We start from the raw sequence: 56,046 nt of genomic DNA on the forward strand, positions 1-56,046 counted from the left end.
AGGCATTCGGGCTGTCGAGCCCGCAATACGCCACGCTGATGATGGCCCGCGCGCAGCCCGGCATGTCGGCCGCGGATATCGCCAGGGAGGTCGGCTGCACCCGGCAGTCCGCCACCGAAATGCTCGGCGGTCTGGAGCGTGAGGGGCTGATCGAGCGACGGCCGCATCCGACCGATCGCCGCACCCAGCAGTTCCACGTCACCGAGGCGGGTGCGGCGCGCTACGCACAGGCGCATCGCGCCGTCATCCGCCGGGAGGCCGAACTGGCGGCGGCCTTCGACGCCGAGCAGATGAAGGCGGTTCGGCACTGGCTGGCGAACGTGTCCGAGGCATGCCGGTAGGCCGTCGCGCCCGGCATTCGAAAACCCCTGTTGCAGTGGCGATTCCGTTCAGCGCAGCAGCGTGGTCTCGCGATCCGTGCGAGCGAGCTTGGCGGGGTTGCGAACCGCGTAGAGCCCGGTGACGAGACCGTCGTCGATCCGCACGGTCAGAATGGTGTCGACCTGGCCATCGATCCGCACGACGAGGGCGTGATGGCCGTTGATCTGCTCGGCCCGCAGCAGTGCGGTGCCCGCGATCCGGCCGACTACTCGGGCTACCAGCTCGGCTCCCACGATCGGCTCGAGTGCGGCTTGTACGACGCCACCGCCATCGGTCAGGAGAACCACGTCGGGCGCGAGCACATCGAGGAGATTCTGTAGGTCGCCGGTTTCGATCGCGCGCTGGAAAGCTGCGATGGCGGTTCGGGTCTCGGCCGCGGAGACCGCGCCGCGCGGGCGACGCGCGGCGACGTGGGCCCGCGCTCGGTACGCGAGCTGGCGCACGGCGGCCGGGGTCCGGTCGACGGCGGCGGCGATCTCGTCGTAGCCCAGATCGAAGACCTCGCGCAGCACGAATACCGCCCGCTCGACCGGTGTGAGCGTTTCCAGCACCAGAAGCATTGCCACGGAGATGCTTTCGGCCAGCTCGACATCCTCGGCCACATCGGGCGCCGTGCGCAGCGGTTCGGGCAGCCAAGGGCCGACATAGGATTCGCGGCGGCGGCCGAGTGAGCGCAGCCGGTCGAGCGCCTGGCGAGTGGTGATCCGAATCAGGTACGCGCGCTGATCCTGGACCGTGTCGAGATCGACGCCGGTCCACCGCAGCCAGGTTTCCTGGAGTACGTCCTCGGCGTCGGCGGCCGAGCCGAGCATTTCGTAGGCGACGGTGAACAGCAGGTTGCGGTGGGCGATGAAGGCCGCGGTGGCCGGGTCCGGATCGGATGTTGTTCCGGCCATGGGTGACTCCTGTCCTCGCTCTGCGATATCACCCCACCAGACGCCGGTTCCCGCTGTTGCGTAACACCGTTGCGGCAGTGGCTCTCATCACATATCGGCGCTGTTACGGGATTCCGGTCGCGGTCGTCTCTTGGTCGTTCAATTCAATACCCCGAGTGAGGAATTCGATGATGGAACCCCGTTTCGACCTGAACGGCAACGAGTTCGGCGCCAAGATCGGCAAGCGGTTCGCCAATACCAGCATGGCGATCATGGGGTCGTCGCTGCCGAAGTCGCTGCAGGAGCTGGTGGAGTTGCGCGCCAGCCAGATCAACGGCTGCGGTTACTGTGTCGACGCCCATAGCAAGGAACTGGCGGCCGCGGGCGAACCGCCGGTGCGAATCAATCTGGTCGCCGCCTGGCGCGAATCCACCGTATTCACCGAGGCCGAATGCGCTGCCTTGGCGCTCGCCGAGGAAGGTACCCGGCTCGCCGACGCCGATCATGGTGTGTCCGACGAGACCTGGGCTCAGGTGCGCAAGCACTACGACGACGATCAGGTCGCCGCGCTGGTCTATCTGGTCGCCATGATCAACGCCGCCAACCGGCTGCTGGTGATCACCCGCACGAAGGGCGGCTCATACGAGCCGGGAACCTTCGAGCGCGTGGCGAACTGAGCCGGATCCCGGCCTACTCGCCGGGCTCCGCATTCGGTTCCGGAGGCGGCGGGTAGGGATCCGGGTACGGGGGCGGCGGGTAGGGATCCGGGTACGGATTCGGATAGGGCTCTGGATACGGCTCCGGATGGGGGTATGGGTCGGGATAGGGGTCCGGATACGGATCGACGAGGCGCTGCACCTCGGCGGTGAGCCGCTCACGGGTGACGCCGAGCGGTTCGAGTACTCGGTCGAAGAGTTCCGGATCGCTGGCGAGCAGCGCCCAGAGCAGGTGCTCGGTGCGGACGTGCGTGCTATCGCCCTGGGACGCTTTGAGTTTCGCCAGCGCGATGGATTTCATCGTCCGCGACGCCAGCCCCGGTTCGCGACGCCCGAGATAGTTGCGCAGCAGTGCGCCGGAGATGCCGAGATCGGCGATGGCGATGCGGGCCCGTGACCCTTCCGTCGTCGAGGCGGCGCGCAGCACGCCGAGCAGGATATGTCCGGGCGCGATGCTCTCGGCGCCCATCTGTATGGCTTCCCGCAGTGACGACTCCAGCGCCGCCTTCGCCTCGTCGTCGAACGGAATATGGCCGATCTCAGCGTTTTTCGCCGATCCGGGGGTGAGGTCGATCAGTGCGATCGCCGCCGCCGGCGTCAGGTCGACCTGGGTGAGCAGCCTGCCGATCGGGGATGCGGTGTCCTCGCCGGATTCCCGGAGGCAGGCGACCAGCAGATGTTCGGCCCCGATGTGGTCGTGGGCGAGTCGGCGCGCCTCTTCCGCGGCGAGTACGACGACCCGCCGGGCCCGATCGGTGAATTTCTCGAACACAGAGCTACCTCTGATTCCGCCGCATAGATCCCATGCTAGCGACGAAAACGAAACCGGGTGTGGGCTCAGCGGATATCGGAGTCGATGGAATCGCGGCGGCGCAGCAGGAATTCTCGTTCGGCGTCGTTTGCCGTCCGTTCGATGGCGGCATCGTATGCCGCGACCGCCTCCGCGTCGCGGTCGAGCCTGCGCAGCAGATCGGCGCGAATAGCGTGGAACAGATGGTGATTCGGCAATTCGATCGAATCGAGTTGCCTAAGCGCGATTTCCGGTCCCGATATTTCCGCGACGGCCACGACGCGATTCAATGCGACGATCGGATTCGGTGTCAGCGTGAGCAATTGGTCGTAGAGGGCGAGGATCTGCGCCCAATCGGTGCTCGCGGTATCGGCCGCGTCGGTGTGCACGGCATTGATCGCCGCCTGGATCTGATACGGCCCCGGTCGATTTCGCCGCAGGCATTCCAGCACCAGCGCATGGCCCTCGGCGATCAGCGTGCGGTCCCACAGTCCGCGGTCCTGGTCCGGGAGCGGAATCAGCGCACCCTCGGCGGAAGTTCGCGCGGCCCTGCGTGATTCGGTGAGCAACAGCAGCGCGAGCAGGCCGCGCACCTCGGGTTCGTCGGGCATCAGCTCGGTCAGCGCTCTGGCGAGCCGGATGGCTTCCGCGCACAGATCCGCCCGCGTCAGCCGCGCACCCGACGACGCGGTGTGCCCCTCGGTGAAGATCAGGTAGATCACCGCGAGCACTGCCGAAAGCCGTTCGGGCAGTTCGGCATCCGTCGGTACCCGGTACGGGATCCCGGCGTGGCGGATCTTGTTCTTGGCCCGCACGATCCGCTGGGCGATCGTCGGCTCGGCGGCCAGGAAGCCGCGGGCGATCTCGGCCGTCGTGAGGCCGCCGAGTAGCCGTAAAGTCAAGGCCACCTGGGCATTTCGTGCCAGCGCCGGATGGCAGCAGGTGAAGATGAGCCGCAGCCGGTCGTCGCGCACCGCGCCGGTGTCCTCGGGTTCGCCGGATATCCGCAGCAGCGCCGCCTGCGCGTATTTGTCCTTCCGCGCCGCCTCCCTGCGCAGCCGGTCGATGGCCCGGTTGCGCGCGGTGGTGAAGATCCAGCCGGGTGGACTCGGCGGCACGCCCTCGCTCGGCCAGCGCAGCACCGCCGTGGCGAACGCATCCTGCACCGCGTCCTCGGCGAGGCCGATATCGCCGAGGACGCGGGTGAGGCCGGCGACCGCGCGGCCGTAGTGTTCGGCGAACACGTCGCGGATCACCGCGTGTGCAGCGGGAGGCATCTACTCGTCGACCAGCGGCCGGACCTCGACCGGCAGCGCGCCGAGGATGGTGGCGAGGCGCCGTCCCCAGGTCAGCGCCTCGTCGAGGTCCTCGGCGCGGATGATGCTGAACCCGGCGATGTACTCCTTCGACTCCAGATACGGGCCGTCGGTCACCAGGATCTCGCCGCTGTTCGCGCGCAATACGGTCGCGGTCTCCGGCGCGTGCAGGCCCGCGGCGAATACCCATTTGCCCGCGGCGCGCAGATCCGCGTTGAACGCGTCCACCTCGCGCATGATCTCGTCCAGATTGTCCGGCGGCGTCGCGCCCTCGGGCTGGTAGATGCCGAGCAGGTACTGTTTCATGCCGCTCCTCGGGTCGGTGGCAGTGCTCATCATTACTCCTTCGGTAGGCGCCGATCCCGTCGATCGGCCTCATCTCCTACACGAACGCGCACCGCGGGAATCGACACCGCCGCGAAATCTTTTTCAGGCCCCGTCCCGTGCCAGGATTCCGGCGGCGAGCGCGGTGGCGTGTTCGCGGCCCGGGCAGGCGTGCGGTCCGGCGCCCCAGCCGAGCCCGGGATGGCGCATATCGAGTTCGACGAGTTCGCCGTCGATGACGCGCCGGGTCACCCGCAGCGGCGGATCGTCGCGCATGGTCTGCTCGATCCGTTCCACGATCGGTTCCGAGCCGCCGCGGGCGCGCACGTTGGCGACCAATCCGTTTGTCGCGGCGCAACTCTGGACCAGCACACAGATCCGGGCCGCGGTGATCTCGTCGGCGACGCCGCCGCAGGCGGCGACCAGTTCGGCCACCGCGGCATCGGCCGCCGCGCTGTCCGGCTCGTGCGGATGGTAGTGCGCGGCAACGATTTCCACGGATTCGGCCGAAATGCCGTGCAGCCCCATGGCTTCGGCGAGCGCCGTCACATGCGGCAGCGGTCCGGCCGCGGTCAACACCCGATCGTGCAGATCGGCGGGCGCGAGCCGGACCAGTTCGGCCAGCACCAGGGCGCGGCGGCGCGCATGGTCCTCGCCGTCGCAGAACCGCGGGACGTTGGCCCGTAGCCAGGCCATTCCGATGGGATGGCGGCCCTGTGGAGCGTGCGGGACGGGCGCCTGCTCGAGCGCGGCGCGCACCTGGTCGGGATCGGTGAGCACAGTATTCATGCGGCGACGGTAACCATCGGATATTTCGTCGACCGCCGAAATGTCGGCGCACCATCATGGTGGGGTGGATACCAGAGGAGCCGACCTTGCCGCACTGGCCGCGCTGCTGGCCGACCGCACCCGCGCCGGGATGTGCCTTGCCATGATCGACGGCCGCGCCTGGACCGCGGGCGAGTTGGCCAGGCTTGCGGGCGTCGCGCCGTCCACCGCGACCGAACATCTGAACCGGCTGCTCGCGGGCGGTCTGCTCATCGAACGCCGCCAGGGCAGGCACCGCTATGTGCAGCTGGCGAATTCGCGGGTGGCCGAGCTGTTGGAGGCGCTCGCCGCCTATGTCGGACCCCCGAGCGAGGAGGTGCGGAACCTGAAATCGGCCACCGTCGCCGCGACCATGGCCCGCGGCCGCACCTGCTACGACCATCTGGCGGGCCGGCTCGGCGTCGCCATCGCCGATGCGCTCACCGAGCGCGAATTCCTGGATGCCGCAAACGGTTTCGCCTTGACCGGGAGTGGAATGGCCTTTCTGACCGGCCCGCTCGGCATCGATCCGGAGGTGCTGCGCGGCACCCGGAGACCGCTGGCGCGCCCCTGTCTGGACTGGACCGAACGCCGCACCCACCTCGGCGGCCTGGCGGGCGCTCAGGTCTGCCGCCGCCTGCGTGAGTTGGACTGGATCAAACGAATCGGCTCGGGCCGGGCCATCCGCGTCACCCCGGCAGGGGAGGACGGACTGCACGAACTGCTCGGTATCGATCCGGCGGAACTGCGCTGAGCGACTTGTCCTATTCCGGTCCGCGCATATAGCGATCAGCTTGCCGCGCAAGCAATTACACACGCGGGAAAGCATCGGTCCCATGCGCGAAAACCGGTGCTGAACCGTCATGCGGCGCCTGCGAGCCGTGAAGTCGATCGGTGGTTCGGGCGATCAACCCCGGGAGCGCCCGAACCACCGACCGACGCCGTCGCGCTCGTTCATCACCCGAGCCCGGCCGGAACGAGGCGCGAAAGCATCGCTACTTCGCCCTCAACTGCCGAAGTCGATCGGCTACCCGGGCAATCAATACGGCGAGTGCCCGGGCCGCCGATTCGACGCGGCGCAGCAGCTCGGCCAGTTCATCCTCGGTCGCGGGTGTGAGGTCGAGCCCACGCAGTCCGGCGACCGCTCCCTCCAAGGCGGCTAGCTGCTCCTCGAGGCGTCTGTTCGAACGCATGTTCTAATCGTAGCGTAGATTCGTTCCCCAGTCACACCCAATCGTGAATGAGCTTGCATAGTCGTGCATAATCATCACATGGTTGATATCTCGGACGGACCCGCGCTGCGGGTCGCGGTGGCCGGTGCGAGCGGATACGCGGGCGGTGAGGTGCTGCGCCTGCTGCTCGGTCATCCCGCCTACCGCGCGGGCCGCCTCGTCATCGGGGCGCTGACCGCCGGGTCGAATGCCGGAACCGCGCTCGGTGAGCTGCAGCCGCACCTGCTACCGCTGGCCGACCGGGTGCTGGCCCCGACCACCGTCGAGGAATTGGCCGGGCACGACGTGGTTTTCCTCGGACTGCCGCATGGTCAGTCCGCCGCCATCGCCGCACAACTGCCGGATTCGACCGTGATCATCGACTGCGGCGCCGACTTCCGGCTCACCGATCCCGCGGCGTGGCGGAAGTACTACGGCAGCGAGCATGCGGGCAGCTGGCCGTACGGCCTACCCGAACTACCCGGCGGCCGGGCAAAGCTGAAGGGCGCCAAGCGAATCGCCGTCCCCGGTTGCTACCCCACCGTCGCCAGCCTCGCCATGGCCCCCGCCGTCGCGGCGGGCATCGTCGAACCGGCGGTGACGGTGGTCGCGGTGAGCGGGACCTCGGGCGCGGGCCGCAAACTCGATATCGGCCTGCTCGGCTCGGAGGTGATGGGTTCGGCCCGCGCGTACAACATCGCGGGCGCGCACCGGCACACCCCGGAGATCGCGCAGAACCTGAAGGCCGCGGGCGGCGCCGACGTCGCCGTATCCTTCACCCCCGTTTTGGCGCCGATGCCGCGGGGCATTCTGGCCACGTGCACCGCCAGGACGACGGTGGACGCCGCACAGGCCCGAGCCGTCTACGAAAAAGCTTACGCCGATGAACCTTTCGTGCATCTGCTGCCGGAAGGTCAACTGCCGCAGACCGGTTCGGTGCTCGGCGGCAATGCCGTCACGCTGCAGGTCGCGGTGGATGCCGATGCCGGGCAGCTGGTGGTGATCGGCGCGATCGACAACCTGACCAAGGGCACCGCGGGCGCCGCGGTGCAATCCATGAACCTGGCCGTCGGATTCGACGAGACCGCAGGACTTTCCACCGTAGGAGTGGCACCGTGACGACAACTGAAATCCCGGACGGAAAGCTGGTACGCACGCAGGGCGTCACCGCACCGCTCGGCTTCCGCGCGGCGGGTATCGCGGCGGGCATCAAGAAGAACGGAAAACCGGATCTCGCACTGGTTTTCAACGAGGGGCCGGAATACGCGGCGGCCGGCGTATTCACCAGCAACAAGGTGCAGGCCGCCCCGGTGCTGTGGTCGCGGCAGGTGCTCAGCGGCGGCCGCCTGCGCGCGGTGATCCTGAATTCCGGTGGCGCCAACGCCTGCACCGGTCCGCTCGGCTTCCAGGACACCCACCGCACCGCGGAGGAGCTCGCGAAGGCGCTGAGCAACTGGGGCACCGAGACCGGCGCCGGCGAAATCGCGGTCTGCTCAACGGGTCTGATCGGTGACCGGCTGCCCATGGACAAGCTGATCCCGGCCGTCACCGAGATCGTGCACGAGATGGGCGGCGGACTGTCCGGCGGACTGGACGCGGCGCACGCGATCATGACCACCGACACCGTGCCCAAGGAATCGGCCTTCCACCACCGCGCCAAGTGGAACGTCGGCGGGATGGCGAAGGGCGCGGGCATGCTCGCCCCGTCGCTGGCCACCATGCTGGTGGTGCTGACCACCGACGCCGCGGCCACCCCCGAACAGCTCGATCGCGCCCTGCGCAACGCGACGAAGCGGACCTTCGACCGGCTCGACGTCGACGGCTCCTGCTCCACCAACGACACGGTGCTGCTGCTGGCCAACGGCGCCAGCGAGGTCACGCCGACCCAGGACGAACTCGACGCCGCCGTGCTCGCGGTCTGCGACGATCTGGCCGCCCAGCTGATGGCCGACGCGGAGGGTGTCACCAAGCGGGTGCGGATCACCGTCACGGGTGCGCACACCGAGGACGAGGCCGTCGCCACCGCGCGCTGCGTCGCCCGCGACAGCCTGGTGAAAACCGCGCTGTTCGGCTCGGATCCGAACTGGGGCCGGGTGCTCGCCGCGGTCGGCATGGCCCCGGTCACCCTGGATCCGGACCGGATCGCGGTGTCGTTCAACGGAAATCCGGTCTGCGTCGACAGCGTCGGGGTGCCGGGCGCCCGCGAGGTGGACCTGTCCGGCGCCGATATCGATGTGCGGATCGACCTGAATGTCGGTGCGGCGTCGGCGATGATCCGCACCACCGACCTCTCGCACGGCTACGTCGAAGAGAATTCGGCGTACAGCTCATGACAAGTGATGCGGTGCGGGATCTTTCGGCACTCGACAAGGCGCATGTGCTGGCCGACGCGCTGCCGTGGCTGCGCAAATTCCACGACAAGATCGTGGTGGTGAAGTACGGCGGCAACGCCATGGTCGACGACGAGCTCAAGCGCGCCTTCGCCGCGGATATGGCTTTCTTGCGCACCGTCGGCGTGCATCCGGTGGTGGTGCACGGCGGCGGCCCGCAGATCAGCGCCATGCTGAAAAAGCTCGGCCTGCAAGGGGAATTCCGCGGCGGCTTCCGGGTGACGACACCCGAGGTGATGGACGTGGTGCGGATGGTGCTGTTCGGTCAGGTCGGCAGGGAGCTGGTCGGGCTGATCAACGCGCACGGTCCGTACGCGGTCGGCATCTCCGGCGAGGACGCGCGCCTGTTCACCGCGACCCGCCGCACCGTCGACGTCGACGGTGAACCCACCGATATCGGCCTGGTCGGCGACGTCACCGAGGTGAACGCCGACGCGGTGCTGGATCTGATCGCGGCAGGCCGCATTCCGGTCGTCTCGACCATCGCCCCCGACGCCGACGGCGTGGTGCACAACATCAACGCCGACACCGCCGCCGCCGCGCTGGCCGCCGGTATCGGCGCCGAAAAGCTGGTGGTGCTCACCGATGTCGAGGGTCTGTACACCGAATGGCCGGACCGCTCCTCGCTGATCACCCGCATCGATACCGGCGCGCTCGCCGAATTGCTGCCGCGCCTCGACGCGGGCATGGTGCCGAAGATGGAGGCCTGCCTGCGCGCGGTATCGGCCGGCGTGCCGACCGCCCATGTGATCGACGGCCGGGTGCCGCATTCGGTCCTGCTCGAACTGTTCACCGGAGAAGGAATCGGAACGATGGTGACACCCGCGCCCGAGGGCACGGGGTCGCTGGACGGAACGAAAAAATGACCAAAGTCGAAGAACTGCAGCAGCGGTGGTCCGCCGCGATGATGAACAACTACGGCACGCCGAAGCTCGCGCTGGTGCGCGGCGCGGGTGCGGTGGTCCACGACGCGGACGGCAAGCGCTACGTCGACTTCCTCGGCGGCATCGCGGTCAACAGCCTCGGCCACGCGCATCCGGCGATCCTGGCCGCGGTCACCGAACAGCTCGGCACGCTCGGGCACGTGTCGAATTTCTACGTCAACGAGCCCGCGGTCGAATTGGCCGAGCGGCTGATCGCCCACTTCGGCGTCGACGAGGAACACGGCACCCGGGCGTTCTTCTGCAATTCCGGCACCGAGGCCAACGAGGCCGCGTTCAAGATCGCGCGGCTGACCGGACGGCCCAAGATCATCGCCTGCGCCGAGGCGTTCCACGGCCGGACCATGGGTTCGCTCGCACTCACCGGTCAACCGGCCAAGCGGGAACCGTTCGCGCCCATGCCACCCGGCGTCGTGCACGTCCCGTTCGGTGACGCCGACGCGCTGGCCGCGGCGGTCGACGAGGACACCGCCGCCGTCTTCCTGGAACCGATCCTCGGCGAAAGCGGTGTCGTCGTCCCGCCGACCGACTATCTGGTCCGGGCGCGCGAGATCACCGCACGGCACGGCGCGCTGCTGGTGCTCGACGAGGTGCAGACCGGCATCGGCCGGACCGGAAAGTTCTACGCGCACCAGGCATTCGGCATCACCCCCGACGTGATCACGCTGGCCAAGGGTTTGGGCGGCGGCCTGCCGATCGGCGCGGTGCTCGCCACCGGACCCGCCGCGCAACTGCTCACCCCGGGGCTGCACGGCACCACCTTCGGCGGTAATCCGGTCTGTGCGGCCGCCGCCAACGCGGTGCTGCGGACGATCGATGAGGAGGGTCTGCTCGCACACGTCGAATCGGTGGGCAAGCGGCTGACCGACGGGATCGAACAGCTCGGGCATCCGCTCGTCGATCATGTGCGCGGTGCGGGCCTGCTGCTCGGCATCGTGCTCGCCGACGAGGTGTCGGCACAGGTCGAGGCTCAGGCGCGGGAGGCGGGATATCTGGTGAACGCGCCCAAGCCCAACGTGATTCGGCTCGCGCCGCCGTTGGTGCTCACCGAAACCCAGGTGGACGAATTCGTCGGCGACCTGCCGCGGATCCTGGACAACGCCGCGGATGCGAAGGGAGCCAAGGGATGAGTGGGCTACGGCATTTCCTGCGGGACGACGATCTGACCCCAGCCGAACAGGCCGAGGTGCTGGAGCTTGCCGTCGAGCTCAAGCGGAATCCGTTCGCGCACCGGCCGCTGGAGGGGCCGCGCGGTGTCGGGGTGATCTTCGAAAAGAATTCCACCCGAACGCGTTTCTCGTTCGAGGTGGGCATCGCTCAACTCGGCGGGCATGCGGTGGTGGTGGATGGGCGCGACACCCAACTGGGTCGCGAGGAAACCCTCGGCGACACCGGGCGGGTGCTCTCCCGCTACGTCGACGCCATCGTGTGGCGGACCTTCGAACAAGTCCGGCTGGATGAGATGGCCGTCACCGCAACGGTTCCCGTCGTCAACGCGCTGTCCAACGAATTCCATCCGTGCCAGGTGCTCGCGGATCTGCTGACGCTGAAAGAGAATTGGGGCGTGCTGTCCGGCCGCAATCTCACCTACCTCGGCGACGGCGCCAACAATATGGCGCATTCGCTGCTGCTCGGCGGCGTCACCGCGGGCATCAACGTAACCATCGCCGCGCCGGCGGGCTTCGAGCCGCTGCCGTGGATCGTCGACGCGGCGCAGCGGCGGGCCGCGCAGACCGGCGCCACCATCACGATCACCGGCGATCCGGTGGCCGCGGCCAAGGGCGCCGACGCGCTGGTCACCGACGCCTGGACCTCGATGGGGCAGGAGAACGACGGCCTCGACCGGGTCGGCCCGTTCCGCACCTTCCAGGTGAACGGCGATCTGCTGGCCCAGGCTCAGCCGGATGCCGTTGTGCTGCACTGTCTTCCGGCGCATCGCGGCGAGGAGATCACCGACGAGGTGCTGGACGGCACGCACAGCGTCGTCTGGGACGAGGCGGAGAACCGGCTGCACGCGCAGAAGGCGCTGCTGGTGTGGTTGCTCGCGCGATGTGAGCGACGGCCGTGACGGCCGAGGCGGAGAAGGGTCCGGCGATCGCGCGGACCAGGGCCGGGCGGCAGTCCCGCATCGTGGAACTGCTGACCGCGCACGCGGTGCGCAGCCAGACCGAGCTGGCGGCGCTGCTCGCGGCGGAGGGCATCGAGACGACGCAGGCGACGCTGTCGCGGGATCTGGATGAGCTCGGCGCGGTGAAACTGCGCGCCGCCGACGGCGGTGCGGGCGTCTATGTGGTGCCCGAGGACGGCAGCCCGGTGCGCGGCGTCACCGGCGGCACCGACCGGCTCTCGAAACTCCTCGGCGACCTGCTCGTCTCCACCGACGCCAGCGGCAATATCGCGGTGCTGCGCACCCCGCCCGGCGCGGCACACTACCTGGCCAGCGCACTGGACCGGGCCGCGCTGCCGTACATCGTCGGCACCATCGCGGGCGACGACACCATCGCGGTCATCGCGCGCGAACCGCTCACCGGCGCCGAGCTGGCGGCGAAGATCGAGCAACTCGCCTGACGGTGCGGCCGGCGGGCCCGTGCCGGAGTCGTTGTGTTGCTTCGTTATTCGAGCGGGGATACCGGTTTGGCCGGTGTCGGGGTCAGCGGAGCGGCAGGTGGGTTACCTTCGGGTATGGCGAATGACGTGCTGGTGCTCGGAGCAGGTGTTATCGGATTGACCACCGCGGTGTGCCTGGTGGAGGCGGGTCATCGGGTCCGGATCTGGGCCGAACGTCCGCCCGAGCGGACCACCTCGGCGGTCGCCAGCGGGCTGTGGGGGCCCGGTTATACGCCAAGGGATTTGGCGTGGAGCCGGGTCTCGCTCGCCGAATTCTCGCGGCTGGCCGGGGAATCCGGGTCCGGTGTGCATTTCGAGCGCGGGCTGTTGGCGTCGAGCCTATCGTCCGAACCGCCCGACTGGGTCGACGAGCTGGGCGATGTGCGCATCTGCAGCGCCGAGGAACTGCCCGACGGCATGGTGCTCGGACTGTGGAACACCGTCCCGCTGATCGACTTGCCCTGCTATCTGCGCTATTTGGTGGATCGGCTGGCCGCGGCGGGCGTCTTCGTGGTACAGCGGACGGTCCGGGATCTCACCGAGGCCACCTCGGCCGCGCCGATCGTGGTGAACTGCACGGGAATCGGGGCACGCGCGCTCGCGGGCGACGACGGTGTGCAGCCGGTGCGCGGCCAGCACGTCATCGTGCGCAATCCGGGCATCGACTACTTCTACTACGAAACCATCGACAGCCCCGAATGGGCGGGCTTCTTCCCACACGGCGAGCGGCTCATCCTCGGCGGCATCCGGCAGCCCGGCGAGTGGAGCCTGGAACCGGATCCCGAACTCGCCGACCGCATCCTGCGCCGCTGCATCGCGGTGGAACCGAAACTCGCCGAGGCCGAGGTGCTCGGGCACGAGGTGGGTTTGCGGCCCGGGCGCGCCGAAGCTCGGTTGGAGATCGAACATTTCGGCGACGCGCGAGTTGTGCACAACTATGGGCACGACGGGTTGGGCGTGAGCTTGTCTTGGGGAAGTGCTCGCGAGGTAACCCGCCTGCTCGCCTGAACGCTGCGCGGCGGTGGGCCGGTGCGGTGCGGAAGCCGACTGCGCACTATCCGGTCAGCCGGACTCTTCGGTTGATCCGGCCTCGAAAGGTAGTGGGCAGGAGGGGGTTTCGCTGCAGGTGAGCAGGTCGGCGCAGTCGGCGGACAGGGCGGCGCGGAGGGTGTCGCGGGCCGTGGACAATTCGGCGATTCTGGATTCGGTTTCGGCGAGTTTGGCGGCGGTTACGGATCGTAGGGTGGAACCCGGGTGGCGCCGCAGGAGTCCGGCTACCTCGTCGAGGGTGAAACCGATGCGCTGGGCCGCCTTGATTATGCGCAGTCGGGCCACCGTATTTCGCGGGTAGCGGCGGTGGCCGCCGAGCGATCGCTCCGGCTCGGTGAGCAGGCCGCGGCGTTCGTAGTATCGCAGGGTTTGGATGTTCACTCCGGCGGCCGCGGCGACCTCGCCGGTGCGCAAGCCGGTCATGCCGATGTCGCTCGCGTGACGATGCCGTCCAGGACGGCGCTGTGGGCCGGTGGCACCTCGATCTCCAGCAGTAGCGAATCTGGTTGTTTCGCAATGAATTCGAAGGTGAAGAAGGAGCAGCAGGCCGATTCGCGTTCGGTCAGTTCGCGGGCCGTCGGCTCGGCGTCGGCCGCCAACTCCAGACGCAGTCGCGTTTGCGAGACGCGCTTCATGCCGCGCAACGCGGTCGCGAACAGCGCGTCGAATTCGGCCACCCGCAGCGGTTGCTGAGGCGTCGGCAATGTGCAGGTATCGGTCGGCACCCAGGACGAAGAATTCATGGTCAAAACACCTCCGGCGTATCGGCTGCTTCGATGCTAAGCCCGTACCCAGGTACCGGATGCAACCTATGGAGCCGCCCGGAAAACGTTGCGGGTGCGTCCGATCCCTTCGATTTCGAGTTCGACGACGTCGCCGGGACGGAGGTAGGGGTAGCGGCCGGAAAGGGCCACTCCTTCGGGGGTGCCGGTGTTGATGATGTCGCCGGGCTCGAGGACGGCGTATTGGGACAGGTGCCAAACCAGGTGGGCGACATCGAAGATGAGGTCGGCGGTGGTGGAGTCCTGGCGCGGTTCGCCGTTGACGTAGGAGCGCAGGCGCAGGTCGGTGGGGTCGAGCCGGTCGCGGGGGACGAGGGCGGGGCCGAGCGGATTGAACGTCTCACAGCATTTGCCCTTGGACCATTGGCCGCCGGAATGTTCGAGTTGGAATTCCCGCTCCGAGACGTCGTTCGAAATGGTGTATCCGGCAATGTATTTCATTGCTTCGGCGGGAGATTCGAGGTAGCGGGCGCGGGCGCCGATCACGACAGCGAGTTCGACCTCCCAATCGGTCCTGGTGGAGCGGCGTGGGATCAGCACGTCGTCGTCGGGGCCGACGATCGTATTGGGTGTTTTGAAGAAGATCACCGGTGCGTCGGGCAGCGGCGCACCCGATTCCTTCGCGTGCGCGGCATAATTCAGGCCGACGCACCAGATCGCCTGCGGGCGGGCGACGGGCGGGCCGACGCGCTGTCCGGTGATATCGATTTGTGTGAGCCGATCGGCAGCCAAAGCCATTGCGATGGTGGCGATTCCGTCGGCGGCCAGGAACGCGCCGTCGATATCGGCGGTGACCGGGCGCAGGTCGTAGGCGCGGTCGCCGTCGACGACGACCGGCCGTTCGGCGCCGGGCGCGCCGATCCGCTGCAACTTCATGCTGGTGTTCCCTTCGAATTGAGCTGTGGCAGTGGGTGGCTCCGCCGCCCGTGTGACTTCATTCCGAGATTCGACACGAATTCAACTGCGGCAGTTGATAAATCCGGCACGCGTTGGCGCCGAGAACGGCAGCCCGCTCGGCAGCCGTCAACCTGGACAGGGTTTCGAGCGTGGTCCGCCACACCGTCCGGTACGAGGCGGCGGTGAGCGTGAACGGCCAATCGCCGCCGAGCAGCAGCCGATCCGGCCCGAACACCGCGATCGCATGATCGACATACGGTTGCCAGCGCGCCGCGCTGATCTCGTCCCCGGAAACCGTTGCCAGACCGGAAATCTTGGCCACCACATTGGGTTCGGTCGCGGCCGCGCGCAGCAGGTCGGCCCACGGCTGCCAGCCCCCGGCGCCGATCGGCGGTTTGCCGAGATGGTCGAGTACGACGGTGAGTCCGGGATGGGTGCGGGCGATCACCGGCACCTGAGCCAACAGATCGGGTCGCTCGGCCACCGCGTCGAAAACCAGTCCGGCCGCGGCGAGTTGGCCGAGGCTGTCCGAAACCGACGGCCGCAGTAGATATTCCGGATCCGGATCGCGGTGGATCATATGCCGGACGCCGACGAATTCGGGATATCCGCGCAGTGCGGGCAGCAGCCGCGCGACCAGGTCCGGCCGGTGCAGCGGCAGCCAGCCGACCACCGCGGCCGGGCGTGGTGCGGCGGCGGCCGCGGCGAGCAGCGCGTGATTCTCGGCGAGCGAATCCGATGCCTGCACCAGTACCAGCGCATCGATACCGTGTTCGGCGAAGTCGGATTCGGCGTCGGCCAGGGTGTAATTCCGAGACAAGACATCGGATGTATCGGTGAGCCAGTCGTATTCCACGTGGAACTTTCGGCCGCTGATGGTCCACACGTGCACATGAGCGTCTACAGTCATCGGAGGCATAGCTTCACATCCTCGACAGAAGGAATCAGGTGTCGGTCACCGACGATGCGATTGCGAAGATCAAGGCGATGATCGTCTCCGGCGATCTGAAGCCGGGCTCGCGGCTGCCGCGGGAGGCGGATCTGGCCGCCGAGCTGGGTGTTTCGCGGAATTCGCTGCGCGAGGCGGTGCGGGCGCTCGCGTTGGTGCGGATCCTGGACGTGCGCCAGGGCGACGGCACGTATGTGTCCAGCCTGGAACCGAATTCGCTGCTGGACGCGATGAGCTTCCTGCTGGAATTCCACCAGGACGATTCGGTGCTGGACATACTCGGCGTGCGCCGGATCCTGGAGCCCGCCGCGACCGCGCTGGCCGCGACGCGGATGACCGACGCGCAGATCGAGCATCTGCGCACGCTGGTGGAGCCCGCGGGCCGATCGGTGACCGATCTGGTCGCGCTCGATTTGAGCTTCCATGCCGCCGTCGCCGCCGCGTCCGGCAACAAAGTCCTTGCCTCGCTGCTGGATTCGCTCTCGCTGCCGACCACCCGGGCACGCATCTGGCGCGGCGTCACCGAGGAGGGCGCGTTCGAGCGCACCGTGGCCGAGCACCGCGCCATCTGTGACGCGATCGCCGCGCGCGATCCGGAGCTCGCGCACGCCAGGGCGCTGGCGCACGTCGCTGGCGTGATGGAGTGGCTGCGGATGGCGGCGGGCTGATCTGGGAAGCGCGCCGGTCACAGCGCGGCCGAGGACATCAGCTCGTCCCAAAGCTCGTCGGGGACAGGGAATTCCAGCATCGCGATGCTGTCCGCGATCTCGTCGCGGCTGCCCGCGCCGAGCACGGTGGCGTGCACGGCGGCATGCCTGCCCGGGAACTGCAATGCCGCAGCCCGCAGCGGCACTTCGTATTTCGCGCACAGCCGCGCGAGCGCCCGCGCCCGCTCGACGATCTCGGCCGCCGCGGGTCGATAGTCGAAGACCGGCCGCTGTTCCGGATTGACCAGCACCCCGCTGTTCAGCACCCCGGCCACCAGCACCCGGATGCCACGGGCCGCGCATTCCGGCAGTAGCTCGTCCTCCGCGCGTCGGTCCAGCAGCGTGTAGCGCCCGGCGATCATCAGCTCATCGATCGGCGCCTCGCGCACGAAACGCAGCGCCACCGCGACATGATTGACCCCGACGCCGATACCCGAGGTAAGTCCCTCCGCACGCATCCGCGCCAACGCGGGGATCGCCTCCGCCAACGCCTGCGCCTGGTGGTCGTCGGGATCATGGACGAGCAGGGTGTCCACCCGATCCAATCGGAGTCGCCGCAGCGACTGCTCCACCGAACGGCGCACGCCGTCGGCCGAATAGTCCAGTCGCCGAGAACGTTTCGGTGCGCCATAGAAATCGTCGACACCATCGGGCGCGCCGGGATCGTCGTAGAGCAGCCTGCCGACCTTGGTCGATACCGTGAACTCCGACCGCGGCTTACTCCGCAGGAACAGCCCAAGCCGTTCCTCGCTGAGCCCGGCACCGTAGTGCGGTGCGGTGTCGAATGCGCGAATACCGCTGTCCCACGCGGCCGTCAACGCGTCCTGCGCGCTGTCGGCGTCGACGGGCTGGAACAGTCCGGCGTAACCCGCGCCGCCGAGCACGATCTCATTCACCCGCCGTCTCCAGATCCCACACCACCGGAAGCGCCGCGGCGGCCCCGTCGGTCGAATAGTCGTGCGCCGCTTCGAGATACTCGTCCATTCGCCGCTGCCAGGCGACGTTCACCGGCAGTGCGGCGAGCTCGGCCAGCAGCACATCGTATGCGGCGCAATCGATCACGTGGAACAGATCGGTTCCGCTGCGCCAGATGGTCCAGGAGCTGGCCCCGGCCTTCCTGATCGCCGCGACGAGCTCGCCGGGCACGGCGCGGTGCGCCGCCTCGTACTCCGCGACCTTTCCGGGTTTCAACTTGGTGTGCAACGCGATTCGCATATCACTCCTGCCTGCGCCCGCTGGCGATGCGGGTGATCACCAGCGCGACCAGGATCAGTGCGCCGTTGATGAACTTCAGCGAATCCGCGCTCACCCCACCGTAGGACAGCAGCTTCTGGATCAGCGTGAGGATCAGCACGCCGAAGAAGGCGCCGAGCACCGAACCGCGCCCGCCGTTGAGCGCGACCCCGCCGATCACACAGGCCGCGAAGACCTGGAAGATCATGCCGTCGCCCTGGCTGACCTGCACGCTGGCGAACTGGCCCGAATAGATCAGCCCGCCGATCGCGGCCAGCCCGCCCGCGATCACCAGCACGCCGAGCACCACTCGGTCGGTGCGTATACCGGCGGCGCGCGCGGCCGCCTCGTTGCCGCCGACCGCGTACAGCGCCCGGCCGGCCGTCGTATAGGTGAGCACGAAATAGCCGATCGCGAACAGCGCCAGGCACACCACGATATCCACCGGAATGCCGAAAACCCTTGTGTTGCCGAGCCAATCGATGGAGGCCGGAATCTTGGTGAGGGTGAAACCCTCGGTCAGGAAGGTGAGCAGCCCGCGCAGCGCGATGAGCATGGCCAGGGTGACGATGAACCCGTTGAGCCCGAATCGCACGATCAGGATTCCGTTCACCGCGCCGACCGCGAGCCCTACCAGCAGCGCCATCGGAATCGCCATCCACGGCGAGGTCCAGGTGTACGCACCGACTTTCGCGGTGCCCATGGTGGCCCAGATGGCGATGCCGGGCGCCAGCCCGAAGGTGGATTCCAGCGACAGATCCATCCGGCCGACCACCAGCACCAGCACCTCGGCCAGCACCAGCAGCGAGATGCCGCTCATGGTGGTCAGCACATTGGTGAGGTTGGTGGGGGAGACGAAGTTGTGGTTGATGAAATACCCGACCACCAATACCAGGAGAATCGGTGGCACCAAAAGGAAATCGCGCAGCGCGCCCCAGCGCACCGCGGCCAGCCGGGCCCGGCGGGTCGCGGCGGGCGCGCCGAGTGCGGGCTCGGCGGTCCGTGTCATGACATTCCTTCCATGGCGGCGACCAGTTCGCGGTCGCCCCAACCTTTTTCGAATTCGGCGCGCAGTCGGCCCTGCCGCATGACCAGCACCCGGTCGCAGTCGCGCAGGTCGTCGAGTTCGTCGGAGACCACCAGCACCGCGGTGCCGCGTTCGGCCACCCCGCGCAGCACCGCGCGCAGGGTGTCCTTCGAGCGGACGTCGACTCCGGCGGTCGGGGTGATCAGCACCAGCACCGCCGGATCGGTGGCCAGCGCGCGGGCGAACACCACCTTCTGCTGATTGCCGCCGGACAGCTCCGCGACGCTCTGCTCGGCCCCGTCGACCTTGATATCCAGATCCTGAACGGCCTTGTCCGTCAGCGTGTTCCGGGCGCGCCGGGAGATGATGCCGAATCGCCCGAGCCGTCGCGGCACGGTGAGCGTCGCATTGTCGGCAACGCTCATCTCCGGCACCAGTCCCTCCTCGTGCCGGTCGCGCGGCACGAAGCCTATTCCGGCGCGCAGCGCGGCAGGGACGCCGCCGCGCCGCAGCGGCACACCGTTGACCCGGATGGAACCGTTTGCGGCCCTGCGCAATCCGACGATCGTTTCGGCCACCTCGGTGCGCCCGCTGCTGCCGCCGCCCGCCAGCCCGACGATCTCGCCCGGACCGACTTCCAGTCCGATGCCGTCGTATTCACCTGCCCGCGTGAGGTTTTCCACCGCGAGCGCGGGTTCGGCCGAAATTTCGGGTGCGGCTCGGGGCACCGATGTCTCCAGCGCGACCGCGTCCCCGGTCATCGCGGCGATCAGCTCGCGCTTGCCGAGTTCGGCGGCGGGTGCGGTGACGACGTGCCGCGCATCGCGGAAAACCGTGATGTCCCGGCAGATTTCATAGGTTTCGTCGAGGTGGTGCGAGATGAACAGGAAGGTCACGCCCTGCGCCTGCAGATCGCCGATGCGCGCGAAAAGCCGCTTGATCGCGGGACCGTCGAGTTGCGCGGTCGGTTCGTCCAGGATGATGAACCGCGCGCCGTGCGACAGCGAGCGGGCGATCTCCACCAGTTGCCGGTGCTCCACCGAGAGCTCCCTGGCCGTCGTGTCCACCTCGACCGGCACCGACCAGGTGTCGAGCAGTTCCCGTGCGCGGCCACGCAGCTTGCGCCAGTTGACGATTCGGCCGCCGAAACCCTGCGCGCCGATGAAGAGGTTCTCGGCCACCGAGAGATCCGGGACGATCGTCGACTTCTGGTAAACGCACGCCACCCTGGCCCGCCAGCCGTCCCGGTCGGCGAGAGCGGGTGCGGGTTCGCCGTTGAACCGCACCTGCCCCGCGTCCGGCGCGGCCAGTCCGGTGAGGATCGACACCAGTGTCGATTTGCCCGCACCGTTGCGGCCGACCAGCGCGTGTGTGCGACCGGCCGTCACCTCGAGGTGTACCTCGTCGAGTGCGACGGTGCGGCCGAACCGTTTCGAGACGCCGCGCGCCTCGGCGATCAGCGGATCGGTCATCAGCCGCCGTGTCCCCACAGTCCGGGCGCCGTCGGCGCCACCGTATCGAGCTCGCCGACCTTGCCGCCCGCGCGGGTCACCACCGGCGCGGGGAGCTGGTCCTCCAACATGCCGCTGACGCCGGTATCGACGATGACCGAACCGTGATCGGTTGGGCCGGGCGCGAATTTGCGGCCCTCGGTGGCGGCCTTCGCGTAGAACGCGGCGTACTGCGCGTACAGATCCGCGGGCTGGGAGACCGTCGCATCGATCTCGCCGTCGGCGATGCCGTCCAGCTCGGCCTTGATGCCGTCATTGGAGACGATCGTAATATGGCCCGGCGCACCGGCTTTCACCAATTTTCCGGAGCGCTTGAGCAGGGCCAGCGTCGGCTGCAGGAATACGCCGCCCGCCTGCATGTAGATGCCGTTGATATCGGGATCGGTGAGCAGCTTGTCCTGCAGGCCGGAGGCGGCGCGGTCACCCTTCCAGTCGGTGGGGATCTCGATCACCTTGATACCGGGGTAGCGGGATTTCATGCAGTCGGCGAACGCCTCCGACCGATCGCGTCCGTTGATCGAGCTGAGGTCGCCCTGGAATTCGACGACTTTGCCTGTGCCCTTAAGGGTTTCGCCGAGGAAGACGCAGGATTTGGTGCCGTACGCACGGTTGTCCGCGCGCACAACCATATACGCGCCGCCGCTGTCGGGCCGGGTGTCGACGCTGATCACCGGCACGTTCTTGGCCGCGGCGGCGGCGATCGCCGGTTTGACGGCCGCGGTGTCCTGCGGCGCCATGACGATCGCCTTGACGTTCTTGGACAGCAGCGTGTCCACATTCGATTTGAGACGGTTCGCGTCGTTGTCGGACGAGGTGTTCTCCAGCTTCACCCCCGCCTGGGCGGCCTTCGGGCCGAGGTATCCGGCGTAGGCGCTCCAGAAGTCGGAATCCGAGCGCGGCTGATCCGCGCCGACCAGCACGCCGTTCTCCGCACCGGTGCCGACCTTGACGGCCGGTGCGCCACCGTTGTTCGTCGGCTCCCTGGTACAGGCCGCCGCGCCGACGACCAGCGCCGCGCAGCTGGCGGCGACCAGAATCCTGGCGGTTTTCATGAGATCTCGTACTCCTTTGTCGAGGCGGCGGCCGGGTTGTCGGCGAAAGGTTCGGTGTGCCAAGCGATTCCGTCGGGATAGGCATAGGCGGCCAGGGTGGTCGGCAGCATTTCGGCGCTGAAACCCGGTGTGCGCGGGGCGAGATAGCGACCGCCGCGCACCTGGACCGGGTCGCGGAAATGCTCGTGCAGGTGGTCGACGTATTCGATGGCGCGGCCGTCCATGGTGCCGCTGATCGCCACATAGTCGATCATGGCCAGGTGCTGCACGAGCTCGCAGAGTCCGACGCCTCCCGCATGCGGCACCACCGGGACGCCGAATTTGGCCGCCAGCAACAGGATCGCCAGATTCTCGTTGACGCCGCCGACCCGCGCGGCGTCGATTTGCAGTATGTCGACGGCGCCCGCCTGGAGCAGCTGTTTGAACAGGATCCGGTTCTGGCCGTGCTCGCCGGTGGAGATGCGCACCGGCGCGACCCGGCGGCGGATCTCGGCGTGGCCGAGGATGTCGTCCGGGCTGGTCGGCTCCTCGACCCAGGCCAGGCCCGCCGGAGCGAGCCTGCTTATCCACGCGACCGCGGCGTCGACATCCCAGCGCTGATTCGCGTCGACGGCCAGGCCGATGTCGGGACCTATTGCCGCCCTGGCGATTTCGACGCGGCGGGCATCCTCGTCGACGTCGCGACCCACCTTGATTTTGATGGTGCCGAAGCCGTCCGCCACCGCCTGCCTGGCCAACCGCGCCAGTTTGGCATCGGAGTAACCCAGCCAGCCGGGTGAGGTGGTGTAGGCGGGATATCCGGTGGCGAGCAGGGTTTCGGCGCGGGCGGCGCGGCCCGGCGCCGCGGTGTGCAGGATATGCAGCGCCTCGTCCCTGGTGAGCGCGTCGGTCAGGTAGCGGAAGTCGACGAGGTCGACGATCTGCTCCGGTGTCATCTCGGATACCAACTGCCACACCGGTTTTCCGGCGCGTTTGGCGGCGAGGTCCCAGGCCGCGTTGATCACCGCGCCTGCCGCCATGTGCACGACGCCCTTTTCCGGGCCCAGCCAGCGCAATTGGGAGTCGGCGGTGAGGATGCGGGCGAATCCGCCCAGATCCCCGGTGATCTCGGCGACAGACCGCCCGATCACCAGGCGCCCCAGCGACTGGATGGCCGCGCGCTGCACATCGTTGCCGCGGCCGATGGTGAACGCGAAACCGTGACCGGCCAGGCCGTCCGGATCGTCCGTGCGCAGGATGACGTAGGCCGCGGAATAGTCCGGGTCCGGATTCATCGCATCCGAACCGTCCAGTTCGAGCGAGGTGGGAAACCGGATATCCAGCGTGTCCAGCGCGGTGATGAGTGCCGTCGGCATGTAACCCCCGGGAGATGGAGAGTGACTTGGATCACGACTATACATCGGAGGTCTGTGCAGGCAAGGGGTTTGGCGAAATCGTTGAAAGTTGGCCCTCTCGTGCGCAATATCTCCCTCTATCGGCCGAACGGTGTTAGTGTCGGCTCGGTTAAACATCGGATCTGTGTGCTTCGAAGGGTGAAATGCTATGTCGGCGCAGGCATTCGGCGGGCTGACCGCGATCGTCACCGGTGGCGCGTCCGGAATCGGGAAGGCCGTCAGCGAAACGCTGGCCGCCGGGGGCGCGTGGGTGGCGGTGCTCGACCGCGACCTCGGCGCGCCGACCACCGGCCTCGCGGTGCGCTGCGATGTCACCGACGACGCCGACGTGCGCGCGGCGGTGCTTACCGTCGCCGAGACATACGGCGGCATCGATATCGTGGTGAACTGCGCGGGCATCGGCGCACAGGGCACCATCGCCGACCACACCGACGACGAGTGGCGAAATGTCTTCGAGGTCAATGTCTTCGGTACCGTCCGGATCTGCCGCGCCGCGCTGCCGCACCTGCGCGTCTCGGCGTCGGCCGCGATCGTCAACATGTGTTCCATCGCGGCGACCACCGGCCTGCCCGACCGCGCCGTCTACAGTGCCAGCAAGGGTGCGGTGCTCGCGCTGACCCGCGCCATGGCCGCCGACCATTTGACCGAAGGCATCCGCGTGAACTGTGTGAATCCCGGAACCGTCGATACACCGTGGGTGCAGCGGCTGCTGGCCGCCAGCGCCGATCCTGGCGCGGAGCTCACCGCGCTGCGGGCCAGGCAGCCGCACGGCAGGCTGGTGACAGCCGAGGAGGTCGCCGCCGCGGTCGCCTATCTGGCGAGTCCGGCCGCGGGTTCCACCACCGCGACCATGCTGGAGGTGGACGCGGGCATGCATTCGCTCCGGTTGCGGGCTCCGGCCTCCGCGCGCTCCGGCCAAGGGGAGGCGGCCCGGTGACCGAACGCAGACTGCCCCGGCCGCGCGAACTCGCGCCGCTGGTCCGGTTCGAGCGCCCGTTCGCCGGTCTGGAACGCAAACTACAACGCGCGCAAACGATTTGGGATCTGCGCGAACTGGCCCGCAAGCGCACCCCGAAGGTGGCCTTCGACTACACCGACGGCGCGGCCGATGCCGAAATCAGCCTGCGCCGGGCGCGGGAGGCATTCGCCGATCTCGAGTTCCGGCCGGCCATTCTCCGCAATGTCGCCGAAACCGACACCAGCACAATGGTTCTCGGCAAGGAATCGGCGCTGCCGTTCGGTATCGCGCCCACCGGCTTCACCAGGATGATGCACACCGCGGGCGAACTGGCCGGCGCCCGGGCGGCCGAGCGCGCCGGTATTCCGTTCACCCTGTCCACCATGGGGACCACCGCCATCGAGGACCTGGCGGCCGGGACGGGGGAGCGGGCCCGCAATTGGTTCCAGCTGTATATGTGGACCGACCGCGACCGTTCGCTCGCGCTGGTGGAGCGCGCGATCCGCGCCGGCTTCGACACCCTTGTGATCACCGTCGACGTCCCGGTGGCCGGGGCGCGGCTGCGCGACGCGCGCAATGGAATGACGGTGCCGCCGTCGATCACCATGGCGGGCGCGCTGGACGCGCTGCGGCGTCCCCGGTGGTGGTGGGACTTCCTGACCACCGAACCGCTCGCCTTCGCCTCGCTGGACCGCTGGTCGGGCACCGTCGCCGAACTGCTCGACGCCATGTTCGACCCGACCGTGAGCTTCGACGACCTCGCGTGGTTGCGGGATCGCTGGCCCGGCAAGGTGCTGGTGAAGGGCGTGCAGACGGTGGCCGACGCCAAACGGTTGGCAGGCGTCGGCGCCGACGGCATCGTGTTGTCGAATCACGGTGGGCGGCAATTGGATCGGGCTCCGGTACCGCTGCATCTGCTGCCGTCGGTGGTCCGCGAGGTCGGCGCCGATCTGGAGGTGCACCTCGATACCGGCATCATGCACGGCGCGGATATCGTCGCCGCGCGCGCACTCGGCGCCCGCTTCACCCTGATCGGCCGCGCCTATCTCTACGGGTTGATGGCGGGCGGCGAGGCCGGTGTGGATCGCGCGGTGGAAATCCTGCGCGGCCAGGTGATCCGCACGATGAAGCTGCTCGGTGTCGGTTCGCTCGACCAACTGGAGCCGGGACATGTCCGGCTGCTGGACCGGCGCGGACCCGCCGATACCGAATAGTCGCGTAACCCGAAAGTTGCTGGGAAGTAACGCTTTACGGTAAACGGCGGCCGACCTACAATTGTCGCAGGCTCAGATTTCTGGAATATCAGCGGGGATCGGCGCGGCTCGCCGTTGTGATTATGAAACAGGGTGATTTCCACCTGTCCGCCGATGACGCGAAACGCTCGACCGACCGGCGCGGCGGGTATGGACCACGAGGAGTGCGACCTCGATATGACGGTGCCAGGCCTATTCGGCGGCGAATCCGTTGCTTCCGCCGCATCCCCCGAAGACCCGCTGACCGGCGATCCGGCGCGGCCGCCGCGCGTCAACGCGCCGAGGCCGCGGTGCGCACCCGGGCGGTCGCGGTGGCGAAACCGCGGCGGCCCCGGGCCTCCGTGCGATCAGGCTCGCTGAAAGTTACCGGTGCGCAGCCGAATCCGCCGCGACTGATTCGGTCATCCGTGTGCCGCAAGAGTATTCGGCGGTACCGTCGGCGTCTGCCAGCTCGATGAAATGACTCCGATCCACATCTCGATAATCCGGTTCATCGGAAAATTTGATACTCGCTCGGCATTTCGGCAAATGCGCGGCCGATTTGCCAGATGTCTTCGTCTGTCGAATTGAGAACGTAACACCTTGTGTCGCAACCATTTACAGATACGAGATCGGTGACCTACACTAATTTCAGGTGAAACTAGCGACATTGTGGTCGTACTTTTTCCGAAAATCTCACCAGTCACTGGATCCGCCGCTTCCGCGGATTGCGGCGGCCGGGCACAGACCGAGCGCGCCTATCGGGAGGATGCCGAAAGCCAAGTGGGGCAACGCGTTTCATCGACGACATCCGACACCGGGTGAAAACCGAGAGAAGGGCGACCGCATGAATACGGCGCAGCCATTCGAACTTCCCGATTTCTACACACCGTATCCCGCCCGGCTGAACCCGAACGTCGAGGCCGCACGCGCGCACACCAGGGCGTGGGCCGCGGCGATGGGATTCTTCGAACCACAGGCGGGACAACAGATCTGGGTCCCCGACGACGTGGACCGGCACGACTACGGCCTCATGTGCGCCTATACCCACCCCGACTGCGACGCCGACGAATTGGAGCTGATCACCGACTGGTACACCTGGGTGTTCTACTTCGACGACCACTTCCTGGAACTCTACAAGCGGACGCGGGATATCAAGGGCGCCAGGGCATATCTGGAACGTATCTGGGATCTGATGCCGATCGGCGGCGGTGCGACCCGGCCGCCGGAGAATCCGGTCGAGCGTGGACTGGCCGACCTGTGGGCGCGCACGATACCGGCCATGTCCACCGCGTGGCAGCGGCGTTTCGCCGAGCACAATCGCGCGCTGATGGAGGAGTCGCGGTGGGAGCTGCGGAATATCGCGGAGGGCCGCATCGCCAATCCGATCGAATATATCGAGATGCGGCGCAAGGTCGGCGGCGCGCCGTGGTCGGCGACGCTGGTGGAACATGCCGTCGCCGCCGAGGTGCCGCCCGAATTGGCCGGCACCCGCCAGCTGCGGGTGTTGCGGGACACCTTCGCCGATTCGGTACACCTGCGCAACGACATCTTCTCCTACGAGCGCGAGGTGCTGGCCGAGGGGGAGAACTCGAATGGAATTCTGGTGGTGGAGCGGTTCTTCGGCTTCGATACCCAACATGCCGCCGAGGTGATCAACGACCTGCTCAGCTCCAGGCTGCAGCAGTTCGAACACACCGCGATCACCGAGATACCGGTGCTGTTCGCCGAGCACGCGCCGCGGCCGGATCAGCAGGCCGCGGTCGCCGCGTACGTGAAAGGGTTGCAAGACTGGCAGGCGGGCGGTCACGAGTGGCATATGCGGTCGAGCCGATACATGAACAAGAACGTGCCGCCGAAGTCGCTGGGGCCGAAAGGTTTCGGCATGTCGGCTATTCAGCCGTTCGGGCGGGCAAACGGTTTCGCGGCGCCGCACACCGGCCCGCGCCTAACCTATAACGGCCTGGGATTGGACCGGTTCAAGAACTTCTCGCACCCGCGGAAGGAAAAGGTCGGCCCGACACCGCTGCCCGAGCTCCACCTGCCGTTCCGGCTCGCGCTGAATCCGCTGCTGGGGCAGGCGCGGCGGAATCTGCTCGAGTGGGGCGGGCGGATGGGCTTCTATGATCCAGTGCCCGGTGTTCCCGGTCCTGGCCTGTGGCGGGAAACGGATATGCGTGAATTCGATTTCGCGCTGTGCGCGGCCGGATCGGACCCGGACGCCACCATGGACGAACTGGATCTCGCAGCGGCATGGCTGGCCTGGCGCGCCTACCACGACGACTACCTTTCCCAAGTCTTCGGCGTGCGAAGGGATTTCATCGGCGCCAAACTACAGACCCGGCGACTGCGCGAATTCATGACCGCGCCGCCGACCCCGGTGAACGCGCTGGAACGAGGTTTCGCCGACCTCTGGCGGCGCACGACGGCTCCCATGGATTCGGCCGCGCGGCGCGAATTCCGCACCGCGCTCGCGGATTTCCTCGCCGGCTCCGACTGGAAGATGGCCGATTCGGCGCTGAACCGCGTACCCGACCCGATCGACTATGTGGAGATGCGCCGCAAAACATTCGGCTCGTCCATGACCATGCGGCACCGGGAAGGCGTGTCGCCCGAGGTCGAACGGACTCAGGTGATCGCCGATCTGGCAAATACCGCAATGGATGTCGGCGCATTCGTCAACGACATCTTCTCGTACCAGAAGCAGATCGAATTCGAAGGCGATCCACACAACGGGGTGCGAGTGATGCAGAATTTCTTCGACTGCGACCGGGATCGGGCGGTGCGGATCGTCGCCGACCTGCTCGATGCGCGCGTGCGCCAATTCCAGCGCGTGGTGGAGCGGGACCTGCCCGCGCTGTACGAGGAGTATCACCTGGATGCGACCGCACGCCGGATTCTCGATCGGCGCGCACACGAATTCCAGGACTGGATGATCGGAATCCTCAACTGGCACATCGAAACCGGGCGCTACAAGGAGCCGTGGCTGCTCGACCGCCACCGCGCCGCCGGGCCGCGCTGGTCGCTCGCCGGCCCCACCGGCATCGGCACCCGCGCCGCACGGGTCGGCGAGATCAGGGCACGGATGCAACGCACTGCCGGATAATTCCCCTCACTCGGACTCCGCGGAAAGAAGGTCGACCGTGACCACCGCAACCTCGTCTGGACCGCAGCACCGGCCTGCCGAACTCCTCGCGCGGGCCAGGACGATTCTCGAGCCGGTGCTGCGCGAATCCGTCGGCGCACTCCCGGAACCGTTGCGGCGCATGGCCGGATATCACTTCGGCTGGTGGGATGCGCGCGGCGCGGCGACCAACGCGGACTCCGGCAAGGCACTGCGGCCCGCGCTGGCCATCGCGGCGGCCACCGCATGCGGTGCGCTGCCGACGGCCGCGACGCCCGCGGCCGCCGCGGTGGAGTTGGTGCACAACTTCACCCTGGTGCACGACGATGTGATGGACGCGGACGAGAACCGCCGCGGCAGGCCCGCGGTGTGGAAGGTCTGGGGGACAACCAATGCCGTGCTGGTCGGCGACGCGCTGCACGCGTTGGCCGGGCAGGTGCTGGCACAGCAGCTGCCCGCCGCGCTCGCCGCCGCCGCGATCGATCGGCTGGAGCGGACGGTGGTCGAGTTGTGCCGCGGCCAGTACCTGGATTGCTGCAGCAAAACCGATTGGGATATTTCCGACTGTGAGCGGATGGCGCTCGGCAAGACCGGCGCGCTCATGGGCTGCGCCTGCGCCATGGGCGCGCTGTGCGCGGGCGCGGGCGATTCCGTCATCGCCGCGCTGGACCGTTTCGGCCGCAACCTCGGTCTCGCCTTTCAATTCATCGACGATCTGATCGGTATCTGGGGCGATCCCGAGGTCAGCGGCAAGCCGACCAATGATCTTGCCCACCACAAACTTTCGCTGCCGGTGGTCGCGGCCCTGCGCTCCGGAACGCCCGCCGCGCGGGAATTGGCGAACCTGTATCGGTCCGAAAAATCGCTGTCCGCACCGGATATCGCCCGCGCCGCCGCGCTGATCGAGCTGGCGGGCGGCCGACAGCTGACCCGGCGGGTGGCCGACGAGCGGGTGGCGGCCGCGATCGCCGCGCTCCCGGACCGGTCGGCCGCAGCGGATTTGATCGCACTCGCGTACCTGGTCGCGCACCGGTGTGCCTAGCGCATCGACGCGCAGGCCCACCGGCTCCTGAATCGCACGTATCCGTCGCAGCAAAGGAGAACCTTTTCGCCTCCGCATTCACCGGCCGGGCTCGACGGATCGTGTCCGGCCGTACCCGATTGGCGCACACCATGATCGCACCGACCCCCGTTTCCACCCTGACCGCACCTGCCGAGCTCGATCCGCTCGGCCGCGTCCGCTGCCCCGAGGAACTACGCCGCCTGCCCGCGGACCTGCTGCCCGCGCTGGCCGATCGGATCCGCGAGTTGATCATCGACACCGTGCTCGGCGCCGGCGGCCATCTCGGCCCGAACCTCGGCGTCGTCGAGCTCACCATCGCACTGCATCGCGTCTTCGAATCACCCAGGGAAACCATACTTTTCGATACCGGGCATCAGGCGTACGCGCACAAGATCCTGACCGGGCGGAAAGACGGTTTCGTGCGCGGGCTGCGGCGGCCCGGCGGCCTGTCCGGCTATCCGAGCCGGAACGAATCCGCGCACGACGTCATCGAGAACAGCCATGCGTCGGCCGCGCTCGGCTATGCCGATGGCATCGCGAAAGCCCGTGCGCTGCAGGGCTGCCGGGACCGGGCGGTGGTCGCCGTCGTCGGTGACGGCGCGCTCACCGGTGGTATGGCGTACGAGGCGTTGAACAATATCGGCGCCGCACCGCACCGGCCGGTGATCGTGGTGCTGAACGACAACGGCCTTTCGTACTCGCCGACCGCGGGTGCCATCGCCGAACACCTGGCCCGGTTGCGCGAGGGCCGCGCCATGGGCCCGAATCTGTTCGAGCAGTTGGGTTTCGCCTATCTGGGTCCGGTGGACGGTCACGATATCGGCGCGCTGGAGTCCGCGCTGCGCCGGGCGAAAAGGCTGGGCGGCCCGGTGGTCGTGCACGCCGTGACGGTCAAGGGTAAGGGCTATCCGCCCGCCGGCACCGACGCCGAGCGGATGCACAGCACCGGCCCTCGGGGCGGTGCGGCGGCGAAATCTGTTGCGTGGACCGATATTTTCGCCGAGGAGCTGGTTCGGATCGGCGCCGAACGCGCCGATGTCGTCGCCATCACCGCCGCCATGCCGGGGCCCACCGGCCTGGCCCGTTTCGCCGAGCGGTTCCCGCAGCGCTGCTACGACGTCGGCATCGCCGAACAGCACGCGATGGCCAGTGCGGCCGGATTGGCAACGGCCGGACTGCATCCGGTGGTCGCGGTGTACTCCACCTTCCTCAATCGCGCCTTCGATCAACTGCTGCTGGATATCGCACTGCACCGGTTGCCGGTCACCCTGGTACTCGACCGGGCCGGGGTCACCGGGCCGGACGGCCCGAGTCATCACGGCATGTGGGATCTGAGCCTGTTCGCCACCGTGCCCGGTATCCGGGTCGCCGCGCCGCGCGACGCCGCACGGCTGCGCGAGCTGGTCGGCGAGGCGGTCGCCGACTGGCGCGGCCCGACCGCCGTCCGCTTCCCGAAAGCCTCGGTGGGACACGATATTCCGGCGCTGGAACGCGACGGTGGACTGGACGTGCTGCACCGCGCCGACGGGCGGGACGTGCTGCTGGTAGCGATCGGCCCGCTGGCCGGTCCCTGCCTGGACGTCGCGGCGCGGCTGCGCGAGCTGGGCATCGCCGCCAGCGTGGTCGATCCCCGCTGGGTCCTGCCGATTTCGGAGCGGCTGGTCGCGGCGGCCGGATGCCATCGGCTGGTCGTCGTCGCGGAGGACAACACCCGCGCGGGCGGCATCGGCGCCGCGCTCACCCGTGCGCTGGCCGAGGCGGGCCAGCGCGTCCCGGTGCGCGCGCTCGGGCTGCCGCACCGATTCTTGGAGCAGGGCAACAGATCCGAGCTGCTCGCCGCCGCCGGGTTGACCCCGGGCAGCATCCTGAGCGCGGTGTTGAGCGCGGGCGCGGGACGGCTCGGCACGTATCGGGAGGTGCGATAACCGCTCCAGGAAGCCACGACCCTGACCGAAAACACCGAACCGGAGGCCGTATCATGACCGCAACCGTTGGTACGAACCCGCTGGACCGCACCGTGATTCGCGCGAGGGTGGACAATGCCCTCTACGAATTCCTGGAACGCAAGACGCGCGCGGGCACGGCCAGCGGGCTGCCCGGCGATGTCACCGACGCGGTGCGCTCGTTCCTGTTCGCGGGCGGTAAGCGAATCCGCCCGCTGCTGTGCGCATTCGGCTGGCACGCCGCGGGCGGCGGCGAGCTGCCGAACGAAATCATCAGGGCGGCGGCCGCATTGGAAATGTTCCACGCCGCCGTGCTGATCCACGACGACATCATCGACAACAGCGACACCCGCCGCGACCAGCCGACGGTGCACCGGGCGGCGGCCGACCGCAACCGCACCGCGCGCGATGCCGCGGCCGCGGACCTGTTCGGCACCAGCGCCGCCATCCTCATCGGCGATTTCGCCCTCGTCTGGTCCGACGAATTGCTGCACACGGCAGGGCTTTCCGCGGAGCAACTGGCCGCGGCGGCGCCGGTGCTCGACGCGATGCGTTCGGAGGTCAACTACGGCCAGTACCTGGATCTGCTCACCACCGGGCACCCCACGGCCGACCTGGACCAGGCGCTGGAGATCATCCGGTACAAGACCGCCGCGTACACCGTGGAGCGGCCGCTGCAGCTCGGCGCGGTCCTGGCCGGGGCGGGATCCGATGTGTGCGAAGCTCTTTCGGCCTACGCCCGGCCGCTGGGGGAGGCGTTCCAGCTACAGGACGATCTGCTGGGCGTCTTCGGCGATCCGGCGCGAACCGGGAAGTCGATCGTCGACGACCTGCGCGAGGGCAAGCACACCGCCCTGCTCGCGCTCGCGCTGCGCAACGCGGACGCCGACCAGGCCGCACGGCTGCGCGGCCTGGTCGGCAATCGGCGGCTGGACGAGCGCGGCGCCGCCATCTGCCGCGAAATCCTCGCCGTCACCGCCCGCACCGAGGTCGAGCAGTTGATCAGGGAGCGTTGGCTGCGGGTGCAGCGGGCACTGGACAAGGCGCCGTTCCCGGCCGCGGCGATCGCGGCGCTGCGGGCCACCGCCGACGCCATTGTCGCCAGGGCCTCGTGAAGGCACTACCGCAGATTGCGGTCGAACAGGGCCAGCAGTTCGCGGTAGTGCCGTTCGGCGGATTCGGCGTCGTATGCGGAGGTATCGGCCTGGGTGTAGCCGTGGTGGGCGCCCTCGTAGACCTCGGTGCGGTAGCGGACGCCCGCGGCGTCGAGTGCCTTGTCGAACTGGGCGATGTGCTCCGGGGTCATGTGGTGGTCCTCGCCCGCGTGCGCGAGATACAGCTCCGCCGTGATATTTCCGACGATCAGGTGCGGGCTGTCCGGGGTGTCGGTGACGAATGGTCCGCCATGGAATCCGGCCACCGCCCCGACCCGATCGGGGAACATGGCCGCGGTGAGTACCGCCAGCCGCGCACCCATGCAATAGCCGGTGACGCCGACCTTACCCGGGGTGACCAGCGGCGACTCCGCCAGCCACGTGAGGTAGGCGCCGACGTCGGCACGCAGGACCTCCGGTGTCAGCTCGACGATCATGGGGATGATCTGCTGGAAGAGCTCCGGCCGCTGCGCCGGGTCGATGAAGTCCGGCAACTCGATCACCGGCGCACGCCCGTGCCGGTAAAAGGCGTTCGGCAGCAGAACGGTGTAGCCGTGGGCGGCAATGCGATCGGCCAGCGATCGCAGGGCGGGCCGTAATCCGAAACCGTCCTGAATCACGAGCACTCCCGGATGGGCGGCGCCATCGTCGGGGTGTACAACATATGCGTCGGCGACGCCATCGCGTGTCTGAATGTCGACGGACATACCATGCAGTGCGGTCATAGTTGAATCCTTCTGTCGTGTCGACCTTTTCGGAATGCTCGATTCGGAATCGGCCAACTCGATCACACTACCGGTCGCCGGAACGGCCGCGACCGCCCGCGCGGGCCGAGCCCACCTCCCGCGCGAACAGACCGTCGGCCGCATTCATCGGCGCACGCCACGCCCAGCGGCGTCCAGGTGAGCCCGACGCAGGCCCGTTACGGAATCCCGCTTTCGGCAACAGAATTCGGCGATGTCGTCCGCGCTGTCGATGCTGCCGTCCGGAGGTGGTCCGAATGGACGTGACAGTAAGTACGACAACCAGCTCGGCAGACGCATCCCGGGGCGGCGGCCTGCCCGCCGGTGTATATCTGCTCGGGTTCAGCCTGTTCGCCATGGGCAGCGCGGAGTTCCTGTTGGCGGGCGTGCTGCCCGCGGTCGCCGTCGATCTCGATGTCACGCTCGCCGCGGCCGGGATGTTGATCACCGCGTTCGCGCTGGGCGTTGTCGTCGGTGGGCCGATCTTCGCCGTGCTGAGCCTGCGTTGGCCGCGCCGAACCACCCTGGTTCTGACGCAGGTGGTCTTCGCGGCCGGCGTCGCCGTCGGATTGCTCGGCGGCTATCCGCTTCTCCTGGTCACCAGGGTCGTCTGCGGTCTCGCATACGCCGGATTCTTCGCTGTCGCTTCGGTGACCGCGATCAGCCTGGTCACTCCCGACCGCAATGCGCGCGCGTCCGGAGTCGTGGTGAGCGGGCTCAGCGTCGCGATGGTCGCGGGCGGTCCGGCCGGAACACTGCTCAGCCACTTCACCCAGTGGCGCGGCGGATTCTGGGCCATCGTAGTTCTCACACTTATCGGTGCCATCGGATGTGTTGTCGGATTGCCCGCCGGTGCGCCGACGGAAGATCCCGGGACGAGCCTGTCGCGGGAACTCGCCACGATGCGGAAACCGGCGCTGTGGGTCGTATTCGCGATCACCATCCTGACCACGGCGTCGTACATGATCTCGTTCAACTACCTGGCGGCAATGCTCGACGACATCACCGCGATCCCCGAGGTCTGGATTCCGGCGATACTCGCGCTGTTCGGGCTGGGCGCATTCGTCGGACTATCCATCGGTGGGCGGATTTCTGATCGGCGGCCGCACCTCGCGCTGAACATCGGCGCGGTCGGCATCATCGCGCTGTCGGTGGTACTGGTGGTGGCGATCGAACAGATCTGGGTTGTCGCGCCCGCCGTACTTCTCATAGGGGTAGCCGCCTTCGTGCTCAACCCGGCTCTCTACGGCCGGGTATTCGCCATCGCGGCCGACGCCCCGACCGTCGCGGGCGCCGCCAACGTATCGTCCTTCCAATTGGGCATCAGTCTCACGCCGGTGCTCGCGGCCGCGGCCTTCACCGGAGGCGCCGCCCTGACGTCGGTCTACTGGATCGGCATCGTGCTGGCCGTGCTCGCCGTTCCGCTCGTGCTGCTCGACCGCGCCCGTTCGGCGCGGACAACCCGGCCCGTCGCGTCGTCGGATGAGCCCGCCGTCAGCTGAACGGGTACTGCCCGCCCCCGCCGTGACCCGGACTGTTCTGGGTGCCGACGTTGATAATGTCCTGAATGAGTCCGACGATCGCGTGCCCGATGTTCAACACGTCGTTGCCGAGGGTGGCAAATTCGCCCGCGATGAGGTTCAGCATGGCATCCGTCCTTGGTCCCGCCCCGATCCCTGTCCCTCCAGGGTCGCACATCCGCCCCCCGCCCACCCCCGGAATGTTCTTGATGGACAGTGACTTTCGTGCTTTTCAGTAGGCCGTCAGGCGGGCGACCCACCCCCGGTTGTGAATGGGCTTGCATCGTCATGCATAATCATTTGCAGGCCGTGCGGGCCGCCGCGGCGCTCGAATGACGGGGACGCCGGACCGCGCCCCGCCCGCACCCACCACAGACCTACTGGCACGAAGGAGCACAAAGACATGTCCGACCGCGTCGTACTCGCCTACTCGGGTGGGCTGGACACCTCCGTCGCGATCAGCTGGATCGGTAAGGAAACCGGCGCCGAGGTGGTGGCCGTCGCCATCGATCTCGGCCAGGGCGGCGAGGATATGAACGTCGTGCGCCAGCGCGCCATCGACTGCGGCGCCGTCGAGGCCGTCGTCGTCGACGCCCGCGACGAATTCGCCAACGAGTACTGCCTGCCCACCATCCAGGCCAACGCCCTGTACATGGGCCAGTACCCGCTGGTCTCCGCGATCAGCCGCCCGCTCATCGTCAAGCACCTGGTGGAGGCCGCCAAATTCCACGGCGCCGGCACAGTCGCGCACGGCTGCACCGGCAAGGGCAACGACCAGGTCCGCTTCGAGGTCGGCATCGGCGCGCTCGCCCCCGACCTGAACGTGATCGCCCCGGTCCGCGACTACGCCTGGACCAGGGAGAAGGCCATCGCGTTCGCCGAGGAGAACGCGCTGCCGATCAACGTCACCAAGAAGTCGCCGTTCTCCATCGACCAGAACGTCTGGGGCCGCGCGGTGGAAACCGGCTTCCTGGAAGACCTCTGGAACGCCCCGACCAAGGACGTCTACGACTACACCACCGACCCGACGGTCAACTTCGAGGCGCCCGACGAGCTGATCGTCACCTTCGACAAGGGCGTCCCGGTCGCCATCGACGGCCGCCAGGTCACCGTGCTCGAGGCCATCGTCGAGCTGAACCGGCGCGCGGGCCGTCAGGGCGTCGGCCGGCTGGATATGGTCGAGGACCGGCTCGTCGGCATCAAGAGCCGCGAGATCTACGAGGCGCCCGGCGCCATCGCGCTGATCGCCGCGCACCAGAACCTGGAGAACGTCACCCTCGAGCGCGAGCTGGGCCGGTACAAGCGGCAGGTCGAGCAGCGCTGGGGCGAGCTGGCCTACGACGGCCTGTGGTTCTCCCCGCTCAAGCGGGCGCTCGACGCGTTCGTCGCCGAGACCCAGCAGCACGTCTCCGGCGATATCCGGATGGTGCTGCACGGCGGCAATGTCGTGGTCAACGGCCGGCGCTCGGAGCAGTCCCTCTACGACTTCAACCTGGCCACCTACGATGAGGGCGATTCCTTCGACCAGTCGCTGGCCAAGGGGTTCGTGCAGATCCACGGCCTGTCGTCGAAGGTGGCGGCCCGCCGCGACCTGAACCAGAAGTAGTACGCGAGCGGTGCTCTGGACGTAGCGTCGGATCGGATCGGCGGATAGAAGGAGCGGCAGCGCTATGCGGACGGATGACGACAGCTGGGACATCACGACGAGCGTCGGCGCGACCGCGCTCGGTGTCGCGGCCATGCGGGCGGCCGAATCCAGCCGCCCCGACGCGCTGTTCCACGACCCGTACGCCGCGGAACTGGTCGCCGCGACCGGTGCGCCCGCGTGGCAGCGGATCGGCGCGGCGGTGCGGTCCCGGGTAGACGCGGCCACCGCCGAGTCCTATCGCCCGATCGGTTCGTTCATGGTCGCGCGGACGCTGTACTTCGACGAGTACTTCACCGCGGCGAGCGCGGCGGGCATCCGGCAGGTCGTCATCCTGGCGGCCGGGCTGGACGCCCGCGCGTACCGGCTCGACTGGCCAACGGGCACAACGGTATTCGAGCTGGATCAGCCGAAGGTGCTGGAGTTCAAGGCGGCCGCGCTCGCCGCGCACCGCCCGCGTGCCGACCGCCGCGAGGTCGCCGTCGACCTGCGTCAGGACTGGCCGAAGGCATTGCGGGACAAGGGTTTCGACCCGGGACGACCGACGGCGTGGCTGGCCGAGGGACTGCTGCGCTACCTGCCCGCCGACGCGCAGGACCGGCTGTTCGAGAACATCGTCGCGCTGAGCGCGCCCGGCAGCCGGGTCGCGGTCAATATCGCGCACGACCGTCCGCGACCGACCGAGGACCAGCGGCAGCGGCGGGCCCGGCTGAAGGAACAACTCGGTATCGAGGTCGATTTCGACACGCTGTGGTACCCGAGCGACGGCCGCTCCGATCCGCGGGAGTGGTTCGCCGGGCACGGCTGGACCATCTCATCCGGCGACCCGGTGACGCTGCTCACCGAGCGCGGCCGCGAGGTGCCCGATACGGCGCGGGCCGAACTGGGGCACCACAATCTGATCACCGCCGAACTTCCGGCCTGACGACGAGGAGTACACGTGGGGACCAACGAGGGCGCGCTCTGGGGTGGCCGGTTCGCCGCCGGACCGGCCGCCGCGATGGCCGCGCTGAGCAAGTCGACGCATTTCGACTGGGTGTTGGCGCCCTACGATATTCGCGCGTCCAAGGCGCACGCGCGGGTGCTGCACAAGGCGGGCCTGCTCTCCGATGCCGACCTGTCCGGCATGCTGGCCGGGCTGGAACGGCTTGCGGCGGACGTGGATTCGGGCGCGTTCACCCCCGCCGAATCCGACGAGGACGTGCACGGCGCGCTGGAGCGCGGGCTGATCGAGCGGGTCGGCGCCGAACTCGGCGGCAGGCTGCGCGCGGGCCGCTCGCGAAACGACCAGGTGGCAACGCTTTTCCGGATGTGGCTGCGCGATGCGGTGCGCCGGGTGGCGGCCGGGGTCCTCGATGTGGTCGACGCGCTGGTCGCCCAGGCCGCCGCGCATCCGGACGCGGTGATGCCGGGCAAAACGCATCTGCAGGCCGCCCAACCGGTGCTGCTGGCCCATCACCTGCTCGCGCACGCGCATCCGCTGCTGCGCGATATCGACCGGCTGCGCGACTTCGACAAGCGGGCGGCGGTGTCGCCGTACGGATCCGGCGCGCTGGCCGGCTCCTCGCTCGGTCTCGACCCGGAGGCGATCGCCGCCGAACTGGATTTCACCGCGGCGGCGGCCAATTCGATCGATGCCACCTCATCGCGTGACTTCGCGGCCGAGGCCGCATTCGTGCTCGCCATGATCGGCGTCGATCTGAGCCGCATGGCCGAAGAGGTGATCATCTGGAGCACACCGGAATTCGGTTACATCACGCTGGCCGACGCGTGGTCGACCGGATCGTCGATCATGCCGCAGAAGAAGAATCCGGACGTCTCCGAACTCACCAGGGGTAAGGCCGGGCGGCTCATCGGCAACCTCACCGGCCTGCTCGCCACCCTGAAAGCCCAACCGCTGGCGTACAACCGGGATCTGCAGGAGGACAAGGAACCGCTCTTCGATTCGGTCGCCCAGCTGGAGCTGCTGCTGCCCGCCATCGCCGGACTGGTCGGCACGCTCACCTTCCACACCGAGCGCATGGCCGAACTCGCGCCCGCCGGTTTCACACTCGCCACCGACATCGCCGAATGGCTTGTCCGGCAAGGTGTTCCGTTCCGGGTGGCGCACGAGGCGGCCGGTGCGTGCGTGCGCGCCGCCGAGGCGCGCGGCGTCGGACTCGACGAGCTGACCGACGCGGAGTTCGCGGCCATCGATCCGGCGCTCACCCCGAAGGTGCGCGAGGTGCTCACCGTGCAGGGCTCGATCGCCTCGCGCGATGCCCGCGGCGGCACCGCGGGTGTGCGGGTCGCCGAGCAGCTCGACGAAATCCGCTCCACCGCCGTGGAATTGCGCGGCTGGGCGGAACCGGATTCAGCGCTCTAGCAGTTTGGCGACCGTGAGCAGCGGGGCGGCCAGGGTCGGAATCGCGGCCGGGTCGCCCAAGCTGCCGGGGAAATAGGTGAGCAGGGTGTCGCCGGTGATCGACCAGTGCGGCACGATGCCGGCGAGATGCGCCTGGAGGAGCGGTTGACCGACGAGCTGACGGGCATGTTCCGGATCCGCACTGGTGATCTGGAAACTGTTGTCGAACAACGGATTCCCGGTCTCCACCGGCGGGTGCCCGGTATGGGCCAACTCGGTGTGCTGGTCGCGGACCGTGACGGTGACCGGCGGATGCGGACGGTCCAGGGTGATCGCCACCACCACGCACTGGTGGGTCAGCCGCGCCGAATCGTCCTCGGGGTCGGCGGGATTCGCCGATGTCGTATACGAATAGTCCGCGACGGTCACCGGAAACCCGTCCAGCACACCGGTCAGCGTCGATCGCAGCCCGCGCACACTTTTCCTGGGTAGTCGCGCCACCCATTCGGCATCGGATCGCGGTGCGTACCGCCATCCGGTCTCCGCTGCCCACCGCTCCAGCGCCTGCCGCCTGGTCGAACCGGCCCGGGCCAGGGCGGCGGCCAGGATCGCGACGACCACCAGCACGATCGCCGTCGCCACCGAAAAGATCGTCAGAGCTGTCGCCATCACCACCACACGTCCTCTAGATCATTCTGCCGCAACCGCGTTGATGGCCGCCGACGCCGCCGGGAGCCGGAGAGTCACGGGTGGCCGAGTAGTTCGGCCACCCGGAGCAGGCCGATGCCACGGCCGTATGCGACATCCGGATCCCGCAGTCGGCCCGAGTAATAGGCGAGTAGCTGATTGCCCGCCACCGACCATTCGGGAACGGCTCGAGCGACGTGGGCGTCGATCAGCGGTTTGCTCACCAGCCAACCGGAGTATTGCGGATCCGCGGCAAGGATGCGGAAGTCCTTGTCGAACACCGGATTTCCGGTCGCGGTCGGCTTCTCGCCGAATACGGCCCGGCCGAGCAGGGACAGTGCGCCGCGGGTGCGTACCTCGATGTGCGGATGCGATTGATCGAGGTGGACGACAGTCGCCACGTAGTAGGTGGTGTGGGTGCGCGTCCTGCTGCGGCCGTGGCTGTCGGTGCCGGTCTTCTCCGTCAGATACCAGTATTCGGCGATCGTCATCCAACGACCGTTGACCTGGCCGGACATGATCGCGCCGATGCCGCGCCTACGCGTGCCGGGCATCCGGGTGATCCACTCGGCGCCGCCGGATTCCGCGAAACTCCACCCGCGTGCGGTTGCCCACTGCCGCAGCGCTTCCAAGCGTTTGTACTCGGCGTGGCTCCGCAGCGGGATCGCCACGAGCCCCAGTATGAGCACCGCGACGACCGCGAGACCCACCGCACCGACGATCAACTCCATCGAACACCCCCCTCGTTCGGCGCCCCCGCGCGCCGGTCCGCCATCATTGTGCGTGACCTTGCCCACCTCGGCCACACCGCGGTGCCCATCGAACGCCCGCACGCTGACTACGCTGCGGCAATGACCTTGCTACTGCTGGCGCTGGCCATTGCCTCCGAGGTGACCGCGACCGTATCGCTGAAACTCTCCGACGGCTTCAGCAAGCTCGCGCCATCGGTGATCGTCGTCGTCGGCTACTGCGCCGCCTTCTTCTTCCTCTCGCAGGCACTGAAACGCGGCATGCCGATCGGCGTCGCCTACGGCATCTGGTCCGCGGTCGGCGTCGCCGCGATCGCCGTCATCGGCGTGCTGTTCCTGGAGGAGCGCCTGAGCCTGGTCCAGGTCGGCGGCATCGGTCTGGTGATCGTGGGTGTGCTGGCACTCGAGTTGGGCGGGGCACGCTGATCGAAGTCGGCGTGCCCCGCTCCCGATTCAGAGCAATACGGCGGTGTCCAGATCGAACTTGAAGGGCTCGGGTAGTGACAAAGGTGCCCCGAACTTGGCGCTCAACTTCTCGATGTAGTCGCCCTCACGAGGTTCCCAAAAGATCGTCACCTCGGCTTTGTGCCGGTCAACCAATAGATACGTCGGAATTGACGCGTCGGCGAACGCGTACCGCTTCTCGTATCGGTCTATATCCGCATCGCGTTCACGACCGGAGGTGATCTCCACGACCATGGACACCTCCGCCGGATCGGACCAAGGTGGTTGATCGCGGAAGTAGCCACGCGGCGCGACCGCGCCATCGACCCGGGCCCGCCCCTCTCGATAAGCCGGGATAAGTAGCCCGCGCTCTGGTAATAATCGCAGTTCAGGGCAGTTGTTTCGGATCTGCTCGCCGATATCGGCGATGAATTCATCGTGCTCACCGTCCGGGACAGGTGCCACGTAGATCCTCCCATTGATGAGCTCGAGGTTTACTTCATCCGACGACGCACGTTCCAGCCGCTCGAAATCGGCGACGCTCACCTCGAAGTCCATCGGGCTCATACTCCCAGCGTAACTGGGTGTGGTAGGCGATGTCGCGCGCTGGATCGGCAGGTGTCGTGGCGGCAGCACGGTCATCCGGCGTCCTCTCGGTGGTTTCGATAGTTCTTCATCGGACAGACCCTCCTCAGCGTCGATTCGGCTATTCCTTTTGTCTATGACGTGACACGATCCACTTCGGTTCCCGCGACCCGCCGAAAATCACGATCGGATCTCGGTGGGTTCCGAAATGGTCGTCCGGCCAGGTTGATTCGCCGTCTACCAGGCGAAATGGCCGGGGTGCCAACCCCTTCCGCTGCACAGTACGCAACAAACCGGGGATTTCCGCGAATACGTCCCGGGAATCGGACATCCGATCGTACGATCGGCCGATGGACTGGACGTTTGCTCAGCCGCGGCTCGCTGGATGTGCCGGATGACCTCGGATAATGGTGTTGTGCTCGAGGCCGAGGGGTTGATCAAGCGATACGGTGGGGTAGAGGCGCTGCGCGGGGCCAATTTCCAGGCCCGCGCCGGCGAGGTGGTCGCGCTGATCGGGGATAACGGCGCGGGCAAATCGACTCTGGTGAAATGCCTTTCGGGCGCCGAACAGCCCGACGGGGGACGGATCCTGCTCGACGGTGCTCCGGTGGTCTTCGGCACGCCGACCGCCGCGCGCAAACTCGGCATCGAGACGGTCTACCAGGACCTGGCGGTCGCACCCGATCTCGACCCGGCCGCGAATCTGTACCTCGGCCGCGAACTTCCGCGCCGCGGACTGCTCGGCAAGCTCGGCATGCTGGACAGGTCGGCGATGAAAACCCAAGCCGTAGAACATTTCCGCCGCCTCGGCGTCACCCTGCAGAGCATCGACGTCCCGATCGGCGCGCTGTCCGGCGGGCAGCGGCAGAGCGTCGCCGTCGCCCGCGCGGTGATGTGGGCGAGCCGGGTGGTGTTCATGGACGAGCCGACCGCCGCGCTCGGCGTCGTCCAGCGCGAACGGGTGCTCGACGTCATCCGCCGGGTCCGCGATCAGGGCATCGCGGTGGTGCTGATCAGCCACAATATGCCCGAGGTGCTTTCGGTCGCCGATCGCATCGAGGTACTGCGGCTCGGCCGCCGGGTGGCCCGTTTCGTCGCGGCCGACGCGACCTTGGAACAACTGGTCGGCGCGATGACCGGCGCGCTGTCGCAGGAGGAGGATGCGGCATGACCGAAAAGACCATCGATCCCGTCGAAACCAACGGCGGCGCGGACCTGCCGAGGCGCACCATCTGGCAGCGGCTCACCGGCGCGAGCACGGTCTGGATCGGCCTGGTGCTGGTGCTGCTCGTGATCATATTCAGCATCCTGCGCCCGAACGCGTTCCCCACCAGGTTCACCCTGCAGACGCTGCTCATCGAAACCGCTGTGCTGCTTGTGCTTTCGGTCGGCATGACGTTCGTCATCATCACCTCCGGCATCGATCTGTCGGTGGGCATGGTGCTGATCTTCTCCGGCGTCGTCGGCGCGAAAACCATGGAGTGGCTGAGCCCCAACGAGGACGCCACCCACGCGGGCTGGGGCCTGATCGGCCTCGGCTTCCTGATATCCGTTGCGGGCGGCGGCTGTTGGGGTCTGGTGAACGGTCTGCTGGTGGCCAAGGCCAAGATTCCGCCGCTGATCGTCACGCTGGGCTCCTTCGGCGCCGCGCTCGGCGCCGCCCAGCTGATCACCGGCGGCGTCGACACCCGCACCGTCCCCGAAAAGTTACGTGACTCACTGGGTTTCGGCACCGCGCTGGGCGGTGTGCCGAATCTGGTGCTGGTCGCCGCCGTGGTCACCGTGGTGGCCGCGTGGGGGTTGCACACCACCAAGTTCGGCAGACACACCTACGCCATCGGATCCAATCCGGAGGCCGCCCGCCGGGCGGGCATCCCGGTCACCCGCCATCTGGTCTTGGTGTACCTGATGACCGGATTGCTTTCCGGCCTCGCCGGTTTCATGAATCTGGCCTACTTCGGCACCACCACCATCAGCGGCCACGGCACCGACAACCTGGATGCCATCGCGGGTGTGGTGATCGGTGGCACAAGCCTTTTCGGCGGTGTCGGCTCGGTGATCGGCACCGTGATCGGCGTATTCATCCCTTCGGTGCTGAAGAAGGGTTTCGTCATCGCGAACGTGCCGGTGTTCTGGCAGCCGATCGCGGTCGGCGTGGTTTTGGTGGCGGCGGTCTGGTTCGACCAGGCCCGCCGCCGCGCCAGGGACCGGGCATAGGAGTTCGGCAGTTACACACAAGAAAGGGCGGAGGTAGCCGAGATGAGGGTGGCGAAACGTACCGCTGTGGTGTTCGGCGTCATGGTCGCGGCGGGTGCGCTGCTGGCCGGATGTGGTGGAAAGGTCGGCGGTTCGGGCGGCAACGACGCGAAGAAAATAGTGCTGATTCCGGGCGTGGCCAACGAACCGTTCTACATCTCCATGCAGTGCGGTGCGCAGGAGGAGGCGGCGAAACTCGGCTACAAGCTCGATACGCAGGCCCCGACCCAGTTCGACGCGGGCGCGCAGACGCCGGTGCTGAGCAGTGTGGTGGCCAACAAGCCCGGCGCCATCCTGATCGCGCCGACGCATGCCACCGCAATGGCGAACCCGATCAAGCAGGCCAAGGATGCCGGGATCAAGATCATCGAGGTGGATACCGCCCTCGGCGACACCTCGATCGCGCTGTCCTCGATCTCCTCGGATAACAAGAAGGGCGGTCAACTGGCCGCGCAGACCCTCGCGAAGCTGGTCGGCAACAAGGGCCCGGTGCTGGTGATCAACACCAAAGCGGGCACATCGACCACCGACGCGCGGGCGCAGGGCTTCGAGGACGCGGTCAAGAGCTTCCCCGAAATGTCCTCGCTGGGCGTGCAATACAACAACAACGACGCCGCGCAGGCCACCTCGATCGTCACCGCGACGCTGGCCGCGCACCCGGATCTGGCCGGGATCTTCGCGACCAACCTGAGCTCGGCCGAGGGCGCCGCCGCAGGCCTGCGTAACGCCAACAAACTCGGCCAGGTGAAGCTGGTCGGCTTCGACGCGAGCCCGAAACAGGTCGAGGATCTGAAAGCCGGTACGGTGCAGGCACTTATCGCCCAGGACCCGGGCGGTATCGGTGCGAAGGGCGTCGATCAGGCGGCGGCCGCGTTGGAGGGCAAGCCCGTCACGCGGACCATCCAGACCGACATGATCGCCATCACCCAGGCCGATATGGATGCCAACTCGAAGTACTTCTACAAGAGCAAATGTTGACCAGCATCGCGTAGCGATTCGATGAGGGGTGGTGGTCGGGCGACGGGTGGGCTCAGTCCTCCACGCGTACTGCGTAACCCGCGTTCTCGAGCGCACCGAGCACATCGGCTCGGTGGTTCGGGCCGCGGGTTTCCAGCGTCAGCGAGACCTCCACCTCGTCGACGGCCAGCGAGGTCCCGGTGCGCGAATGCGCGACGTCGACCACGCTGGCCCCGGTCTTGCCGACCACCGAGAGCAGTCCGCTCAGCGCGCCCGGACGATCCGAAAGGGTAAGGCGCAGCGCGAGATAGCGGCCCGCGGCGCTCAACCCGTGCCCGATCACCCTGGTGAGCAGCAGCGGATCGATATTGCCGCCGGAAAGGATCACCGCGACCTGCCCCTCGAGCTCCAAATCCCTTGCGGCGGTGCTCATCAGCGCCGCGACCCCGGCCGCGCCCGCCGGCTCCACGATCAGCTTGGCCCGTTCCAGGCACAGCAGCAGCGCCCGGGACAGCTCCTCCTCGTCGACCGTCACCACGGTGTCCACGAATTCGGCGACGTGCGCGAACGGCACGGCGCCGGGCAGTCCGACGGCGATACCGTCGGCCATCGTCGACATATGTTGGGCCCGAACGGGTTTACCCGCCGCCAGCGAACCCGGCCAGGCCGCGGCGCCCGCCGCCTGCACCCCGATCACCCGCACGTGCGGCGCCAGGTGGTGCAGCGCGATCGCGACACCGGCCAGCAGCCCGCCGCCGCCGGTCGGCACCAGCACCGTCCCGACCTGCGGCTGCTGCTCCAGAATTTCCAGTGCCACCGTCGCCTGCCCGGCGACGACATCGGCGTGATCGAACGGGTGGATCAGCGTCGCACCCGTGTGCTCGGCGAATTCCAGTGCGGCCGTTAGCGAATCGTCGATGATCTCGCCCACCTGCTGCACCGTCGCGCCGTAGGCCCTGGTGGCCACCAGCTTCGGCAGCGACGCGCCGACCGGCATGAAGACCGTGGATTCGATGCCGAGTGAGGCCGCCGCCCATGCGACGCCCTGCGCGTGATTACCCGCGCTGGCCGCGACGACGCCCCTGGCCCGGTCGGCGGCGGGCAGGTTGGCGATCCGGTTGTAGGCCCCGCGCGGTTTGAACGACCCGGTTCGCTGCAGGTTCTCGCACTTGAGCAGCACATCGGCGCCCGCCTTCTCGGACAGCACCCGCGACGCGACCAGCGGTGTCCGCCGGATCACCGGGGCCAGCAGTCCGGCGGCGGCTTCGATCCGATCCAGCCCGATCAAGTCCATGCCGCGATCCTGCCAGCCGCCCGCCGACCTGTCGCACGCAGCTGTCCCCAGTGCGCAGAACGGTCAGCTCCACTCGGCCGGGCCTCGTCGCGCGTGCACAATTTGCCGGGTTGGAGTGACCGGACCGGTCGGTTCGGGGGCCGTCGGATATTGCGATGCGACCCGACGCACGATTACTCGGAAGCGGCCGACTCCCGGGCGAAGTGATGTGCCAGCGCGCCCAACCGTGCCAGCCGGGCGTCGCCCAGCGGGGTCAACTTTCCGCCCAGGCGGTTCGTCACGAATCCCAGCGACATGCCGGTGGCCGGATCCGCGAATGCCCCGGATCCGCCGAGACCGAAATGGCCGAAGGCGGAAACGGGTTCGGTCTTGGACGGGCGCATCGGCACGCCGTGGAAGCCGAGCGCCCACGGAACACGCAGCGCCAGAACGTAATCCGGAGTGAATACCTGACGTCTGCGCATGGCCGTTATGGTTTCGGGCCGCAGCAGCCGCACGCCGTCGAGCTCGCCGCCGTTCGCCAGCGCCGCGTACATCCGGGCGAGCGCGCGTGCCGAGAACACGCCGTTCACTCCCGGCATCACCGAATCATGCAGGCGGGCATCGGAAACCAGGTCGGCGAAGCCGCGTGGCGTGGTCTCCGCGGCCGCCGCGAACCGGGTTCTGGTGAGCAGGTCGCTGCCGCGGTCCCAGCTCATACCGGCCACCGTCAGGCGCGGGAAGTTGGGTGCGATGCGGTGGCGCTGATCCTCCGGTACGCGGAACCAGAGTTCCTCGGCCGCAAGCGGTTCCGCGATCTCGGTGCGCAGCGCCTCGGTGAATTTCTGCCCGGTGACGCGGCGCACCAGCTCGGCGGCCAAGTGCCCGTAGGAGATTCCGTGGTAGCCACTGGTGCGGCAGTGCCGCGGATCGGGCGTCGCGGCGGCGAGGGCGGCGGTGACCGCGGCGTCGTCGAAGAAGCGGTCGGCGGGCCCGGGCAGCAGACCGCGCAGGCGGTGCAGTCCGGCGCGATGAGTGAGCAACTCGCGGACCGTGATTCGCTGTTTGCCCGCGGCCGCGAACTCCGGCCAGTAGGTGGCCACCGGCTCGTCGTAGTCGAGCAGGCCGCGTTCGGCGAGCCGGTGGATCAGGGTCGAGACAACGCCTTTCCCGGTCGAATAAGCCATCGCGACGGTGTCGTGCCGCCACCGCTCGCCCGGCCGCGCGAATCCGGCCCACACGTCGACCACCGGCACCCCGTGCTGATAGACCGCGAGCGCGCCGCCGCCGTCGGACGGTTTCCGGAAGAGCCGGTCGAATTCGGCGACCAGACCGGCGAAGCGCCGGTCGACGAACTGGCGCGGCGAAGAATCTGTCATCGGTAACCCTCTGTCTCGAATTCCGACAGCATGACACGGCCCGAATCCGCCCCTCGATCCGGTGAACGTTTCCCAAACGTCACGTGGCCGACCCGGACCGCAACATGAAGCGCCTAGCGTGGCGGCATGCCATCGAGACGACGTTCGGCGCTGCTCGCGCGGTTGGTCGTGGACGAACCGGGTCGCCCACGGGTGATTCTCGGCGAACTGCGCCGGGTGATCCTGGACGGCGCGGCGCCGCCGGGGACCGTGATCCCGCTGCGCGAGGTGGCCGAACTGTTCGAGGTGAGCCACATCCCGGTGCGCGAGGCGCTGAAGACGCTGATCGGTGAGGGGCTGGTCACCCACCGCCCGCACGGCGGCTACGCGGTGGCCCAACTGACCCCGCATGAGCTGCGGGAAATGTATATCGTGCGAGAAACCTTGGAGACCGCATCGCTGGCCGCCGCAGTCGCCAATGCCACCGAAGCCGATCGCGCCGAACTGCGCCGGGTGAATTCGTTGTTGGAGCAGGCGATCCGGGACGACGACCCGATGACATATCATCGGCAGTCGCGCAATTTCCATGTGGCACTTACCAAACCGTCGCGCATGTTCCGGCTGCTGCACATGCTGGAATCGGCGTGGAACGTCACCGAGCCGGTGCAGTCCATGGTGCATGTCGGCCGGGCCGACCGGGTGCGGCTGCACACCGATCACGCGCTGCTGCTCGACGCCTTCCTGGCCCGCGACATCGATCGCCTGCTCGACCGTGCCGAACGACATCACCGCAGGTTGGCCACGGTAATCGCGACGCTGCCGACCGATACCGGACTGCTCGTGCCGGAAGATATATCTGTCGCGCAATAGCGGGGAAATAACCGCGCAACGGCCGGGCAATCCATCGTTCCTACCGTCGGTGCACACCGTCTCACCCTTCGGATCGGAACACCTCATGACCGAAACGCTCGGCTCCCCAGCCGAATTCGCACCTGCTGCGGCTCCGGCTGCCGAATATCATCCGCGACTGACCAATCCGGATCTCGCGCCGCTGCGCGAACAGACCTGGGGCGTGTACGACATCTTCGCTTTCTGGATGTCCGATGTGCACAGCGTCGGCGGCTACGTCACCGCGGGCAGCCTGTTCGCACTCGGTCTGGCCGGCTGGCAGGTGCTAGCGGCGCTGCTCATCGGGATCGGTATCGTCTACGTGTTCTGCAATCTTGTCGCCGAACCGAGCCAAACGGCCGGCGTGCCGTATCCGGTCATGTGCCGCAGCGCATTCGGCGTGCGCGGCGCGAATATCCCGGCCATCATCCGCGGGTTGATCGCGGTGGCTTGGTACGGCATCCAGACCTACCTGGCCTCCGCTGCGCTGGATGTCGTTCTGGTGAAACTGTTTCCGGGTCTGGCGCGGTACGCGGTGGTGGCCGATTACGGCTTCCTCGGGCTCTCCGCGCTAGGCTGGGTCAGTTATCTGCTGCTGTGGGTGGTGCAGGCATGCGTGTTCTGGCGCGGAATGGAGTCGATTCGCAAATTCATCGACTTCAGCGGTCCGGCCGTGTACGTGGTCATGTTCCTGCTTGCCGGATACCTGATTTCGAAGGCGGGTTGGCACGCGGTGGATCTGCAGCTCGGTGCGGTGAAATACACCGGCTGGGCGTCGGTTCCGGTGATGCTCGGCGCTATCGCCCTGGTGGTGTCGTACTTCTCCGGCCCGATGTTGAACTTCGGCGACTTCGCCAGGTACGGCAGGACTTTCGCGGTGGTCAAGCGCGGCAATCTGCTCGGGCTGCCGTTGAACTTCCTGCTGTTCTCGCTACTGGTGGTGATCACCGCCTCGTTGACCGTGCCGGTCTACGGCGAACTCATCACCGATCCGGTGGCGACCGTCGCGCGTATCGACAGCACCTTCGCGATCGCCTTGGGCGCGTTGACCTTTACGATCGCCACCATCGGCATAAATATCGTCGCCAACTTCATCTCACCGGCCTTCGACTTCTCGAATGTGCGTCCGCAGCGGATCAGTTGGCGCGCGGGCGGCATGATCGCCGCAGTGGGTTCGGTGCTCATCACCCCGTGGAACCTGTACAGCAACCCGGATGTCATCCACTACACCCTCGAGGTGCTCGGCGCCTTCATCGGTCCGCTGTTCGGCGTGCTCATCGCCGACTACTACCTGGTGCGTCGGCGGCGGGTGGTGGTCGATGACCTGTTCACCATGGCGGAACACGGAACCTATTGGTACCGAGGCGGTTACAACCCCGTCGCGATTATCGCGACGGTCTCGGGCGCGGTAGTCGCCGTTGTTCCGGTGCTGGCGAAGGGCATTCCCGGGATGTACACCGCCGCTCAGTACAGCTGGTTCATCGGCTGCGGTATCAGTTTCGGTGTCTACCACCTGTTTTCGGTGCGGGCCGCGCGCGCGGCCCGTGGCAGCTCACGCGCGGAGGTCGCCGCCTGATGCGCATACGCGTCGTGAACCCGAACACCACTCGGGCGATGACCGGCGTCATCGAGCGGGGTGCCAGGGCTGTCGTCGGCCCCGGCACGCTGCTCGACGCGGTGACCAATGAGATGGGTCCGGTCTCGATCGAGAGCCACTACGACGAAGCCCTGAGCGTCCCAGGCATTCTCGCGGCCATCGCGGCGGGGGAGCGGGATGGCGTCGACGGATATGTACTGGCCTGCTTCGGCGATCCGGGCCTGGATGCCGCCAGGGAATTGGCCGCGGGTCCGGTGATCGGCATCGCGGAGGCCGCCATGCGGGCGGCGAGTCATCTCGGTCGCGGCTTCAGCGTTGTCACTACGCTGGGCCGAACCGTCGGGCTCGCCGCCGATCTGGTGGAACGCTATGGGATGCAACGATTTTGCCGCGGCATCCACTCCTGTGAGCTGCCGGTGCTCGCGCTGGACAGCGATCCGGACGCGCGCAAGATCATCACCGCGGCGTGCCTCGAAGCGAGGGTGGCCGACCAGCCGGATGCAATCGTCCTCGGCTGCGCGGGGATGTCCGAGTTCAGCGCGCAGCTGAGCGCGGAACTCCGGATACCGGTGGTCGACGGGGTAGCGGCGGCGACGTTGACCGTGCAGTCGCTGCTCATGATGGGCCTGCGCAAATCGGGAAGGGGTGAGTACGCCGCGCCGCCGCCTAAGCGGTACGTCGGCCTGCTGCGTGAATTCGGCCGCTGAGCCGCTGGAATACCCAACCCACCTTCCCGCGCAGCCGACTACCTGCGCTAGAAGTCATATACATACCGAGACGTAGATATGCGCATCTAGCTATTAGATGCAAGCTCGGGACACGCCCGGAACCTCGGTACAAAGACCGGCAAGGAGCGGTATGGAATATTCGACCCGGCTCAAACTTCACCGTTTCTGCAGGTCAACTGCCCGCGAGAAGAGGTGCACGCGTGTCGGTTCTCGGAAGGTCCGCGGTGGCGGCCGTCGTGTTCGCGTCGGCGTTCGCCGCCCCGGCGGGTGCGGCGCCGGAGCTTCCGCTCGGTGGCTGCTCGGGTGGTGAATTCCGTTGGACGGCAACGGAAGGCGCGATCACCATGCAGCCCAAGTTGCTGACGTTCGCATCGGTGGGCGTGATCAGGGACTGCATCGGCGGGCCGCCGGACATCACGGGCGGCACGTTCACCGGCAGCCATGTGGCGATGTCGGATTGCATGCATCCGGCCGACGGTCCACTGACGGTGTGGGTCACCTGGTCGAACGGGGTGAAGAGCACGCTGTGGGGCCAGTGGCCGGTGGGCATGGTGCAGCCGACGGTGGGCCCGCTCGACGTGGTCGATGGCCTCGGCAAGGGTTTGCGGGCGAATATGTCCGTGGTCTACGACATGACGCCGGATATGGTGATGGACTGCCTCGGTCCCGGCCTGCGGACCGGGACCGGGCATTTCAGCGGGACTACGTTCGGCTGAGGCGGTGCTTTCCGGCGCCCGCCTCGATCACGTCGAGAACGCCTGGCAGCCACGGGGTGTAGCCGCTGGGATCGGTGGCGAGCGCGTCGCGCAGCGCGTCCGGCATGATCCAGGCCCAGTCGGCGACCTCGGCCGGATCGGGCTGCGGCACCGCGCCGACGAGCGTGCCGACCAGCACGTGATCCCATTCGTATTCGACGCGGCCGGTGGCCGGATCGCCCGCCTGGTAGCGGAAGGCGCCGACCTCCGTCAGCTCGGTCGCCAAGCCGAGCTCCTCGGCGAGCCGGACCGCCGCCGCTGCCGCCACCGGTTCGCCCGGCGCGGGGTGGCCGCAGCAGGTGTTGGTCCAGAGCTCGGGGAAGCGGGTCTTCACCGCGGCCCGCTGTTGCAGCAGCATCCGGCCAGCGTCGTCGAACAGCAGCACCGAGAACGCGCGGTGCAGCAGGCCGGGCGCGGTGTGCGCCACCGATACCGGGCACGTACCGACCGCGCGACCGGCCTCGTCGACCAATTCGACGGGCAGGTTCTCGCGGTCGGTCGGTGCTTGGGTCACCGCCCCACCTTATCGGCTGAGATCAGCAGGTACTGGAAGCTGCCGTCCTTGTACGCGGTGAGGAACGGCTTCTCCACCCCGGTCGCGAGCTCGGATTTCGTGCGCAGTTCCCAGTAGGGGATGGTGGCCGCCGTCAGATCGACGACATCGATCGGCACCAGGCCGTTGTCGGCGAGCGCACGGAAATATTCGCTGCGCGGATGGATCATGCAACCGTAGTGCGCGTCGATCCAGCTGACCGAGGCCGAGCGCCCACCGGTGACATCGTTGGAGCAGCCGGTGATGCAGACGTACCGGCCGCCGGGTTCGAGCAGCCGGGAGAATTCGCCGAACAGCTCGAAAAGGTCGACGTACATGGTGGTTTCGTTGGTCCAGATACCGCGCATACAACCGGTGTCGAAGCCGGTGTCGAGCATGTTGCGGAAGTGGAAACGCACCTTGTCCGCCACATTCCGTTGTTGCGCTTGATCATTCGCGAATCCGACCTGGTATTCGGAGATGGTGACCCCGTCCACCTGGCAGCCGAAACGCTGGTTGGCCATGAAACTCGTTCCGCCCCTGCCGGATCCGCCGTCCATCAGCCGGTCGCCGGGGCGGACGTCGCCGAGGTGGTCGAGCAGCAGATCGGCCTGTGCGGTTTCCAGGCGGTGCAGTTCCTTGACGATCCGCTGCTGGCGGGTCTCCTCCGGACCCTCCAGTACCGAGAGGTCCGGTTCGCCGATGCCGTAGTGGTGGTGATAGATCCCGTCGACCTCGCCCAGTTTGGTGTTGACCCGGTCGTCGTTCGGGTTGTTGTTCCAATACTCCGCAACGGATTTCTGATAGCTGGTCCGCAGTACGGATCCGGTGTCGGCAATCGTCATGCCAAGTCGTCCTCTCTCGTGCGGTGAAGAGCTACTGGTAGCGCTTGCTGCCTGCGTGCCAGGCGCGATTGCCGCCCATCCACGCCCACAGCCCGGTGAGGAAGCGGCGCAGTTCGGGTGAGCCGGCCGCGGCGAGCACGGTGGCCTCGCGTTCGAATCGGTGCATCAGTTCGTCGTGTACTTCGGCGGTGCGCTGCACCGCCTCGTGCCTGGTGCAGCCCTCCCTGGCCGACAGCACCGTCGGCAGGTTGAATTCCCTTCCGCCGGAAAGGTCTTCGCGTGCCATCGAATACAGGTCGTTGACCATCTGGGCGGCAAGGGCCGCGGTGGTCGTCACCCGGCGCACCCCGGGATCGGTGTATTCGGCGGCGGGCAGCTCGTATCCGCCCACCGCGTCGATCGGCGCCATACACGGCAGGAAGCTGTGCGGCTGCCGGTTGGTGAGGTACTCCCACACCGGTGGCATCCGCTTGGCGGCCCGCCAGCCCGCCTCCGCGCCGAGCGCGATGAACCAGCCCGCGATCTCCGTGCGCAGCCGGGCCAACTGCGCCGGGTTGGCGTAGTGGGCCATGTGCTCGAAGGAGGTGCGGAAGGCGCGCAGGATCGGGTCGGCCTGCAGCGCCTTCTCCAGCTCGGGCGCGTAGCGGGCCGGGAGGTGTACCGGATCCATTGCGGCGGCGGCCATTTCGAGCTTCGGCCCGAGCTCGGCCCAGGCCACCGACGGTGAGCCGTCGGGTGCGGTGTCCGGTGCGTCCTCCTCGCAGTAGTAGTCGTCCACCGACCATTCCGTGACGGCGCACTTGGCGGCGGCGAGCAGGCGGTCCGGGTCGTCGCTGTCGGGGTGGGCCAGCATGATCAGCCTGCCGAAGTCGGCGTCCCGGAGCTCATCCAATCTGCCTTCGTAGAGCCCGATTTCGGCGGCCCATGCGATGAGCCCGTCGTTGACGAGCTCGGCGAGCTCGGGGTTGTCGCGCACCGGCGGCGGGCAGTACAGCGCGGGGATCGGGGATGCCGCTTCGGCGGGCGGCCGGCGGATGCCCGCCGAAGCGGTTCCCAATCCCGTTGGTCCGGTTGGGAATCGCGGTCTCGGTGACGGGTCCGCCGCCGGTGTGCCCGACCGGGTCGGGTCCGACGGCGGTCGCCACTCCTGCGGACCCCTCGGTGCACCGCCGGAGCTCGGCGCGAGGCGCACCCGATGCGAGTACGCCGTCGCGGCCCCCAATCCCGTTGGACCGAGCGGGATCCGCGATGCGGACGGCTCGGTGCCTACGACAACATCCGTCTCGGCGGCCGCCGAGGCGTTGCTGATATCAGCGGATTCCGCTGGCGCGGTAACGGATTCGCCGACCTGCGCTAGTGCGGCTTCCATAGACGGCAACCGCAGCGCCGCGGCCCCCAGCCCGCTCGGCCCGAGCAGCCGTGGCGGCACCGGCGGCTGTGACGCCACCGGCGGCTGCGGGGTCGCGGTGACATCCCCGGTCGTCTCCGGTTGGGTGGCGAAGGGGTCCGCCGGTGCGGTCGTCGAGAAATCAGCCAGCAGCGCGGCGACGGCCGCGGCCACGTCCGAGGTGGCCGGTCGCGCCGCCGCGCGGGAGAAGACCGACATTGCGCATCACCTATTCGGCCTGCCGGGCGACCAGGACATTGTCGAGAATCCCGAGCGCGTCCGGCACCAGAACCGCGGCGGAGTAGTAGCAGCTCACCAGATAGGAGATGATCGACTGGTCGTCGATGCCCTTGAACCGCACGTTCAGGCTCGGCTCGAATTCGTCCGGAATTCCGGTCTGGTGCAGGCCGATAACGCCCTGATCATTTTCGCCGGTGCGCATGGCGAGGATCGATGTGGTCTGGGTCTCGCTCACCGGAATTTTGCTGCACGGGAAGATCGGCACACCGCGCCATGCGGGCACCCGATGGCCGTCCACCTCGACCGGATCGGGATACAGCCCGCGTTTGCTGCACTCCCGGCCGAATGCCGCGATCGCCTTCGGGTGTGCCAGAAAGAGTTTGGTGCTGCGCCGCATGCTCAGCAGGTCGTCCATATCGTCCGGTGTCGGCGCGCCGGATTCGGTGTAGATCCGCTGTTTGAGATCGCAGTTGTGCAGCAGACCGAAGTCCTCGTTGTTGACCAGATCGTGTTCGCGGCGCTCGTACAGCGCCTCGATGGTCAGGCGCAACTGCTGTTCCACCTGGTTCATCGGGTCGTTGAACAGGTCCGCGACGCGGGTGTGCACGCGCAGCACGCTCTGTGCCAGGCTGAGTTCGTATTCCCGCGGGGTGGCGTCGTAGTCGACGAACGTGCCCTCCAGCAGCGGCTCGCCGGCGTGCCCGGAGTGGATCTGGATGTTGGCCTCGCCCTTGGTGTTCTGCGGCGGTGCGGTCCTGCTCGCGACTCTGGAAAGTTGCTCGCGCAATGCGGGCGCGTTGTCGAGCATCTCCTGGAGCGCTTGCCTGGACAGCACGAGCATGGTCGTCTTTTTCACGGCCTTGACGGTGACCGGCCAGATGGCATCGGAGTCGGTGAGCATTTCGGAGCCGAAGTAGTCGCCGTCGCCGAGCAGGCCGAGCACGGTTCGCTCGCCGAATTCACCGGTGCCGAGTTTGGTCAGTTTTCCGTGCACGATCAGCATTACCCGATCCATCGGATTACCGAATTCGGCCACCACCGCGCCCGGTTCGATATCGAGTTGTTCGAATCGCTGCGCGAGGGCGTTCAATACCTCCTCGTCCTCGAAATCTCGCAGCGGCGGAAGTTCCGTGAGTTCGAGAGGAATTACCTTGGCCTTGGAACCGTCGACGACGAATTCGACCTCGCCGTTGCCGAGGGTGTGGGTCAGGCGGCGGTTCACCCGGTAGATACCGCCCTTGACCTCGGTCCACGGCAGCATGCGGGTCAGCCAGCGGGACGTGATGCCCTGCATCTGCGGTTCGGATTTGGTGGTGTGCGCGAGCTGATGGGCGGCGCCCGTACTCAAGCTCTTCTGTTGTCCGTTGGTTTCGGTCTGGACCGGCATTTCGATCGTCATGCGTCGTCCTCACCTAGGTGTCGATCATCGAGAGTTGTTCACAACAAACCGGCAGGCCCGGATCGGGTCTGCGAGAAACTATGCAATGGAGCGAATTGGCTTGCGCGACAGTGCGTTCGGAGCCGTTACTGATGGTAGTTCCCGAAACCTGTTGCCCGCAGCGGTTTTCGGAACAAAGCTGAGTACTGGTCGGCACGTTTCGGGGCGGGTGTGGTGTGGAATGGGCGAATAACGTCCGCCGCGGTTTATGCCGAAGGGTATCGCCGCACACCGCCACGCGGTTGCTCACCGGTGTCCGGATCCGCATGCGGCGGCGCGATATATCGACGCACCGGGCGGCTTCCGGTAGCTCCGCGATCGCCGCCCGGTGCCGAAATCGCATCCTCGATGCATGTAACCGATCACACGAGCCACATAATGGTCATGCGGTGTGGGAAGCTCGTCTCAACACAGTGGGGTGTGTGATGCGGGTCACATAGGGAATCTGGCCAGGAGTGATCGTGAAGTTCAGTGCGAAAAATGTGGTCGGGTCGGTGCAGCGGTTGATGGCGACCGCGCAGAACGGGCTCGAGGTGATTCGATTCGGCGGGCTGAGTCATGACGTCGTGGCCTCGCCGTACGAGATCGTCGAGCGCCGTCGGATGTACCGGCTGCGCCACTATTTCCCGGACGACGCGGCC

At 67.6% G+C, this 56,046-nt stretch carries 57 protein-coding genes (2 of these 57 only partly in view); 30 read left to right on the forward strand and 27 right to left on the reverse strand.

What is annotated here, in order from left to right; genetic code table 11:
* Nucleotides 1-341, forward strand: the 3' portion of a protein-coding gene (locus tag F5544_RS16740) for a MarR family winged helix-turn-helix transcriptional regulator (protein WP_167474048.1). 103 nt of this gene lie to the left of the window's left edge; the window shows 341 of its 444 coding nt (coding positions 104-444); the start codon falls outside the window, past its left edge; its stop codon occupies nt 339-341.
* 48 nt (nt 342-389) lie between these two features.
* Here the strand turns inward: F5544_RS16740 and F5544_RS16745 are convergent, their stop codons facing one another.
* Nucleotides 390-1,304 (reverse strand): RNA polymerase sigma-70 factor, encoded by a 915-nt coding sequence (locus tag F5544_RS16745; protein WP_428847174.1) that lies wholly within the window; start codon nt 1,302-1,304, stop codon nt 390-392.
* A 143-nt stretch (nt 1,305-1,447) separates the two neighbouring features.
* Between F5544_RS16745 and F5544_RS16750 the strand changes: the two genes are divergently transcribed.
* Nucleotides 1,448-1,933, forward strand: coding sequence for a carboxymuconolactone decarboxylase family protein (locus F5544_RS16750; RefSeq protein ID WP_167479259.1), 486 nt, complete (start codon nt 1,448-1,450; stop codon nt 1,931-1,933).
* A 13-nt stretch (nt 1,934-1,946) separates the two neighbouring features.
* Here F5544_RS16750 and F5544_RS16755 read toward each other — a convergent pair whose 3' ends face one another.
* The 4 genes from F5544_RS16755 to F5544_RS16770 all read right to left on the reverse strand — a co-directional run bounded on the left by F5544_RS16755 (nt 1,947) and on the right by F5544_RS16770 (nt 5,191).
* Nucleotides 1,947-2,744 (reverse strand): Clp protease N-terminal domain-containing protein, encoded by a 798-nt coding sequence (locus tag F5544_RS16755; RefSeq protein WP_167474050.1) that lies wholly within the window; start codon nt 2,742-2,744, stop codon nt 1,947-1,949.
* A gap of 65 nt (nt 2,745-2,809) precedes the next feature.
* Complete coding sequence (locus tag F5544_RS16760) at nt 2,810-4,039, reverse strand: RNA polymerase sigma factor (RefSeq protein ID WP_167474051.1); 1,230 nt, start codon at nt 4,037-4,039, stop codon at nt 2,810-2,812.
* Nucleotides 4,040-4,384, reverse strand: coding sequence for a YciI family protein (locus F5544_RS16765; protein ID WP_167474052.1), 345 nt, complete (start codon nt 4,382-4,384; stop codon nt 4,040-4,042). It lies immediately after the preceding gene.
* A gap of 123 nt (nt 4,385-4,507) precedes the next feature.
* Entirely contained in the window at nt 4,508-5,191 is a 684-nt protein-coding gene (locus F5544_RS16770) for a hypothetical protein (RefSeq protein ID WP_203217575.1), read from the reverse strand.
* Between the two features lie 64 nt (nt 5,192-5,255).
* Between F5544_RS16770 and F5544_RS16775 the strand changes: the two genes are divergently transcribed.
* The gene (locus F5544_RS16775; RefSeq protein ID WP_238847281.1) at nt 5,256-5,963 is read left to right on the forward strand and encodes an ArsR/SmtB family transcription factor; all 708 of its coding nucleotides are present in this window, start codon (nt 5,256-5,258) and stop codon (nt 5,961-5,963) included.
* 241 nt (nt 5,964-6,204) lie between these two features.
* Here the strand turns inward: F5544_RS16775 and F5544_RS16780 are convergent, their stop codons facing one another.
* Entirely contained in the window at nt 6,205-6,402 is a 198-nt protein-coding gene (locus F5544_RS16780) for a hypothetical protein (RefSeq protein ID WP_167474054.1), read from the reverse strand.
* A 78-nt stretch (nt 6,403-6,480) separates the two neighbouring features.
* Between F5544_RS16780 and argC the strand changes: the two genes are divergently transcribed.
* The 7 genes from argC (at nt 6,481) to F5544_RS16815 (ending at nt 13,366) form a co-directional block, all read left to right on the forward strand.
* Nucleotides 6,481-7,539: an N-acetyl-gamma-glutamyl-phosphate reductase gene (gene argC, locus F5544_RS16785; protein ID WP_167474055.1), complete on the forward strand. Its 1,059-nt coding sequence runs from the start codon at nt 6,481-6,483 to the stop codon at nt 7,537-7,539.
* Nucleotides 7,536-8,753, forward strand: a complete 1,218-nt coding sequence (argJ, locus tag F5544_RS16790; protein WP_167474056.1) for a bifunctional glutamate N-acetyltransferase/amino-acid acetyltransferase ArgJ — start codon at nt 7,536-7,538, stop codon at nt 8,751-8,753. Before argC ends, argJ begins: the two co-directional genes overlap by 4 nt.
* A complete protein-coding gene (gene argB / locus F5544_RS16795; RefSeq protein ID WP_167474057.1) occupies nt 8,750-9,676 on the forward strand; it encodes an acetylglutamate kinase in 927 nt (308 codons plus the stop codon). Before argJ ends, argB begins: the two co-directional genes overlap by 4 nt.
* A complete protein-coding gene (locus tag F5544_RS16800) occupies nt 9,673-10,881 on the forward strand; it encodes an acetylornithine transaminase (RefSeq protein ID WP_167474058.1) in 1,209 nt (402 codons plus the stop codon). Before argB ends, F5544_RS16800 begins: the two co-directional genes overlap by 4 nt.
* Complete coding sequence (gene argF / locus F5544_RS16805; RefSeq protein WP_167474059.1) at nt 10,878-11,819, forward strand: ornithine carbamoyltransferase; 942 nt, start codon at nt 10,878-10,880, stop codon at nt 11,817-11,819. The genes F5544_RS16800 and argF overlap by 4 nt, the downstream gene beginning before the upstream one ends.
* Entirely contained in the window at nt 11,816-12,319 is a 504-nt protein-coding gene (locus F5544_RS16810; protein ID WP_167474060.1) for an arginine repressor, read from the forward strand. Before argF ends, F5544_RS16810 begins: the two co-directional genes overlap by 4 nt.
* Nucleotides 12,320-12,433: 114 nt before the next feature.
* Complete coding sequence (locus tag F5544_RS16815) at nt 12,434-13,366, forward strand: FAD-dependent oxidoreductase (protein ID WP_174867346.1); 933 nt, start codon at nt 12,434-12,436, stop codon at nt 13,364-13,366.
* A 54-nt stretch (nt 13,367-13,420) separates the two neighbouring features.
* Here F5544_RS16815 and F5544_RS16820 read toward each other — a convergent pair whose 3' ends face one another.
* The 4 genes from F5544_RS16820 to F5544_RS16835 form a co-directional block, all read right to left on the reverse strand.
* Nucleotides 13,421-13,831, reverse strand: coding sequence for a MerR family transcriptional regulator (locus F5544_RS16820; RefSeq protein WP_167474061.1), 411 nt, complete (start codon nt 13,829-13,831; stop codon nt 13,421-13,423).
* Complete coding sequence (locus tag F5544_RS16825; RefSeq protein ID WP_167474062.1) at nt 13,828-14,151, reverse strand: hypothetical protein; 324 nt, start codon at nt 14,149-14,151, stop codon at nt 13,828-13,830. The genes F5544_RS16820 and F5544_RS16825 overlap by 4 nt, the downstream gene beginning before the upstream one ends.
* A gap of 66 nt (nt 14,152-14,217) precedes the next feature.
* Complete coding sequence (locus tag F5544_RS16830) at nt 14,218-15,066, reverse strand: fumarylacetoacetate hydrolase family protein (RefSeq protein ID WP_167474063.1); 849 nt, start codon at nt 15,064-15,066, stop codon at nt 14,218-14,220.
* Between the two features lie 58 nt (nt 15,067-15,124).
* Nucleotides 15,125-15,997 (reverse strand): amidohydrolase family protein, encoded by an 873-nt coding sequence (locus tag F5544_RS16835; RefSeq protein WP_238847282.1) that lies wholly within the window; start codon nt 15,995-15,997, stop codon nt 15,125-15,127.
* 38 nt (nt 15,998-16,035) lie between these two features.
* On the opposite strand from F5544_RS16835, the gene F5544_RS16840 reads away from it, so the two are divergent.
* On the forward strand, nt 16,036-16,704 hold the full coding sequence (locus F5544_RS16840) for a FadR/GntR family transcriptional regulator (RefSeq protein WP_167474064.1): 669 nt from the start codon (nt 16,036-16,038) through the stop codon (nt 16,702-16,704).
* Nucleotides 16,705-16,721: 17 nt separating this feature from the next.
* Here the strand turns inward: F5544_RS16840 and F5544_RS16845 are convergent, their stop codons facing one another.
* The 6 genes from F5544_RS16845 to F5544_RS16870 are packed head-to-tail and all read right to left on the reverse strand — an operon-like array spanning nt 16,722 to nt 22,921.
* Entirely contained in the window at nt 16,722-17,639 is a 918-nt protein-coding gene (locus tag F5544_RS16845; RefSeq protein ID WP_167474065.1) for an aldo/keto reductase, read from the reverse strand.
* Complete coding sequence (locus F5544_RS16850; RefSeq protein WP_167474066.1) at nt 17,632-17,958, reverse strand: L-rhamnose mutarotase; 327 nt, start codon at nt 17,956-17,958, stop codon at nt 17,632-17,634. The genes F5544_RS16845 and F5544_RS16850 overlap by 8 nt, the downstream gene beginning before the upstream one ends.
* Before the next feature lies 1 nt (nt 17,959).
* Nucleotides 17,960-18,985 (reverse strand): ABC transporter permease, encoded by a 1,026-nt coding sequence (locus F5544_RS16855; RefSeq protein WP_238847283.1) that lies wholly within the window; start codon nt 18,983-18,985, stop codon nt 17,960-17,962.
* On the reverse strand, nt 18,982-20,475 hold the full coding sequence (locus tag F5544_RS16860) for a sugar ABC transporter ATP-binding protein (protein ID WP_167474067.1): 1,494 nt from the start codon (nt 20,473-20,475) through the stop codon (nt 18,982-18,984). Before F5544_RS16860 ends, F5544_RS16855 begins: the two co-directional genes overlap by 4 nt.
* Nucleotides 20,475-21,566, reverse strand: coding sequence for a sugar ABC transporter substrate-binding protein (locus F5544_RS16865; protein WP_167474068.1), 1,092 nt, complete (start codon nt 21,564-21,566; stop codon nt 20,475-20,477). Before F5544_RS16865 ends, F5544_RS16860 begins: the two co-directional genes overlap by 1 nt.
* On the reverse strand, nt 21,563-22,921 hold the full coding sequence (locus F5544_RS16870) for an enolase C-terminal domain-like protein (RefSeq protein WP_167474069.1): 1,359 nt from the start codon (nt 22,919-22,921) through the stop codon (nt 21,563-21,565). Before F5544_RS16870 ends, F5544_RS16865 begins: the two co-directional genes overlap by 4 nt.
* A 187-nt stretch (nt 22,922-23,108) precedes the next feature.
* On the opposite strand from F5544_RS16870, the gene F5544_RS16875 reads away from it, so the two are divergent.
* The 6 genes from F5544_RS16875 (at nt 23,109) to F5544_RS16900 (ending at nt 32,395) form a co-directional block, all read left to right on the forward strand.
* Entirely contained in the window at nt 23,109-23,897 is a 789-nt protein-coding gene (locus F5544_RS16875) for an SDR family NAD(P)-dependent oxidoreductase (RefSeq protein ID WP_167474070.1), read from the forward strand.
* The gene (locus tag F5544_RS16880; protein WP_167474071.1) at nt 23,894-25,132 is read left to right on the forward strand and encodes an alpha-hydroxy acid oxidase; all 1,239 of its coding nucleotides are present in this window, start codon (nt 23,894-23,896) and stop codon (nt 25,130-25,132) included. Before F5544_RS16875 ends, F5544_RS16880 begins: the two co-directional genes overlap by 4 nt.
* Before the next feature lie 865 nt (nt 25,133-25,997).
* A complete protein-coding gene (locus tag F5544_RS16885; protein ID WP_167474072.1) occupies nt 25,998-28,256 on the forward strand; it encodes a terpene synthase family protein in 2,259 nt (752 codons plus the stop codon).
* A 37-nt stretch (nt 28,257-28,293) separates the two neighbouring features.
* Entirely contained in the window at nt 28,294-29,316 is a 1,023-nt protein-coding gene (locus F5544_RS16890; RefSeq protein ID WP_238847284.1) for a polyprenyl synthetase family protein, read from the forward strand.
* Between the two features lie 131 nt (nt 29,317-29,447).
* Nucleotides 29,448-31,262, forward strand: a complete 1,815-nt coding sequence (locus F5544_RS16895; protein WP_167474073.1) for a 1-deoxy-D-xylulose-5-phosphate synthase — start codon at nt 29,448-29,450, stop codon at nt 31,260-31,262.
* Between the two features lie 53 nt (nt 31,263-31,315).
* The gene (locus F5544_RS16900; RefSeq protein ID WP_167474074.1) at nt 31,316-32,395 is read left to right on the forward strand and encodes a polyprenyl synthetase family protein; all 1,080 of its coding nucleotides are present in this window, start codon (nt 31,316-31,318) and stop codon (nt 32,393-32,395) included.
* A gap of 5 nt (nt 32,396-32,400) precedes the next feature.
* Here the strand turns inward: F5544_RS16900 and F5544_RS16905 are convergent, their stop codons facing one another.
* Complete coding sequence (locus F5544_RS16905; RefSeq protein ID WP_167474075.1) at nt 32,401-33,159, reverse strand: dienelactone hydrolase family protein; 759 nt, start codon at nt 33,157-33,159, stop codon at nt 32,401-32,403.
* 275 nt (nt 33,160-33,434) lie between these two features.
* On the opposite strand from F5544_RS16905, the gene F5544_RS16910 reads away from it, so the two are divergent.
* Complete coding sequence (locus F5544_RS16910) at nt 33,435-34,679, forward strand: MFS transporter (protein WP_167474076.1); 1,245 nt, start codon at nt 33,435-33,437, stop codon at nt 34,677-34,679.
* Here F5544_RS16910 and F5544_RS16915 read toward each other — a convergent pair.
* Nucleotides 34,672-34,824, reverse strand: a complete 153-nt coding sequence (locus F5544_RS16915; protein WP_167474077.1) for a hypothetical protein — start codon at nt 34,822-34,824, stop codon at nt 34,672-34,674. The genes F5544_RS16910 and F5544_RS16915 overlap by 8 nt on opposite strands.
* A 276-nt stretch (nt 34,825-35,100) precedes the next feature.
* On the opposite strand from F5544_RS16915, the gene F5544_RS16920 reads away from it, so the two are divergent.
* The 3 genes from F5544_RS16920 (at nt 35,101) to argH (ending at nt 38,707) form a co-directional block, all read left to right on the forward strand.
* Nucleotides 35,101-36,303 carry an argininosuccinate synthase gene (locus F5544_RS16920; protein WP_167474078.1) on the forward strand — a complete coding sequence of 401 codons (1,203 nt, stop codon included), beginning with the start codon at nt 35,101-35,103 and terminating at the stop codon, nt 36,301-36,303.
* Nucleotides 36,304-36,367: 64 nt separating this feature from the next.
* A complete protein-coding gene (locus F5544_RS16925) occupies nt 36,368-37,267 on the forward strand; it encodes a class I SAM-dependent methyltransferase (RefSeq protein ID WP_167474079.1) in 900 nt (299 codons plus the stop codon).
* A 15-nt stretch (nt 37,268-37,282) separates the two neighbouring features.
* Nucleotides 37,283-38,707, forward strand: a complete 1,425-nt coding sequence (gene argH, locus F5544_RS16930) for an argininosuccinate lyase (RefSeq protein WP_167474080.1) — start codon at nt 37,283-37,285, stop codon at nt 38,705-38,707.
* Here the strand turns inward: argH and F5544_RS16935 are convergent.
* On the reverse strand, nt 38,696-39,355 hold the full coding sequence (locus F5544_RS16935; RefSeq protein ID WP_167474081.1) for a hypothetical protein: 660 nt from the start codon (nt 39,353-39,355) through the stop codon (nt 38,696-38,698). The genes argH and F5544_RS16935 overlap by 12 nt on opposite strands.
* 74 nt (nt 39,356-39,429) lie before the next feature.
* Complete coding sequence (locus F5544_RS16940) at nt 39,430-40,206, reverse strand: hypothetical protein (protein ID WP_167474082.1); 777 nt, start codon at nt 40,204-40,206, stop codon at nt 39,430-39,432.
* A gap of 18 nt (nt 40,207-40,224) precedes the next feature.
* Between F5544_RS16940 and F5544_RS16945 the strand changes: the two genes are divergently transcribed.
* Entirely contained in the window at nt 40,225-40,548 is a 324-nt protein-coding gene (locus F5544_RS16945; protein WP_167474083.1) for a DMT family transporter, read from the forward strand.
* Between the two features lie 27 nt (nt 40,549-40,575).
* On the opposite strand, the gene F5544_RS16950 is transcribed toward F5544_RS16945, so the two are convergent.
* Nucleotides 40,576-41,133: a Uma2 family endonuclease gene (locus tag F5544_RS16950; RefSeq protein ID WP_167474084.1), complete on the reverse strand. Its 558-nt coding sequence runs from the start codon at nt 41,131-41,133 to the stop codon at nt 40,576-40,578.
* 412 nt (nt 41,134-41,545) lie between these two features.
* On the opposite strand from F5544_RS16950, the gene F5544_RS16955 reads away from it, so the two are divergent.
* From F5544_RS16955 to F5544_RS16965, 3 genes are read left to right on the forward strand one after another with little or no spacing between them, the layout of a single operon-like run.
* Nucleotides 41,546-42,322 carry an ATP-binding cassette domain-containing protein gene (locus F5544_RS16955; protein WP_167474085.1) on the forward strand — a complete coding sequence of 259 codons (777 nt, stop codon included), beginning with the start codon at nt 41,546-41,548 and terminating at the stop codon, nt 42,320-42,322.
* Nucleotides 42,319-43,368, forward strand: coding sequence for an ABC transporter permease (locus F5544_RS16960; RefSeq protein WP_167474086.1), 1,050 nt, complete (start codon nt 42,319-42,321; stop codon nt 43,366-43,368). Before F5544_RS16955 ends, F5544_RS16960 begins: the two co-directional genes overlap by 4 nt.
* 42 nt (nt 43,369-43,410) lie before the next feature.
* Nucleotides 43,411-44,385 carry an ABC transporter substrate-binding protein gene (locus F5544_RS16965; RefSeq protein WP_167474087.1) on the forward strand — a complete coding sequence of 325 codons (975 nt, stop codon included), beginning with the start codon at nt 43,411-43,413 and terminating at the stop codon, nt 44,383-44,385.
* Nucleotides 44,386-44,437: 52 nt separating this feature from the next.
* Here F5544_RS16965 and ilvA read toward each other — a convergent pair whose 3' ends face one another.
* Nucleotides 44,438-45,658 carry a threonine ammonia-lyase gene (ilvA, locus tag F5544_RS16970; RefSeq protein WP_167474088.1) on the reverse strand — a complete coding sequence of 407 codons (1,221 nt, stop codon included), beginning with the start codon at nt 45,656-45,658 and terminating at the stop codon, nt 44,438-44,440.
* Between the two features lie 173 nt (nt 45,659-45,831).
* Complete coding sequence (locus F5544_RS16975; protein ID WP_167474089.1) at nt 45,832-47,016, reverse strand: serine hydrolase domain-containing protein; 1,185 nt, start codon at nt 47,014-47,016, stop codon at nt 45,832-45,834.
* Between the two features lie 126 nt (nt 47,017-47,142).
* Between F5544_RS16975 and F5544_RS16980 the strand changes: the two genes are divergently transcribed.
* The 4 genes from F5544_RS16980 to F5544_RS16995 all read left to right on the forward strand — a co-directional run bounded on the left by F5544_RS16980 (nt 47,143) and on the right by F5544_RS16995 (nt 50,924).
* Nucleotides 47,143-47,865, forward strand: coding sequence for a GntR family transcriptional regulator (locus F5544_RS16980; protein ID WP_167474090.1), 723 nt, complete (start codon nt 47,143-47,145; stop codon nt 47,863-47,865).
* A gap of 85 nt (nt 47,866-47,950) precedes the next feature.
* Nucleotides 47,951-49,459: an NCS1 family nucleobase:cation symporter-1 gene (locus F5544_RS16985; protein WP_167474091.1), complete on the forward strand. Its 1,509-nt coding sequence runs from the start codon at nt 47,951-47,953 to the stop codon at nt 49,457-49,459.
* Nucleotides 49,459-50,187 carry an aspartate/glutamate racemase family protein gene (locus F5544_RS16990; RefSeq protein WP_167474092.1) on the forward strand — a complete coding sequence of 243 codons (729 nt, stop codon included), beginning with the start codon at nt 49,459-49,461 and terminating at the stop codon, nt 50,185-50,187. The genes F5544_RS16985 and F5544_RS16990 overlap by 1 nt, the downstream gene beginning before the upstream one ends.
* Nucleotides 50,188-50,408: 221 nt before the next feature.
* Entirely contained in the window at nt 50,409-50,924 is a 516-nt protein-coding gene (locus tag F5544_RS16995) for a hypothetical protein (RefSeq protein ID WP_167474093.1), read from the forward strand.
* On the opposite strand, the gene idi is transcribed toward F5544_RS16995, so the two are convergent.
* The 4 genes from idi to F5544_RS17015 are packed head-to-tail and all read right to left on the reverse strand — an operon-like array spanning nt 50,911 to nt 55,366.
* Nucleotides 50,911-51,477 carry an isopentenyl-diphosphate Delta-isomerase gene (gene idi / locus F5544_RS17000; RefSeq protein ID WP_238847285.1) on the reverse strand — a complete coding sequence of 189 codons (567 nt, stop codon included), beginning with the start codon at nt 51,475-51,477 and terminating at the stop codon, nt 50,911-50,913. The two genes, F5544_RS16995 and idi, sit on opposite strands and share 14 nt — an antisense overlap.
* Nucleotides 51,474-52,340: a geranyl diphosphate 2-C-methyltransferase gene (locus F5544_RS17005; protein WP_167474094.1), complete on the reverse strand. Its 867-nt coding sequence runs from the start codon at nt 52,338-52,340 to the stop codon at nt 51,474-51,476. Before F5544_RS17005 ends, idi begins: the two co-directional genes overlap by 4 nt.
* A gap of 31 nt (nt 52,341-52,371) precedes the next feature.
* Nucleotides 52,372-53,946: a family 2 encapsulin nanocompartment cargo protein terpene cyclase gene (locus F5544_RS17010; RefSeq protein WP_238847286.1), complete on the reverse strand. Its 1,575-nt coding sequence runs from the start codon at nt 53,944-53,946 to the stop codon at nt 52,372-52,374.
* A gap of 10 nt (nt 53,947-53,956) precedes the next feature.
* Nucleotides 53,957-55,366 carry a family 2B encapsulin nanocompartment shell protein gene (locus tag F5544_RS17015; protein WP_167474095.1) on the reverse strand — a complete coding sequence of 470 codons (1,410 nt, stop codon included), beginning with the start codon at nt 55,364-55,366 and terminating at the stop codon, nt 53,957-53,959.
* A 545-nt stretch (nt 55,367-55,911) separates the two neighbouring features.
* On the opposite strand from F5544_RS17015, the gene F5544_RS17020 reads away from it, so the two are divergent.
* Nucleotides 55,912-56,046 carry the 5' end (the start) of an acyl-CoA synthetase gene (locus F5544_RS17020; protein WP_428847175.1) on the forward strand. The gene runs 2,769 nt beyond the window's last position, so the window shows 135 of its 2,904 coding nt (coding positions 1-135); its start codon is at nt 55,912-55,914; the stop codon falls past the right edge of the window.

Source organism: Nocardia arthritidis (assembly GCF_011801145.1).
Lineage (GTDB): Bacteria > Actinomycetota > Actinomycetes > Mycobacteriales > Mycobacteriaceae > Nocardia > Nocardia arthritidis_A.

Bases quoted from the DNA above. Each gene is read 5' to 3' on its own strand.
- F5544_RS16750 (WP_167479259.1), top strand. From the start codon at position 1,448: ATGGAACCCCGTTTCGACCTGAACGGCAACGAGTTCGGCGCCAAGATC.
- F5544_RS16760 (WP_167474051.1), bottom strand. From the start codon at position 4,039: ATGCCTCCCGCTGCACACGCGGTGATCCGCGACGTGTTCGCCGAACAC.
- F5544_RS16765 (WP_167474052.1), bottom strand. From the start codon at position 4,384: ATGAAACAGTACCTGCTCGGCATCTACCAGCCCGAGGGCGCGACGCCG.
- F5544_RS16770 (WP_203217575.1), bottom strand. From the start codon at position 5,191: ATGAATACTGTGCTCACCGATCCCGACCAGGTGCGCGCCGCGCTCGAG.
- F5544_RS16780 (WP_167474054.1), bottom strand. From the start codon at position 6,402: ATGCGTTCGAACAGACGCCTCGAGGAGCAGCTAGCCGCCTTGGAGGGA.
- argC (WP_167474055.1), top strand. From the start codon at position 6,481: ATGGTTGATATCTCGGACGGACCCGCGCTGCGGGTCGCGGTGGCCGGT.
- argB (WP_167474057.1), top strand. From the start codon at position 8,750: ATGACAAGTGATGCGGTGCGGGATCTTTCGGCACTCGACAAGGCGCAT.
- F5544_RS16800 (WP_167474058.1), top strand. From the start codon at position 9,673: ATGACCAAAGTCGAAGAACTGCAGCAGCGGTGGTCCGCCGCGATGATG.
- argF (WP_167474059.1), top strand. From the start codon at position 10,878: ATGAGTGGGCTACGGCATTTCCTGCGGGACGACGATCTGACCCCAGCC.
- F5544_RS16815 (WP_174867346.1), top strand. From the start codon at position 12,434: ATGGCGAATGACGTGCTGGTGCTCGGAGCAGGTGTTATCGGATTGACC.
- F5544_RS16820 (WP_167474061.1), bottom strand. From the start codon at position 13,831: ATGACCGGCTTGCGCACCGGCGAGGTCGCCGCGGCCGCCGGAGTGAAC.
- F5544_RS16825 (WP_167474062.1), bottom strand. From the start codon at position 14,151: ATGAATTCTTCGTCCTGGGTGCCGACCGATACCTGCACATTGCCGACG.
- F5544_RS16830 (WP_167474063.1), bottom strand. From the start codon at position 15,066: ATGAAGTTGCAGCGGATCGGCGCGCCCGGCGCCGAACGGCCGGTCGTC.
- F5544_RS16835 (WP_238847282.1), bottom strand. From the start codon at position 15,997: ATGACTGTAGACGCTCATGTGCACGTGTGGACCATCAGCGGCCGAAAG.
- F5544_RS16850 (WP_167474066.1), bottom strand. From the start codon at position 17,958: ATGCGAATCGCGTTGCACACCAAGTTGAAACCCGGAAAGGTCGCGGAG.
- F5544_RS16855 (WP_238847283.1), bottom strand. From the start codon at position 18,985: ATGACACGGACCGCCGAGCCCGCACTCGGCGCGCCCGCCGCGACCCGC.
- F5544_RS16860 (WP_167474067.1), bottom strand. From the start codon at position 20,475: ATGACCGATCCGCTGATCGCCGAGGCGCGCGGCGTCTCGAAACGGTTC.
- F5544_RS16865 (WP_167474068.1), bottom strand. From the start codon at position 21,566: ATGAAAACCGCCAGGATTCTGGTCGCCGCCAGCTGCGCGGCGCTGGTC.
- F5544_RS16870 (WP_167474069.1), bottom strand. From the start codon at position 22,921: ATGCCGACGGCACTCATCACCGCGCTGGACACGCTGGATATCCGGTTT.
- F5544_RS16875 (WP_167474070.1), top strand. From the start codon at position 23,109: ATGTCGGCGCAGGCATTCGGCGGGCTGACCGCGATCGTCACCGGTGGC.
- F5544_RS16885 (WP_167474072.1), top strand. From the start codon at position 25,998: ATGAATACGGCGCAGCCATTCGAACTTCCCGATTTCTACACACCGTAT.
- F5544_RS16895 (WP_167474073.1), top strand. From the start codon at position 29,448: ATGATCGCACCGACCCCCGTTTCCACCCTGACCGCACCTGCCGAGCTC.
- F5544_RS16900 (WP_167474074.1), top strand. From the start codon at position 31,316: ATGACCGCAACCGTTGGTACGAACCCGCTGGACCGCACCGTGATTCGC.
- F5544_RS16905 (WP_167474075.1), bottom strand. From the start codon at position 33,159: ATGACCGCACTGCATGGTATGTCCGTCGACATTCAGACACGCGATGGC.
- F5544_RS16910 (WP_167474076.1), top strand. From the start codon at position 33,435: ATGGACGTGACAGTAAGTACGACAACCAGCTCGGCAGACGCATCCCGG.
- F5544_RS16915 (WP_167474077.1), bottom strand. From the start codon at position 34,824: ATGCTGAACCTCATCGCGGGCGAATTTGCCACCCTCGGCAACGACGTG.
- F5544_RS16920 (WP_167474078.1), top strand. From the start codon at position 35,101: ATGTCCGACCGCGTCGTACTCGCCTACTCGGGTGGGCTGGACACCTCC.
- F5544_RS16925 (WP_167474079.1), top strand. From the start codon at position 36,368: ATGCGGACGGATGACGACAGCTGGGACATCACGACGAGCGTCGGCGCG.
- F5544_RS16935 (WP_167474081.1), bottom strand. From the start codon at position 39,355: ATGGCGACAGCTCTGACGATCTTTTCGGTGGCGACGGCGATCGTGCTG.
- F5544_RS16945 (WP_167474083.1), top strand. From the start codon at position 40,225: ATGACCTTGCTACTGCTGGCGCTGGCCATTGCCTCCGAGGTGACCGCG.
- F5544_RS16950 (WP_167474084.1), bottom strand. From the start codon at position 41,133: ATGAGCCCGATGGACTTCGAGGTGAGCGTCGCCGATTTCGAGCGGCTG.
- F5544_RS16955 (WP_167474085.1), top strand. From the start codon at position 41,546: ATGACCTCGGATAATGGTGTTGTGCTCGAGGCCGAGGGGTTGATCAAG.
- F5544_RS16960 (WP_167474086.1), top strand. From the start codon at position 42,319: ATGACCGAAAAGACCATCGATCCCGTCGAAACCAACGGCGGCGCGGAC.
- F5544_RS16965 (WP_167474087.1), top strand. From the start codon at position 43,411: ATGAGGGTGGCGAAACGTACCGCTGTGGTGTTCGGCGTCATGGTCGCG.
- ilvA (WP_167474088.1), bottom strand. From the start codon at position 45,658: ATGGACTTGATCGGGCTGGATCGGATCGAAGCCGCCGCCGGACTGCTG.
- F5544_RS16975 (WP_167474089.1), bottom strand. From the start codon at position 47,016: ATGACAGATTCTTCGCCGCGCCAGTTCGTCGACCGGCGCTTCGCCGGT.
- F5544_RS16980 (WP_167474090.1), top strand. From the start codon at position 47,143: ATGCCATCGAGACGACGTTCGGCGCTGCTCGCGCGGTTGGTCGTGGAC.
- F5544_RS16985 (WP_167474091.1), top strand. From the start codon at position 47,951: ATGACCGAAACGCTCGGCTCCCCAGCCGAATTCGCACCTGCTGCGGCT.
- F5544_RS16990 (WP_167474092.1), top strand. From the start codon at position 49,459: ATGCGCATACGCGTCGTGAACCCGAACACCACTCGGGCGATGACCGGC.
- F5544_RS17005 (WP_167474094.1), bottom strand. From the start codon at position 52,340: ATGACGATTGCCGACACCGGATCCGTACTGCGGACCAGCTATCAGAAA.
- F5544_RS17010 (WP_238847286.1), bottom strand. From the start codon at position 53,946: ATGTCGGTCTTCTCCCGCGCGGCGGCGCGACCGGCCACCTCGGACGTG.
- F5544_RS17015 (WP_167474095.1), bottom strand. From the start codon at position 55,366: ATGACGATCGAAATGCCGGTCCAGACCGAAACCAACGGACAACAGAAG.